Consider the following 57,671-nt stretch of genomic DNA (forward strand, 5'->3'; position numbering starts at 1 on the left):
ATCTCGCTCCCTTCTGCTATCAGATGGTTTATTGTATTTCAATGGCATTTGAATTGCATGGACAAAAGTCAGACAGCAAAAGCCTGTTTTGAAGTTTTCTCAAGTACTCTATTTTTAAATACGTGACAGCTCACGGGTAATGTTTGTGGCCAAGGCAATAAGTAAAAAAGAGACCCACAGCAACGGGCTGAGGGTCTTAGTATATATTTAAAAGGGGGTCGAGTTTTATTATAGGCTTAATTCATTAATGCCACATGAATATAAGATTTCAATTTTGGTACAATTACTTAAGACTCGCTAAAGTAATCATCTATTTTTGTTCACTCTCAAGTATCTTTAGAAACTGATCAATTTTAGTAAAAACAAAATCTGGCTCAATTTCAAAATGGGTGCTTTGATAGGTAGATAGCCACTGTACTCCAAAAGTCCGCAATCCTGCAGCTTTGCCCGCCTTTATATCAGCATTGCTGTCTCCAATAAAAACTGCTTCATCTTTTGAAACTCCAAGAAACTCCAATACTGTAAAAATACCTTCTGGATTAGGTTTGGGTTTCTGTACATCATCTCCAGTAATCACAATGTCAAAGAAATGTGATAAGTTCAGCGAGTCTGAGGATATTTGAAATGCTTCTCTACTTTTCCCTGTGATTACTCCCATTTTTATGTTATTCGATTTTATATACATTAATAGATTTAGCATTTCGTCAGTCATTTGTACTTGAGAGGCATGGTCCATTTGATAAATTTGATAATATTCAGAGATTGCATCTGCAACATATTCCTTTTTTAAAAGGTTATTAGAGATTATATCGTCTTCTGTTGGCCCAAACATAGAGATTAGTTCTTCTGTAGATACATCCCTATTATCGTACTTTTTAAAGATAAATTTAAAAGCATAAAAAGACAGCGGCAACGTATCGGCCAGAGTCCCATCAAAGTCGAATAATACTGCTTTAATAGTCACATGTTCACTCCCTTAGGTATGTTTCTAATATGGTTATCATACCATTCCCTACCAGTAGCCCATTTTTTAGAAGCAGAATTCTCTTGTAGTATTTCAGAACAGGCGATTGCCATAATATATTCTTCTAATCCATTATTATCACTACTAGTAAATTTGTTGAGCATATAATTTAAAGACTTTTCTCCTTGCAAAACAATGTATTTGTAATCCTTATTACTATCTACACCCTTAATATAGTCATATGGATTAGAGGAAAGTGATACCGTATAATCTTTTGGATTAGTAATATTTTTAAGTTTTCCATCGATTGTTTGCTCAAAGGTTATATCCGTTGAAGCTTTCTTTACAGTATTATTGCAACCAATCAAACTAAATACAAATAAAAAAGTGAGACATATAACCATCACGTTCATTAATCTTTTTCTCATAACTTTCTCCTTTCTATTAATACGTTCCTCGAACCAATTATACCTTATATTTACAATAAATATCTGTTCTTAGTTCCATTCTCTATTGCGTTAAACTCCCTGTTAACAGAAAAAGGCTGCCGAACTATTGTCGGCGGCCTTCTCTTGATGTCTAAACAGCTATTTATCTTATTTCTTAATTAACATAAAATCATCATAATGAAACCCCGGCGCTACAACACAAGAGACAAAAACAGGCTCGTTTCCTAGCGGCTTTGCCGTCTGCCAAACGTTGGCCGGAACTAATGCTTGTGGACACTGTCCATTGATGACATCTGGTCCGAGAATAATTTCTTGTATTTCCTCAGGCTTGTCCTTTGTACCTCCAAGTGTTAGCAACAGTGGACTACCTGAATGCCAGAGCCAAAGTTCATCCGATAATACCTTATGCCACTCTGAAAACTCTTCTGGGTGAAGCACGAAATAAATGGAAGTTGCCGCATATCGGGAACCTGTGTACGCATCACTAAGCACCTCTTTTGGAATTTCGAAGGAAGCTTTCCATAGCTCCTTGTACCATCCGCCTTCACGATGAGGCTTTAAATCTAGTGCTGCAACTAAGGGTGATAAGGTTTTTGTAATCATATGGTTTCTCACTCACTCTCTCACTATTTCTTTCTCTATAAAATTTCTATTATATTATACACTTATAACGGGTGGGTAGCACCAGCAAAAATGCGGAACCGAAACTTGCATATACTACTAGAACGGTTTGAACACCATCAACAGAATCGAGATGAAAGCGGCAAGATTCGCGATCCCTTCCAGCCAAGCAGAGCGTTTGCGGCTCAGTCGGTACGCGTCAGGCAGATCATCACCCTGCGTTTGCTGCAGTAGCGCAAGCTGCTGTTTGATGCCAGCGGGATGCAGGCCAGCCAAAATGACCAGAATGACAAAGAAGATGGCAATCGAGATCACATACCACAGTTCACGGAACAAGTCGGTCTGCAGGAAGCCAAACGCAAGACCCGTAAGAAGCAGCAGTATGCCGCCGAATTTCGGCAGGATCGCCGTCTTCTGCAACAGCGCAAGGGCGAACTTGGCCTGACCCACTGCCCGGGCGCTGCTCATGATCAAGGGATAGCAGATGATTGCGCCAATGGCCGTCACAGCCGCGATGATATGGATGAACAAAAGGTAAATATACATGTTATGCCCCCTAATTTGTGAATGCCCTGTTTTTTCCATGATGATACTGTTCTATTTATTCACTGTTTTGGCTCGCTGTTCTTCTCGATACAACATCCAACCTACAACAAGTAGGTATACCGCAGTAATAATATGAATCCAAGAAGGTGTTTTATCTACAGCATTCGTTAATACCAATATTGCATCTACGATTGGCATTAAAATAGAAGTTAACATAAGAACAAGTAATGCTTTTCTCATACGAAGTACCATCAAGACTAGTAGGAAGATTCCAATAAACAGATCACGATCTGCTTTGATATGCACAAGATATCTATCAGCGGTGTCATGCAGTGGTATACCAAAACCTCGAATCGCTGCTTCTGGCTGGATAAAACCTCTTACTCCTAAATACAACATCAACAGCGTAACAACACCCACTAACCAAAATGTTACTGACTTTGGTCCCCAATAAGATTTACTCATTTGTCTGGCTCCTTTTTCCATTTATTTGATTGACTTTATTGTATATCGGTAATAATATTTTGTTAAGAACGCACTTTAAAGTACGGCACTTACTTAAAAGTAAGGGGGTGATTTATCAATGATTCATCAGCGCGAATGTCCAATCGAGACTGTCCTTCATGTTTTAGGTGGAAAATGGAAGCCGATGATTTTATGGCATTTGATCGAATCAACCAAGCGGTACAACGATCTGGAAAAGCTAATACCTAACGTCTCCCAAAAAATGCTCACGCAACATCTTCGAGACTTGGAACAAGAAGGCGTGATCGAAAGAACAGTATACCCCACCGTCCCTCCAAAAGTAGAATATTCACTTAGTGAATATGGCAGAACATTGATACCTGTAGCAGAAGTGATGTGTGTTTGGGGAGAAAATCATAATGAGCGAAAAAAAGAAGAACCAGCGTCTTAAGCTGGTTCTTCTTTTTTTCGTAAACTTTGATGGAAAGTCAGAGCAATTAAACAAAAAAAGCGCCACCGGAACTCTCCGATGACACTTCGTTTTAAATCAGTGTGTGGTAAAGGAGGCGGTTTCCCGCCCCCTTCCTTAGGTCAATCTGTTTTTTATCCGCTCAAGAATGTTGCTGTTTCTTGCTCTGTAAACGCCAAAAATAACAGATCCCATGACTGCTGCCGCGGCTGCAGTTGATGCAACGATCTTTGATTTATTTACCTGACGCATTACGAACACCTCCACATTTTTTTGAGCGAACAATGCTTAGTATGCCTTAGAAGATGAATAAAAATTCAAGGATTGGATTTTTAAATCTATCTAATAGAATCACTTTGAATGCTTCTACTTTGCCTGAATGTACCCTTCCGCTTTAAGCAGTTCGGCGATCAGAACGGCACCGCCCGCTGCTCCGCGTAATGTATTATGTGATAGTCCTACAAATTTAAAATCATATATTGAATCCTCGCGCAATCTCCCCGCCGAAACACCCATACCTCGCTCAATTTCACGATCAAGCTTAGTCTGTGGCCTGTTCTCTTCTTCAAAATAAGTAATGAACTGTTTCGGTGCGCTTGGCAGACCAAGCTCCTGCGGACGTCCTTTGAAATGCAGCCAGCGATCTAGAATTTCTTCATTCGAAGGTTTTTTCTCAAACGATACAAATACGGTAGCCAAATGCCCATCCGTTACTGGAACGCGAATACACTGCGTTGTAATTAAAGGCGCACTTGCTTTAATAATTTCATCATTTACAATGCTGCCCCATATGCGAAGTGGCTCCTGCTCGCTTTTTTCTTCCTCGCCGCCAATATACGGGATGACATTATCCAACATATCGGGCCAATCGGTAAAGTTTTTACCAGCTCCGGAAATCGCCTGATACGTCGACGCAACCACTCTTGTCGGTTTGTAATCTAGCAGTGCATGAAGGGCTGGCACATAGCTCTGGATTGAACAGTTAGGCTTAACGGCAATAAATCCGGTTGAGGTTCTAAGCCGCTTTCTCTGTGCAGCAATCACTTCAATATGCCCTGGATTAACTTCTGGAATGACCATCGGGATGTCAGGCGTCCAGCGGTGAGCCGAGTTATTGGAAATAACGGGTGTGCCCGTTTTGGCGTATGCCTCTTCCAACGCTTGAATTTCATTCTTTTTCATATCCACCGCACAAAAAATAAAATCGACCTGACCAGCAACTTCCTCCACTTTCGATGCATCCTGAATGACGATATTTTTCACTTCTTCAGGTATTGGACCAGACAACTTCCATCTTCCTTGCACAGATTCTTCATATGTTTTACCTGCTGAACTGCTGCTAGCGGCGATTGCCGTTACTTTAAACCAAGGATGCTGATCCAGCAACTGAACAAACCGCTGACCAACCATTCCTGTTCCTCCGACAATACCAACCTTCAATTTTTCTGACATAAGATATTCAAATCCTTTCAAAATAGCATGATTAAGGGGAACCCCTAAATATATATTCAAACAGTCTGATTCGGTGTACCGCATGTTGCACGTGAGCTGATCTTCTTAAGCACCAATAAAAAAAATCCCACCCCCAAGACTATAGTCAGTCTTAGGGACGAGATTGTATTTACTCGTGGTACCACCCCAAATTCGCTAATATGTCGCCATATCAGCCTCTTCAAGTACGGCATTACCATGTAATGCGTATACTTTAGCTCTGTAACAGGAGCTCCTGACACATCATCACCCTTTTCGAAAGGATCCGATGCGCTGCTCTGAGGCTTTTTTCAATAAAATATTCTTTACTCCTTTTCAGCAAACCGGAGCTCTCTGTGAAAGAATTCATTTATTTACTCTTCTCTTCACCGCATTTGATTATTGCGATTATATTATCAAAAAACCATTGTAAGGTAAACATAAATTTTGAAAATTCGAATTCGTCTACACTTAGTGGAAAATTTTTGGTATAAAAATTTCATAAGGTGGAAAACTATTCCTTGTTGTTATTTTAATAAAGGAGGTGTCACATGCCCAACCAAGATAATAATCAGGCAACAAAGGCAGAAGTACAGTCTACGGAGTTAAACAAAATGCCTGTCCCAGGTAAAGATGATACGGAATTTTCCGCTGAGGAAGCAGCAGAGGCATTCAAAGAAAATCAATCCTCCAGCAGCAGATCACAAAATCAATGATCATCATATGCGAAAAAGCCCGGTTCCACTTGGACCGGGCTTTTCGTTTTTCTATAGAATTAATGTTAATTCAACTTAATTAATGACCAACCATAACTGGAATTTCGGCACCGTCCGTGGACTCGCCTTCCACCCGTTTCGGCTTTTGTAGCATAAGACCAAGCAAACCACCGACAACCGCGATACCCAGTAGAACTAAGAAAGTGTACCCAAAGGAAGAAGCATACAAGTCTAAATCCGGCTTCTGCTTACCTGATTCAACCATTAAATTTTTCATCTTCGTTGTAAAGATCGTCATCAAAATAGCGATAGCGAAGGACATCATAACTTGCTGTGCAGCGTTCGTGAGCGACGTTACACGTCCAACCAAATTCTGTGGAGCGGATTGGATCAAATGATTATTGAGAGGCATCATAAACAGTCCCATTCCCGCGCCTAGCAGTGCAAGCGGCAGGATCACAGTACCGACACCTGAATCGCCAGAAATATTGGACAGTAACAAGGCTGAAATCGATGTAAGTACCATCCCCGCCAAGACGAGCGGACGCGCTCCGAAACGATCTGACAGTTTACCGCCAATTGGCATAAATAAACCAGATGCCAGAGCTTGCGGAAGCATGATGAGCCCCGTTTTCAATGGACTATAGCCATGGGCCTGTTGTAAATATAGGGGGACGAGGAACATGGTTCCGAACATCGCAATCTGTGAAATCCATTGCACGATAATCCCTTTTGTAAAATTTCCTGAGCGGAAAACGCGAAGCTCGAGCAGCGGATTCTCACGTCTTAACTCCACAATAACGAATAAAATAAGCGCCACAATACCGATTCCTGAGCCAATCAACGTATCAGCATCCATCCATGTGGATTTCCCAGTGATCGGGTCAATACCACCATTAGAAACACCGTACACTAGCGCCGCAAAGGCAATTGGCCCTAAAAGCATGCCAAGTAAATCCAAGGATGCAACCGACTGCCGCCCTATATTCGGTAATGTACGGATTCCGAGAATAATACCGATTACACCGATCGGTAGGTTAATCAGGAATATCCACTGCCAGCTGTGATATTCAACTAACCAGCCTGCAACGACAGGTCCAAGCGCCGGACCCAGCAAGATCGGAATACCCATCATGCCCATGACTGCCCCTACTTTTCCTGGCGGCGACAGACGATAGATGAACGCCATGGCAATCGGTACAACAACACCGCCACCCAGGCCTTGGATGATACGGAAGGTAATCAGCATTTCAACTGAATTAGCCAGCGCACATAGACCAGAACCAATAGTGAAAAGACCTACCGAGATCAAGAATATTTTCTTGGCGCCAAATCTGTCGGACAGCCAGCCTGCTAAAGGAATGACCGCTGCTTGTGCTAGCGCATATCCGATCACGGTCCATTGCACTAAGGACAAGTTCAATAGATTAAATTCTTCCTGCAGCTTGGGAAGAGCAACGTTTACCGCCGTTCCGTCCAAAATTACCATGAAAATCCCAACCACAATTGCCACCAACGGCCCTAATATGCTTCGCATAGAAAACGGGGCTTCTGTTGCTGCAATGTTTTTACCTGAAGACATGTATTCCCTCCATCCGATTCAGCATCCTCTGCTGACTCTCTCTTGTCTAACATCAAATTTTACGGACAATTGTCCGATTCACAATGATGCTAACGAAATATTGTTTATTTGTCAATAGGCTGGAAGTTTATTTGTTTCATTCAGTTATTGTCTTTAAATCACTTACTTTTAATAGTGCCTCTCTATTCGTATCATGATATACAACCCTAACTTCTAGTTCATACTCATCAGTCAACTCGAAAGAAAGGATTGTGCATTTCCTACCACGATTCTTCGTCTTTCTTGGATTGTCTGGAGCAAAAACATAGGAGCCTCCAATAGTAAGATTAACCGTATCACTCATTACATCTGCAATCCTCTCATGTTGTATTTACGTTATTCGAATTTCAGTTCTGCAATTGCCTTCTTGTACTTATCAATCCTTGCATAGTCTTTATCAGTTGGGATAGGAATACGGCTAATATCACTGTTATCCTCTAGATCCAAAAGCTTCACTTTCGTCGCGAGGGGGTTTAATTTGATCCTCTTGATAAAGCCTTCATATGATTCATCTGCTCTTTTTGTAAGGCAATCAAGAGCTTCTATAATTTCTATGCTAAAACCTGCATTCTTTAAATCAAATAGAGTAATATCTGAATCTTCTATAACATCATGTAAAATTGCTACAATTGATTCTTCTTCACTGCTGGCTTTAGTTGCTAATCTTGCAGGATGTAATATGTATGGATTACCACCTTTATCTGTTTGACCATCATGAGCTTTCGCGGCTATTAGTATTGCTTTCGTTAAAGTACTCATTTTTACAACTCCTTCATTATAAAAATTCCTGCTGCATCATCTATTGTATCATACCTCGATTTCCTTATTAACTATGTGGTTACTTCAATTTCCTTCCAGTTAGAAGACGAAATGGCAGCCGATCAATTAGACCGACTGCCGTTTTCTTGTCTTGAATGTTTAATACATACCGTCCCACTAAGGAGTAACGCCATAGAGTAAAGCACCAATGGCTCCGGAATATTCCCCATTTTCAACAAATACCGGTAAAGCTCCTCTTAAAATAGTATAACTTTGAACCGTCTCTTTAAGTAGTTCATTTTGAATAAACGAGGATCCGATATAAACAACCGATGAAACACCACAACTCTTAGCCGCAAGAACACTGGTAGTTGCTACTGTTTCTCCTACAAGTCCGACTATCGACGCCAAAAGTTCTTCTTTGGCAAACTCTTGATTAGAAAATGATTGTAAAACCCTACCAAAGTTACTGGCCGTTAAATCGCCTGAGATAGGAGGTTCTGCTCCTTCATAAATGTGACTCACTTTCAGGTCGATTCGATCTCGTATTCCCTTAGCAGCTAATTTAACGATAGCTTCATAATCCGTTAAACCAGTCAACAATTGAGACAAACCCAACAATGTTCCGCCACCAACCCCGGTTCCTCCGACACGTTCATGCACGCTATTTCCAACGTGGTGAATTGAAGTCCCTGTACCCACATTAGTAAATACATATTCTTGCAGTTTTGGATCGTCTATATTAAGAAGATACTGCACTCCGCGACATGTTGCCTCAAATTCAATAATGTGTAATGGCTCTTGAATCATTAACGTTTCAAATAATGATGCCTTGCCGCCGGTAAGACATATTTGGGCACCAGCAATCTTATTAATGTTTGAAGCAACGTTTTCTATTTGAGCCACAGGGTATTTGCTAAAACTAAAGGAGTTATTTTCCTCACAAACAACTTTTATAAGCGTACCGCCAGCATCAATTCCAATATTCTTAATTACTGAGCACTCCTCTCAACACGGATGACGACTTTCCCTTTGGGGTGCCCTTCTCCAAGATACTGAAGAGCTTCTGCAGCCTCATTTAATGGGTAACGTCTATCTATAACAGGTACTACTTTGCCAGCCTCAAAAAGCTCCTTCATGTAATTTTGATCATTTTTGTTTGGCTTGTGCATAAGGATCCCCATTTTCTTACTCCCGGTCATTGAAATCCATGGTCCTAGGAACATGACTTGGAAGATTCGAGACATGGAACCTCCTACCATGACATAAGTACCATTGGCACTTAATGCACGTTTGTAATCGAAAATCGATCGATATCCCGCAACATCAAGAATTAGGTCATAACGCTGCCCATTTTGTGTGAAATCCTCTTGCGTGTAATCAATAACCTGGTCTGCACCTATCGATTTCAGCATATCCAATTTCTTCGTGCTGTCTACGCCTACCACTTGTGCCCCGAATGATTTGGCAATCTGCACTGCAAACGTACCCACACCTCCACCTGCACCATTAATTAAAACCTTTTGACCTTTCTGAATCTGTCCTTTATCACGAAGTCCCTGCAAGGCAAGGACTGCTGCTTGTGGTATGGCCGCTGCTTCCTCGAATGTCATACTGGCTGATTTCAGTGTTAATGCATTTTCACGAGCACATACATACTCCGCAAACCCGCCCCAACTACACCCGGAAATGTCCCCGAATACTTCATCACCCGGTAGAAACTGCTTTACGTCTTTGCCAACCGCTTCAACCAGCCCCGCTATGTCAGCTCCGAGTATTTTGAATTTTGGTTTTTGAATCCCCCCATCAAGGCGGACTAAGAATGGTGTACCTCTCAAGAGATCCCAATCCCATGAATTTACGGATGCAGCATATACTTTTATCAGTACTTCATTGTCCTTGGGATTAGGTTTTTCTACCTCTTTGAGTTTAAGAACGTCAGTAGTTCCGTATTTTGTGTATACCATCGCCTTCATGAAGATTGCTCCTTAAGACCAATTTGTGTTTCGGTTTACTTTATTGATTGGGTTTGATTGCAAATGAGTTAAATCCTTTAACTATCAGCCATATCGGGAGTATGATTTCAAATAAGGCTCCTGGAAGAAATAAAAACATTCCTGGACTATAGCCAAAAATCTCTAGCAAGGCGCTTGTTAACAACGATGCGTAGCCAATAAGCCCAAAGATTGAAATTAAACGCGGAATGAGTTTTGATTGATATAATAAATAACAAAACAACAGGCTAACTAGACTAAGAACGATCATTGCCACCTGAAAAGCCAAATACTTCCCTTTTATTGCTAACGTGCCTATCGTTTGAAAATAGGCAGCATCCGGAGCTCCTGCTTCTATATATTCCTGACTTAATGTAATTAGTAATAATGGGCTGATTGCACCAACAATAAGGATTATGGCCTCAATAACCCTGAAAGCAACGCCGTTTTTTTGTTTGAATTCATTTTCTACCTCCAACTAACATTTACTCGCTTTACAAATATCGCCAATTCGGATTGAATCTGAACAGCTTTGCAGGTCTATGCCCTGCATCCTTAGTAAATTGATTGGTTTCCATAACCATATCAGCAATCTTTCTTCTAAACGCAGCTGAAAGCAGCTCTTTTCCCAAAGTAACCTCATAGACCTGCTGGAGCTCTGATAAGGTAAAAAGTTCCGGCATCAGATTGAAAGCTATATCTGTATACTCAACCTTATTCCTAAGCCTTTCAACTGCATATTGGATCATTTCCGCATGATCAAATGCAATTCCATTCGAAACGATAACCTCTCTTTCTACCCTTGCTGTTTTTCCAGAATATTTTTCAATAACTTTAATAATAGCCTCCAGGATGTCCTCATCGTTTGAAAGAGTAATTTTTACGACTTTTTCAAATATTAAGTCCTTCTCCAGCATGGTTTTCTTCTCTTCAAGCACACTGTACCTAACGTTGAACCACCTGGCATCATCCGCATCATCCCCAGCCTTCACTTCGAGTGATCTGCAATCAACAAGTGCCATATACGAACAGCTGATAACTCGTGTACGAGGGTCCCTATTTACATCACCCCATGTGTAAAGCTGTTCCATATATACATCATCAATATTAGTTTCGGTTTTTAGCTCACGTAAAGCAGCTTCATCAATACTCTCGTTCTCTGTTACAAAGCCTCCGGGTAAAGCCCATTGCCCTATATAAGGATGAACCCCCCTTTTAACCATGAGGAGTTTCAGTGACTTTTCCGACAGCTTTCTATAGTTTTCTTTTTCCTCATCAACTACAGTGAAAATTAACATATCTACGGTAACAGACGGTCTTTGATAAATACTGGCATCATACTTCTGTAAAAACTCCACTTCAGTAAGTCCCTGCTTATCTCTAAGTTGCTCTATATTCATGTGTAGATCACCCATTCTTTGATTTCAACATTATGTTATAAACAATTTGTTATTATCAATACGTTAATATCATTAAAACTTTAATTCCAATCATTGTCAATACCTATTAAAAAAAGAGTTATCCTCAAGTAGCTACCTACTTAGGGACAACCCTCTATCTCCGTCAGCTTTAAATTTATTATAAGCTTCCCGTTGTTACAGGTTGGTTTAGTCCATCAGCGGGCGTTTGAAGTACGCAATCACTTTGCCTCCAGCTGGAACGACGGACACAAGTTCCCATCCGTACCGACCCCAATGGCCGAGTGCATTGTCCAAATTCCAACTGTACAGCTGACCGTCTGCTGCGGGCTTGAGTCCATCTCCGATTGAAGTATCTGTCGCGTACTCAAACCGCTGACTCGGGATGGATTGTAATTGCGGCTGAGGCATTCGTTCCTCCCTTAAATCCCAGCGGATTCGGGTTGAAGCATCTGAGAGTGCGGCGATAATGGCTTCCCGATCCGTAACTTCAAGTGCCAAAATCCGCGGTGCTCTTGGCATGAAGAACGAGCGGTGCGAATGATAGGCCTGCAGAACCAACGTACCCAGCTCTTCACCTTCCAATGACTTTACGACATACCATACACACCGTTCCCGTTCTTCAGGCGGACCCCAGTTCTCAATGGAATCTTTTAAGTTAAATCCGCCTCTGATGATGAAACCATCAGCGGCAAGCCGCTCTGCGACCGGCGTCATGAATTGTTGAATCCACGAACCATAGGCGCGATCGCCGAACTTCTTGAACATCTCGGTCAGTTCATCCTTCTCCTCTTCGTAGACTGCTTTCCACGCATGGGATAAAATATCCCCGGCAGTACGGGCAATGTTTTCTATTGCGGTTGTTTGCATGTATATTCACTCCTCTTTTCGGTTAATCTAACAGTGATAAATAATAATATAATACCGTTAGATTAAACTGTTGTGCTATACTTGTCAAGAGATAAATTGGAAGGTGACCCCATATGGCAAGAAGACGAATTCATCCCTTAACGACAGATAAGGACTCGAATCGGAGTGAGCCGCTTCACACGCCCCTCGATCGTGCCCGAATTGTCAGGATCATGCTGGAACTCCTGCAAGCTGAGGGCTTAGATGGCATCAGCATGCGCAAAATCGCCGATTCACTTGGCGTGAAAGCCTCATCTTTGTATTACCATGTGAAGGACAAAGAACAGCTGCTTCATCTCTTGGCAGAAGAGATCAGCACGAAGATTGATTTTCCCGATACCGCTTTGGATTGGAAAATGCAGCTGCGGCTGTGGTCGATGAGCTTCCGCCTAAGTCTGCTGCAATACCCTGACGCTGTACACATCATGAACGCGACGCATGCGGCGAGCCCTAACCGTTTGGCCCATATCGAATTTCTTTTTAGGGCGCTCGTCGAAGCCGGATTTAAGGATGACCAAGTGCCATGGCTTGCTTCTATGCTCAAGAACTTCATCTACGGCTTTGTCGATGAAGAATGTCGATTGCGTGATCGCGCGAAGCTTTCGCAGGAAAGCCGAGAAGAATCGGAGACAAGATACAATGAGATTGAGGCATTGCCTAAGGAGCGATATCCCCACTTTATCCGGCTAGCCGCTTACACGACTTCTGTGAATTGGGAGGAAGAGTTTTTGTTCGGGTTGGATGTTCTGCTTGCTGGTTTCGTTGATAAGCTTGCAAGCGGTCAACACTAGTTATTGAATACAGGAGCGGCTGTTCCGGACGTGTGAAGTCCGGAGCATGTCGTGGCGTGGCAATCCAGCTCCTTCGAGCAGATTCGAGGAAAAATGAGGAAAAACGCGTAGAAAACGATACTTTTGCACCTTGGAAAATATAGGGAATTCGATTAGCCTTATGTATGTTTCGCAGAAAAAATCGAGTTTCAAGGAGGTATCTGCATTGCGCTTGTCACGTCACATGCTTATATGTTCACTACTCTTCGTCATCCTCCTCCTCTCCGTGTATCCTGCAGCTAAAACAAACGCTGCCGACGAGCCGCCGCTGAAAGTATTCGTCGATACCGCGAGAATCTCTTTTCAAGTGGATCCGCTTCTAACAGACGGCACTACACTTGTTCAGTTCAGACCCCTTTTTGAAGCGATGGGTATGGACGTGAAGTGGGATGAAGCACAGCGGCTTGTAACGGGGTCCAAGTCAGGGCTAAAAATTGAGCTTCGTATTGACGAATCCCATGCCACGGTGAACGGAAAAAAGGTCGAGCTCAGCCAAGGCGCACGGATTTTGAATGGCAGTACAATGGTACCCCTGCGTTTTATTGGGGAAGCGACCGGGGCGCTCGTTCATTGGGATCCGGTAAATCGGGAAATCTCCATTGTTACGGAAAATTTATTGGCGAGTCTTGGCCTAACAAAGGAAGAGATGCTGAAACGGCTAGCCGACTATGCCGCTAAGCAGCAGATGCCGCCAACTACGCCTCAGACACCGGCGCCCGGGGCCCAAGAGCCCAAGCCGACTGCATCGACTACTCCCGTTCAGCCCGTTGAACCGGCTGGCAAACCCGTCGATCTGTCAGCTCTACAAGGCATGTACTACGGCTTTAGAGACGATTTCGGAGGATATCAATGCGGTGGCGCATGCTGGGATATCTATACATTCCTCCCCGACAACCACATCTTTGTCGGATCACCTCCGCAAGGCGGGCCGGAAACGATCGATTGCACGCGGGATAAATGCAGTACTTACACCCTTTCTGAAGGTAAGCTCAATTTAAGCGCGGGATACAGTCGTACCATCGAAACATCAAAGAATGGAGAACTGTACATTGACGGTGTTTTCATGACCCGTGTTGTACCTGTTATGAATGGATTGACGTTACAGGGAACATACAAATACATCAGCTATAGCGGCCTTGTTGGCATCAATGCTTTTTCCTCATCATCGACCGAATACCTTTCCTTTGCAAGCGACGGCACTTTCGAGAGCACTGACCTTAGCATAGCCAGCCTGGATGTTATCGTATCCGATACCCAATCGTCCACTTCTAAGAGCGATACTGGAACATATGCCATTTCGGGTAATACAATAATTCTCAAGTATAAGGACGGTACCACGGCACGTATGCTTTTCTTCGACCATGACACCGATGGCATTGATACTCTGCAAGACATACAGTTAGGGAATAATCGCTTTTATATACCTAAAGATTAGGTTTTTTCTTGCAGGCTGTCATCGTCCAATTGGGCATTTGGCAGCCTGTTTGTCTACTCTATCATCGAATTTTCGTGAGCAGGAAAATCAAAAAAGAAGCCGCTTCAACAACGGCTTCTCATAATACTTGAAATCCAAAATGCTGTTTTGCTAGCTCTTTGAATTTAATATTGTCAATCTGTTCTTTTTCCGATTTACCGTTAATCCATTGTGTGAAAGAAGTATTGGTTAACGTTACATTACCATCGCTTGTAAGTTGGGTAATCAGTCGGGTTTTGTTGAATCGTGATTCTTTGTGCTGGACTATGATTCCTTGGACTTCGTTCAATTCAGATAAATTTTCTAATGGTCGTTTGGTATCAAAAGCATACCCTATTTTCCAATCTGTATCTTTATATTTTAGTTTCATTTCAAGTATATAGTCGCCATAATCACTTTCCATTGCTTTGACTCGAAATTCTCCATTCACAGAGGAGGTAGTTTCTCCATTTAGCGGCACAGGTTTTAGTGGTAGGTTTCCGCCAAATCCGGTATCAACCAAGTACGTTTGACCTTTATGCTGCAAAAGAATAGTAACATGAGTTCTCCCAAGTTTTGAAAAGTCCTTCATTGTATAATTGTATACTTCTCCGCGAACTAACGTTGCATTGAACCCATTTTCAACCAAGAAAAAATAAAGCAGAGGATTTAATTGATAGCATAGACCTCCTTCATTTTTCACAAGAATTTTGGTAATCAAACTTTCTTTAGTTATAGCACTTGTTTTATTTGAAATGATGCTTAAATTTTCAAAAGGAAGGGATATTGCTGTTTTCCTAAGAATGTTATCTAATGTTTCAAATGTAATTTTTTGATTTGCGGGAATACCAATTCTTTTACGAAATAATCCGTTCAACTCAACCATTATGAAGATTCCCTCCATGTTTTTGATTCAAAGATTAATTATAGCGTACGTATGTAGGTCATCAATTGATTGGCGTTGCGCCTCATATCCTCTGTACGTTGCCTAAAAGCGCTGTAGGCAATATGATCGAGAGCGATGTGGATGAGACAACAGCGAAGACGCTCTTCCATCTGTGGTGGCCGGCCTCCATGTTTGTCCCAGTGATTATCTAGAATTTCCATCAAGTCAATCTCTTGCCATTGCGGAAACCAAGGCCACCAATAAAGAAACAAAGCGTTATCGTAAAGAGGATCACCATAGAACGCATTTCCCCAGTCGATTACCCCCGTTAGCCTCCCTCCGTCCACCAGCACATTTCGGTTCAAGAGGTCGTTATGGACGATTCCTCGGTACTCTGGAAGCATTACTACGAGCTGACGCAGCCTTTCTACCCCAGCATCGAAGACCCGTGCCTCCTGAGGCGAGGCGTCAAGTCGCTCGCGCCAGCCCGCGAGTCGATCCCTGGGCTCAGCTACTGAAAGAAGCTCGGCCCCCCAGCTCGGACCAGCCCCATCTGGACGCCAAAGGCCAACTCCCTCTGTGTCTGTGAGGTCAAGTTTTTGAAGGTCGTAGAGAGCATCTAGCAATTGCGGAAGGACAAGTCGTATCTCAGGCCCATTCAGCTCATCAAGATGCTTTCCAGATACTCGCTCGGATACGGCGTAAAAGCCGCTCTCCGTCTCGCCTACTTCAAGAACCCTCGGAATCGGAAGTGTGTCCGAGGAAAGTGTGCCCATCACACGATCCTTTTCAAAGTCGTCCAGATAAGTGCCAAAGCGGATCACCATTGCATGCCCGTCGAGCATAAAGGAATAGGCTTTCGACCAATCACCGGCAGCAAGGGACACTAGATTTTGGGCACGGTCACCGAAATGTGCCTTCACAAAACGGTCAGCCATTTGACTGAAATCCTCCATAGGTTCCTCCCTGTATAATTATTTAAAAAGAAAAACGATTGAATCCATTATCGCATGATATCCAATTTGAGTATAAATTTTATTCGATGTAGGATTACTAAAATCAGTGTATAAACTTGTTGTTTTATAACCACGATCTAACAAGATTTGAGTGAAAGCTGAAACACAATCAGAAGCATATCCCTTTTTTCTTTCGCTAATTGGTGTGTAAACATAGCTGATTGTTATATTATTTGGGGTTGGTCGTGTAGAAGCAGCCATCGAAACCAACTCTCCGTTCACTTCCCATGCAACTAAATTTCCTTTATCAATCATTCTTCCAGCTCGTTTATCTGCTTCTTCTAAACTTATAGGTTGGTTTGTTTCATTACAAAACTGATAAACCCACTCTTTAATAATGTAATGATCACTTTCAATAACACTCCGAATTTTTCCATTTACATTAGGTTTTTTCTTAACTTTTTCAAGTTTATAAATGATTTGGTCCATGAGGACACTTGCTTGAATCCCTTTAACGTTCGAAATATACATAGCTAATTCAGTAGCTAATTTCTTTTCACCTATAAAGCCAGGTATCTCTTGAGTTGCGGTAATCAGCTTTTCTCCTATTTCGTGAACTTCCTTTGATGTAAATGCAACAGATTTTGATAAAATAATTTGATTAGGCTTTGTTTGTAGTAAGACCAACCCTATGTCGTTATCTTTTATTACAGTAGCCATAAAAAGAGGAATTTCATCTTTTTCACTTAAAGATTGTAAGACACCTAATACTAAATTGTTTTCTGCTTCATTTTGTACTAAGTAAGAGATAACATCTTCCTTAAATAATGTAAGATCATCATACTTTAAAAGTCTTATCAAACAAACCATCCCCTTTGGCTAGTTCTTGAATAGATCCTGATCTTCTTCCTGTAACTCCAATTTTACGGCATCTACATAAACAATCATATGATTAGTATTCATATAATAAACAAAAAAACCGCAATATAAGCGGCTTGTATGGTGATAAATTTCTTCTCTTAACCACAATTGAGTTTAATTCAAATAAGGTGTTGCAAGCTTCCTTACGCGCTCAATGCCTTCCCACATATCGCCAGGTCCGTCATATACAAGAGTTATAGGACCTTCATACCCAGCTTGCTTGGCAACTTCCATACAGCGTATAAACTCAGCTTCATCCGGATACCCATCCGCATTCGTTTGTGCTTTGGCATGGATCGACTCACTATGGAATCGTTTTGGCAAGTTCACCATATTTCTCGATCCCTTTAAAATTTCCGAAATCCGAGGTTAGCCCAAGGAGCTCCCCGCATCCTTCCAATAAAGCAAGGCAATTATCCGCAATTGATGTTAGTGAGTGAAAGTTTTCTGTAACAACGCGTACTCCTTGCACAGCAGCATAAGAACTTAGTTCTCGTAGTGCATCAACTGATCTCTGCAAAGCTTCTTGATCCATGGGTTCCGCATCACCGGCTATCACGCGCACCCTTTCAGCTCCAGATCTTGCAGCAATGTCGATCCATCCTTTGATCCACGTGATGTCCGATTGTCTGCGCAAATCATCTGAACTGGAAATATCACCGTATTCAATTAACAGCGTGTAAAACTGGAGATCTGCTTCCGTGAATGCATGTTTTAATTCTTGCAAATATTCTTCGCTTGTATCTGGAAAATGAAAATGACACACTTCCAGTGATCTAAAACCTTTCTTCGCGAGAATCGCCGGCAATTCAAGTAGAGAGATGAGTTCTGGTTGGTCTTGGGTAACCGTTATTTGAGTACGCGTGTTATCATCCCAACGGGTCCACTGCAAGGGTCCCAGATTCCGATGTAAGCTCCAACTTGTTAATGATAAATACGGCATATATTCCACCCTTTCGTCTCTACTATTTAGTAGTATCTTATCAGAGGGTTGAGGTGATCACCATATTCGAAATCACAGATATATCTCTTATTGTGCTGCTTTTGTACAGCTGGCAACTTAGACGCAAAACCATCGCATCAACGATACGATGGTTTTGATCAACACATTTACTATAAGTTATAAATCTTTGTTTCCGTCTATGTATTTTAAGTTAAATTGGAATTTATCAATTTTCCATACGTCTTCATTTTGAGTCAAATGAATATTGTATGACCCAACAAATATCCTCACATTTTGGCCTGTCGGATTAGGTAGATAGTGGCTTGCTGTCCCATAGCAGAATAGATCTGCTTCATTTCCTGACACGTCCACAATATAGTTTCCCACCTGATGATGGATGGCTTGCAGTTTTTTCAAACCTTCTTCCCAACCATCTACAATTTGTTGAGCACTTATAATTGCTGGTTGCCCTGCTCCCATGGAACTCATGTCTAACAATACTTCTACTGCCAAACGCTTCTTGACTTCTACCCAGTTCCGTTCATCTGTAAAAATAAACAATTGATTGACTGTCCTAATAATATCTTCCTGTTGTGTCATTACATACACTCCTTTTTCTCAATTAAATTAATAATTTGAATCAAAAAAGTAGTTGATCATCAAAAGGTGAGATAGCTGTATGTTCTAAATTCCATTAGTTACCAGTAAACATTTTATCATAAAATATGAATGTGAGTAAGCTTTAATATTCGCTTCACCTCGGATCCATCATATCCTTCGATTATACCTCCTCCTATCGTTCTTCCGCTGTTATGCCCGTTACATAATGGCCAAAAATAATAGCGTTTTCAATAGATTTGAACAAAAAAGAGGAACTGCCACACAGACAGCTCCTCGCTTGATCAGATATATAATGAAGGTTATTTATCTTGGAATACGGTCTATAAACATTTCGATTGATCCATCAAAAGGAAACGTTTTATTTCTAATAAGTTCCTTTAGGCCCAGTAACTCTTTCCTAGCTTTATGAATTAGAGCTTCTGGATATGCAAATTTAAATGCATTGCTCTCAAACTCATCTTCGTCAACAACTTTCCATTCACCGTTTCTTTGTAAATAATCTAGGTCTAAATCCACAAAAGAAACAATGTTACCATTAATCTTCGCAGGTTGGTTTATATTGCAATAATATTGTTGAATTTTACCGCCAACTACATCGGCACTTACCGTAAACCATGAATCAAATGAGAAATATTCAATAGTCCAAGCCTCTATGGTAAATACCTTTTGCTTCGTATAATGATTTAATTTTCTTCCGTACTCGCCTAAGACAAAAATGTGTGAATCGGTCTTCTCTAATAAAGTTGTGTTCCATTCATAATGTAGTAAATCTCCATATTTTAAAGCCTGAATTGTTATATGATTATCCATTGTGTCATCCTTAAGGTTCGATAAATGAACTCATAATTCTTTTGTCATAAATACACTATTTGGGTCCTCTATGTAATCCGAAAATGGCTTGCAATATTGGAATCCAAAACTTTCATACAGTTGTCTAGCTGGTTCGAAAGCATCCATTGAGCCCGTTTCCAAACTTAGCCGTTGATAGCCACGACGCTTGGCTTCTTCAATGATGTGTTCAAGGATTCTTCTTGCAACGCCTTTTCTTAGATGTGATGAAGAAGTTCGCATTGATTTTATCTCACCATGTTGACTATTAAGTTCCTTAATTGCCCCGCAACCAGCTAGTTCATCTTGTTCCCAACCACTCCAGAAGGTAATTTCTGGTTTTTTCAATTTATCAAGATTTAGGGCATGTGTACTTTCTGGCGGAGATAGAGCTGCCATATTCTGAAGATGTTCCCCGATTAATGCAATCACTTCAGATCCCGTTAAATCATCTATTTTAATGTCCATTAAATTCACTCCTCTAATTAATTCTTCTTTCCATTCGTTTAATTACTGTTTGAACAACTTTCAATACTCGGCAAGGTGATGAAACCTTCGAGGAAGCCCTTTATTCTACATTGTCAGCGATCAAGCACTTATTTTCAATCGCCGCCGAAAGCACGATAAGCGTTGAAGAGAAACCGTGTGGACTGCATGAATCGAGAAAAACGGTAAACGATTCCATCGATGCGGTAATTATTTTCATCATAAAATTATACTCCCCGCTGATGCGATACAATTCGATGACATCCGGAGATTGCGAGCAGAATTCCTGGAAATCCAGACAATTGCTCGTCTTGAACAGCACGAACGCCGTGACGTCTTTGCCGAGCTTCTTGGGCGAGAGAACCGCCTTGTAGCCGGCGATGATCCCTTGTTCCTCAAGCTTGCGTATCCGTTCCGTAACGGCAGGATGTGTCATCGCGATCGACCGGCCAATTTCGGCAACCGGCATTCGTGCGTTTTCATGCAGCAATGAAAGTATTTTACTATCGATTCCGTCCAAAGTGATTCCTCCTTCATTTTATATGCTCAGATCGTATTTTTAACTTTAATATGAAAGACAGAGGTTATTATTAACATGATTTATGCATGTAAATTATAACTCTAACTTTATACAATGTCATTATAAGATAATTTGAAGGAGTGGATAACAAATGATCACGACAAAATCACTTACCCTCAACACCCCTCTCACCATTGGCAGCGTCAAGCTTCGTAACCGGCTAATCATGGCGCCTATGCAGCAATACAAAGGTTCGCCGGAAGGTTATGCGACAGAGCATCATGTTCAGCATTACGCTAGAAGGGCGAATGCAGTAGGATTAATTATCGTGGAGTCTACGGCTGTGTCCGATAACGGCAGGCTGGTGCCTAACGACATTGGCATTTATTCGGATCAACACACCGATGCGCTAAAAAGAGTAACTGATGCCGTTCACACCAAGCATACCCCAATATTCGTTCAATTGTCTCACGGAGGAAGAAAGTCGGATCCGGAAATAACGAAGCGGCTCATTGCGCCAAGTGCGATTTCTTATGACGACACGTACGGAAAACCTTCGGAATTGTCTGTCTCCGAAATTGAGGCCCTTATTGAGGATTACCGTTTGGCGGCACGACGCAGCATTGAGGCGGGTTTTGATGGAATTGAGGTACATGCGGCTCATGGATTTTTGATTCATCAGTTCTTGTCGCCGATTTCCAATCTCCGCAGCGACGCGTATGGTGGATCGCCTTTAGCCAGGGCGAAATTTTTGCAAGACACACTTGCCGCAATCCGCGCCGAAACCGGCCGTAATTATCCGGTTATCGTGCGGATCTCCTCGACAGATTACGTCGATGGCGGCCTTAATCCGCAGGAGCTTGCGCTGATGCTCAAACCACTCGTAGCGGACAATCTTATTGACGCGATTGATGTATCATCTGGCGGCCTGCTGCCCATCCAGCCGACGGATACTCATCCAGGCTACCAACTGCCTGATGCAGCCGTCATTAAGCAGCATTTAGACGTGCCTGTCATCGCCGTTGGCAAAATCTATACCCGCAGCTTTGCGGACCGGATCATTGGGGACGGGTTGGCGGATGCCATAGCTATCGGGCGCCCCCTGCTGGAAGACCCCGATTTTGCGCAGAAAATGATTGGCCGAAAGGACTTTTCTTAACAAACCCCTTTAAAAGAAAAGAGGAGCTGCTGCGAAGCAAGCTCCTTCACTACCGTTGCATGTTATCTCAATCAAGAACACTCATAATTTGCTTTTTGTGATGATCATCGTGCTCAGTAAATTCTTGAATTATGTATAGCAGTGAGTATGGCGTACCTGTTTTAGGACAATTTGACACACCGTTTGCTGTTACTTCTAACAGTAATTCCTCTGATTTCATGCTCTTTAATATATCGATCAGTTTCAATCTGTCGCTTGAGAATTCTTGAAGGAGTTGATCTTTCGAAATACCCGAATTTGCGTATTGAATGAAGATCCCAATTTCTAAGATGTGCGATGATTCCGACTATCGATACTTTTCCTTCTTTAATTGGGCTGTGCCAATCTTTATCACTTAGTTGGTGTAAAATATTTGTCCATTTGCAAAACTGTTCGTATTCACTAATTGTGCTGCGTAAATCCATGAGATCATCTCTTTGTTCGAAACGGGCAACATGCGCGCCGGATTCATCAGATATCTCATATTCTTTTGAAAATACTGGGGATATAATCTCGTAGTTACCTCGCCCTTCGGTTTCATATGTGAATTTCTTGGTGAAAAACGCAATTCTGCTTCTCAACACGCCTAATTGCCCACCATCTGCACCTGTAATCTCCCATTTGCTTGAGAAGATCGGAAAACTTCCTTTGCACAAAAGCTGGCCATTCTGCCCATACACCTCGATCGCAGATCCAAAAGGGCTCTTTAAATCTAGATGACCGACGTTTTCTTCCTGTTCGTCCAGAATCTCCGTAATACCGGAATTAAAAAAATTATCCCGAAAGTATAGATTCATTCACTCGCCTCCCTATCGCTCGGTCATTCCCGTTTGTGGTCAATTAACTTCAATATGTTCGAGATGATTGTTTCCCATCCAAGACTGCGGATAATATAGTGTTTTATCAGCAAAATAAAGCGCAGTTGCGCGCGCTTGCCCAACTCTCGTAAGCCCTGTTCCGTCGATTTTTAGCTTATCGATAACTGCGGAGCCGTGAATACCAAACGATCCGCGAACCATGTAAATCTCACCTTTGCGGTATTGAATCGTGCTTATCCATTCGTCCGAAGTATATAGCGGAATGTTAACAGAGCCATCTTCACTTAGTTTACTTAGTTGTTTACTGTAATGATGAATATAATAAAGCCATTTATCTATGACGAAAGCTTTGGTTACGTTGTCTTGAAGTTTCTTACGAGCGGAGCCGTCGAGGTTCATTCGATACAAGTTACCGGGTTCTGCTTTGGTATCCTGCATTAGGAAATAGATTCCGTTTTCGTTTGTGTCTATAAAAAATTGGGATATCCCTTCGCCACCGACGAGTTCTTTCTCAGCCGATCCATCGAGCTTCATTCTATAGAGACCGCTTGGCACAAAATAGCCGCCACCGCTAATGCTTGCACTCTGTTGAAAGGTCTGGCGGATATAATAAATCCAACCATCTTGAACCGATATTTGAGTGGTCGGTATGGCAGATACTAGTGAACGCAGACTTCCGTCAGTCTTTATTTTGTAAATGCCCTCCATTTTATTTTTTGAAGGATCGGAAACCGTATAATAGAGCCAATCCCCTACGATATTCATAGACTTGGCATTATCATCCGCCAGCTTCACTTCTCCACTGCCGTCCTTTTTCACTTTCACGAGCCGATTCGGACCTTCATAATTATTATCAGGATTCATGTAGATCCAATCCCCTTGAACCGCAACCTGGCCGCCATTCACAAGATTCAAATCATCGGTTTGCTTCGTTTGGGTATTCGATGTTCCCCCGCATGATTCGATCCCGAATCCGCGTCCTGCGTCCCAGCTTGTGCTCCACCCAAACACATCATGTGTGAATCTCCATGTCATCGGGAAATAAGTAATGTCCCGGTAAAACAGCACTGGATACGGTTCTTCTGAATTTATAATCGATTGTCCGTTCACTTTGACCGGGAACGGGAGAAGCGCAGCCTTTTGCCTTCCGTCATTGGAATTGACTTGCGGCGACAGGTTTTGCTTTAGAGGCACGCAGGTGTCATTCTTTTGCATCGATAATCCGTTAACGGCGTCCCATTGAACAGACATTCCAAGGGCGGAAGTATTGTTCCACGTCATGGGAAAATACGTGATATCCTTATAAACCAGCAGAGGATACTCGCTGTGACTCACATCCATGGCTGTGCCGTTCACGGTAACGGGAAAAAGGGGATAATTCACTTTTAAATCCGATGAAGAAGACGCTTGTGATACCTGCGGCAGCCCTGATGAGGAGAAACCTATGACGATCGCGCTGAGGCAAAGACTTATCTTTATAAACATAGAAAACTCTCCTATCTCCTCAACTGGTATCGATGAGACCTGACACGAAGAAAAGGTAAAACTAAAAGCTGCCAATTACCACTACTCACTCTGAATGTTACGTTTAAAATTAGACGGAGTAGACAAGAAATAAGTTTCTCTTCCTATTTGCAATTTTTCTTCAGAACCACTTACACCCAAATACTACATTAAAAAAAACTGTAAAGTCCGTCTTCAAAGTATTCATATTCCTTTTTATTTAAAATCTTAATTCCATATCCTTCAAAGAAAGTATGAATCCCCGATTCAGTCTCAATAGCGTTAGGCTTGGGGCGAATTGCCAAAGATATATCATATCTTGGGTCGCCAAACGCTCCTCCACTCCAGTCAATAATACTTATTATTTTCCCATCACGAACTAATACATTATCAATAGTGAAGTCTCCATGAATTAGTGTGCTTTTCAATGGTTGGGGCTTGTTGTTCTTCAATTGTTCTAATAACTCTGCAGTTCCATCTACCGAGAAATGTTTAAGATTATATTCCGCATGTACTAACATGTCATCCAACCAAATCGTATCTCTAATTAATTCCTTGGGGCATGGAGTTGAGTGAATTTGTGACAAGGTTAAACCAAAATTGAATATCATTTCATGCTTCTTATCCGTATTTTTCTCTTTATTTAATACATGTCTTAAAGTTTCCCCCTCAAAAAATTGCAGCAATGCCCAAGACTGATTCTCACTTTTTTGTTGCACAATCTGATAAACAGAGGGAATAGGTAACTTCGTGTTATGTAGACTATATAGCACATCAATTTCTTTAGATAACCAGGAACAATATTGTTCACCTTTTGCTCTTTTTATAACAAAACAACCTCGTGAACTTTCAATTATTGCTACATCAGATGTATGACCCTGTCTTGGAAATCTGATTTCTTTAATGGCACCTAAATAATCATTTATTTCATTGGGTATTTCGTCTAAATTGATTGGATACATTAATGACACCTCAACCCTTCCCCAAATTTCACTTAGAACATTCATTCGCTTCATTCTATTACAAATTACTTAATATGGAAATATAATTGAAAATGAGGGCACATTTCTATTTACTGTAGTTAGTTATATATGCTCATAACCGAGAGGTGAATTCAAAAAACGAAAAAACCAGCAACAAATAGTTGCTGGTTTTACTTAAAATATTCTGCTGACAAATGTTGCTACGTTAGTTGCTAATGAATTCCTGTACCCATTCGCCGTTGTAAAAAGCAACACCGATTTGGGTGAAGTTAGGACTTAGAATGTTTTGACGATGACCCGTGCTGTTCATCCAAGCTTTCATGACAGCTTCAGGCGTTTGTTGACCTTTTGCAATGTTTTCACCTGCGTAGGAATAGCGAATGCCGTATGTGCTCATCATATCAAAAGGCGACCCATAAGTCGGCGAGGTATGATCGAAATAACCATTGTTGTACATATCCTTCGCTTTGTCCAAAGCCATGGTGGTAAGTGCGCTATTGCTGGTTAATGGACGCAGTCCAGCCTTTGATCGTTCTTGGTTAACTAAGTTAACGACTTGGCTAGCAAAAGTTGTTTGGGATGGCGCAGTCGTAACTGGCGTTTTAGTACCTGCATTTGTACTCGTACTGCCAGGAATGTTGAGGCTCATACCAGACCAAATCACGTTCGGGTTGGCAACCTGAGGGTTTGCCTTAATAAGCGAAGATAGGCTTATGCCATACTTCTGGGATATTAACCACATTGTATCATTACCTGATACCGTATGGGTTGCTGGTGCGGCCATTGCCGCGCTCGAACCTACGAGGACGCTCAATCCTATTGCGCCGGTAACCACAAGCTTTTTGTAACGTTTCAAAATAAACCTCTCCTTTTTGCGGCCTGCGAGGTTAGCTGTCGGATTCGGATCAAAGAGTAATCACCCGGCCGCTGTCGCGGCTTCACCCCAAATAATGGGTCCCCCGTGCTTCACATGAAACTTCGGCCTTCTGAGTTATTTGATCCATATGGATCTCACAAATTGTAACATGTGAAATCATAGAGAACATGACTCAAAATTTTCCAACAATATTTTGCAAGCGGTATCAGCCGTTACTTTTAGACCAAAATATTAGCTCATTAATCCCAAATTCGTGGCCGATCGATTCCAGCCGTTCGCATATAATCCAACAGTTGCCCGGTGTGAACGGATTCGTGGTATGCGATCCTCATTAACATATCTCCTAAAGTTCGAACATACCCTACGTCACTTCGATTAATTTTAATATTTGACAAATCCTCAGGGGTGAACGATTTAACGGTATTCAAGAATTGTTCTCTGTACATTTGTGCGAATATCAGTTCATCCTCCACCGAAGAAAATTCCCGATTGTCAAAAGGAGAATCGTATGAAGACAAACTTCCACTGTTAAGAATTGCAAGATGATAATAATGCTCGCTGTCCAATATGTGCCGGATCATTTCTTTAATGCTTAAGGCTTGGGCATCAGGCCTCCAATCCAGCATAGTTAGAGGAATAACGCTCCACACTTTAATACTTCTACGTCGGACTTCTTCCAAGTTCAATATAACAAGATCTGTTCCGTTAATGATTAACACTCCTTTAAACTTCTCAATAATTCATGCCTAGTTGTTTTATAATTGTGCTGTATTTCCTTACGAACAAATATACAGCACATTTGTTCGCATGTAAATAATCCCTCATTTAATTAGTCTGCCAGGCTTTATGATAGTGGCGTTCCTAAGCTTTGGTACAAGTAAGTGGTATAAGTTCCCGATAAGCAATCCTATAAATAAGTACATCAAACCTCCAAAAATGCCATAAATTACTGCACCCACGATCGCACTAAGTGTGCCAAAAATGACTTGTTCCTTATATTTAGCTGGTGAAGTAGGCGGATCTGTTAGCATAAAAAGAGCAAAGAAAAGACAAGCATTGATAAAAGGTGATCGAAGTGCGTCAGTGGCGTCTCCGACATCAATAATCCCCATAATAAATAATAAGATGAAATACGTTCCTAGAAATGAAAAAACTTGTGGAAATTTGTTCACCCGGTTCGTCACCATGTATCCGCCAATTAACAGAAACACGACTGTCCATGTGGGAATATCCCCGAATGCGCCCCACCAACTCTGTCCTGTTCGAAAGAAAAGGATGGACAGAAGCAGTCCGAAAGCCGCTGGGTTGAAGATTGGTTTTTTCTTATGGACAAGTAAATGTTTTGACAAAATAGCGATAATGGAAGTTGCTGCAACAATATACCATGAGGAAGTTGTACTTAAGACTAAAGCAATGATTAACCCTGTTATCACCGCACCATCCGGCATCATTCGCTTCTTTTTGGCTATGCGGGAACAAAGGATATCCACGGCTGAAGAAACAACGACGGCAATGATGCCATTATAAATGCCACTGAAATCTAATGACCCTATAGAGGCTATTAATAGAAAGGCAACCATGGAAACTACGACATATCCCTTTGGGGTTTTCATCCATTGGTTAGCTGTCATTTTAATTACCCCCTACGTTATAAATTTGTAAATCGGATGTAATCAAGATTCCTTTGAGATCAACTTGTTCTATTAACGTACTACCGCGGTCTAAACCCAATAAGAAGAAAGCCGTCGAGAAGGCGTCCGCCATCATAGCGTAAGGTGCGATGACGCTGCAGCTGACCCATTCGCCCGGTGATTGTTTAGTTCTGGGATCGATGATATGATGCATATCGGCTTTTAATTCGCTCTTGCGCTCGTAACTTCCAGAGGTACAGACCGCCTCATTCGATATTTCAACCGTTTGTATGATTTGTTCTTTGTACTCGGGATGTTGAATACCAATTCTCCACTTGCTGCCGCTTTCGTCTAGCCCCCCAGCATAGAGATCACCACCGGCATTGACGACAAATCCTTCAAATTCTTTCAACTCATGTGCAGCCAAGTCGATGGCGAATCCCTTAGCCGCGGCTCCTAAATCAATCACCAGCGGCTTCCGCAAATACAACGTTCTATCCTGATCATTTAAAATGATATCCCGATAGGAAGCGGAACCCGAACAGGAGCTTTGGATGGTCTCCCCAGTTAAATAATGCTGATTGAATCCTAGATCTTCCATCGCTTTTCCCACCGCAGGATCAAAAATGCCATTCGTCCATTTCGCCACCTCCAAAGCAAACTTCAAAGGCTCAAATAAAAACGGACTAATCCGAACGGGAGTTTTAATTAATCGGCATGCCTCCATCAATTCACTGTCCAGACTGAAACGACTGCAGGCTTGTTCGACTTTCCGAAAAGCCTCGAAAGCCCGATCAATGGCTGCTTCTGTCTGGTCCTTTGATTTCCGAGTAACGACCTGTATATCTACAACAGTATCCATAAATAATTTCGTTTTTTTCATGATTTTGCCCATTATGAGTTTCTCGCCTGAGAGAGCGCATCTTGTACGGCATCTTTAAACGCCTGTGTACTGTACGTTGCACCCGAAACATTCCGTACTTGCGCACTTTGTTTTTGCATCACTTCTTGGGGCAGTCCAACAACGTCATCAATTGTATAATGCATAGCAAAATGACTGATTTCAACATCTGTAATTTTATCGCTTTTAATGGTGACGGCCACCTGAATCGATCCACGTCGATTGCTTCCTGTACCCAAATAGGTACCCTCTTTATAAAGTCTATTTATTTGACTGCTCTTAGTCTGTGTCACTTGGACTTGTTGTTGTGGTTGCTGTATCGTTGCCTTAGTCTCCGTTGCGAAATATCCCGCGGCATAAATAGCTCCAATGGCTGTTGAACACAGGGCGACCCACTTTTTGTTCATTTTTGCCATGTGAATCCCTCCCATATAATCCTTCATCGATAGTTTCATTATATGGAGCGAACATTAAAAATTTCTTAAGAGTAGCTGAATGTATTCGGAATCTATTGTTTGCTTGGAAAACTAAAAAAACTCCCATCCCTAAAAAGGGACGAGAGTAAAATCTCCGTGAATGGCGGCCAGCTTCATGAATTGTTCTTCGTATTTACAAAATGGCGTACTGTCAACAGAGAATCTAGCTTCAAATGATCGTGCAGCTCCAAGCGCTGATGAAACCGTAAAAACTCCTCCTCCTTTTTCATTTAGTCCTGCTTCCTATTTCAGAAACAGTTCCAGTATCTTGCCGCCTGCATAAATACCTACAATTCCAAGAATACCCGACAGTACAGGCGGTGCGGGCAAAGGCAGCTTCAACAGCTTGAATAAAATACCAATAATTAAACCTGCTCCTAATGACAACAGAAGCTCCTTCATACTTTAGACACCTCGATTGTTAGACTGCATCCTTAAATTCGATGGCTTAATTGCTTTAGCATTTTACTGGCTACTTCAATATTGACTACGTTTGGTACAGGCTGAAGACCTTTCGTCATGTTGACATGGTGTTTGACCACATGCAAGACCGATAGCTATTGTAGAGCAAATCCTAAGTCCATCGTTTCCACAGGATTCCCGCCGCCTCCAGATTGAGCCAAATTCAACATTATCCCGGTAGGTACAATCAAATTCGTCGTACGCATAAAACCTTCGACAATCGTCTGTCCTACACCGTGCTCGTTCTCAATAATTTGCTTCAAAGTGCTGTCATTTATTACAATAATCGGAACTGGAAATTGAGACTATAAATCTTCTCATAGCAGGTTCGCACCTGTTGTTGTTTCCTCCGTGCAGCCGATCAAGCCTTCAACACCATAATGTTGAATCAGCGTCCTTGTTAAATCAGCACCATTGTCCATTAATAGCTGCGGTTTATGCTGTATTACACTGTGAATGTTTGCGCTCATGCTCTTCGCGGCCATCGGATCTTCGACCATATACAGTAATCCCTTCCTCTTGCAAAGCTGGCTTATGTTAAAAATAAAAGATTTGTAAAACAAAAAAAAAAGGACACTTGTCCTTTTTTTAAAAATAGTTTCTATTAGGTTGGCTGACCCATAGGATCAAGGTTTCATCGTGGATAGCTCCCGTTCCATAAGCAGCCGATTTGTAGCATCTGGCCAGGATATCGGTTAGCAATGATCGTATCCGAGTATATCCGGTGCCCGTCCGGAACTGTCGGGTGAACACCATCATGTGTAAAAACAGCCACTCGAGGAGTTTCCTCCTCCGCCTGCGCGGTAAACACCAGTTTACTTTCCGATACCAATTCTCTGACCGCTACACCCAGATGAATCGAAGGGATGCCATAGTAGTCGGCCACATCCTCTTGCAGGATAGCTCCTTCCTGGTATTCCCCGCCCTGAAAAACAGGCATATCCCGCTCGGTCAGCGTGTAAATGAATAGAATATCGATAAGACGGCTGCGCTTGCGGATTTGTCTGACAATCCCTTCGACCCTTGCTTTGGACTCGGGATCTCCGCTGTCTCTTAGGATACTCCCCTCGAAGCCATTCCGCCATCATTACACAGTACCCTTCCGCTCGTGTAATACTGCCGCCCAAGTAAGCTGCTGTCACTTCTTCTCCATTTTCAAGCTTATGAAATACATTTGGAAGCCCTTCACGAGGGAAAAATTCCTTCATCACCGCTTCACCTCTATTCAATTAAGTGCGAACAATTTGACGGCAAACACTTCAAAGTAAGGCGAACCATAAGTAGCTAAGAAACTAAACCGGATTCGGGCTACACCTTTCTCATTCACCTTATGTTTATTCAATGTGAGATAATTCCCACTGACCTTAATTTCCCTCTCGTTTCCGTCTTCAAAGATTAATGAAACTGTGTAATCCTTAATCAGCGGTCCAATCGGATCATCGAAATGCTCCAAGTCCAGTTGGGAATTGAAAACAAGATGAATTTCCTCTAGATTCTTTGGTTCAGCAAAAGTGAATTCCAACCATTCAGGTCCTTCTGTACGTTCAGAAATCCACCCGTTTGGCAAACCATAGGGTCTGGAGTAACCATTGACAACATTTATAGGAGAATACATATTTTGTGAAGGCAGCAGGTCCTTAAAGCAAATACTCTTATTGAATTTCTTCAGTTTGGATGGTTCTTCCGGTCTATAATGGAAGCTGACCGCTCCTGTGATTTTCTCTTCATTACAATACACGGCAAGGCTCTCAGTGCCTTCCAACACAATGTAAATTTTATCATCCGTAGGCTTCTTGCAGTTCAAGTCCAACGTAATCCAATCGTCATGGCCGGCAGTAATATCCACACCATAGCCTCTTAACTCATTCACAGGAATATAGTTTTCCTTTCGTTCCCCGCCAAAGAGCTTCACTCTCAATGTTTCCAATCGCTCAGAATCATTCTTGACTTTGATCCGTACACTCTCTCCAGAGTCCGTCTGAAACGGTAAAGCCAAACACAATCCTTTATCCAGAGGAATGGCTTCAGTTGGATGCTCATTAACAAAGCTGCGCTGAGACGAAGCCCGAACGCTTAACCCGTTAGCGAAGTAAGGGATCAATTCTTCTTTAAGCCCTACAATCGTTTGTCCGTCTCGAAGCAGCAACGTTTGAAGCTCTCCGATATATTCTTCACCTATCGCAGCCGGATCAACACCGTATTTGAAGCATAGCGAAGCAGCCGTTCCAACCGCCTGTCCCATGCATCCACACGTTGCCATTACCCTAGTTGATCCGAATGCGACATGTGTAGCACTGATATTGCGGCCAGCGAACATCAGATTGGGAATGTTACAGGAATACAAACTGCGAAAAGGAATGTTGTATAAGCCAGGCACAAAATTCCAAGCTGTAGCCGGTCCATCATCATAAATGCCCTTGGCGGCGTGCAAGTCCATGTACCAGCCCCCAACGGAAACGGCATCTTCAAAATGGGGCTTTGTTGTGAGATCGTTCTGCGACAACATATATTCCCCGACAAAACGTCTCGATTCCCGTTTCCCCGGAATGGGGCATACGTAATCCAAGATCAGTTGATCCACATCGTCGAATTGTCCGCTGTTTTTGATATAATCCCAAATCCCGTAAACCAATTTCCGAAGCTCTAACGCAATATCTTCATTGTTTTTGATAATATCCATGTGACCGCCGTATTCCAGCCACCACAAACCGCCTAATCCATTGATTTTCCTTGGAATAGCTCGATGGTTCAAACCTTTTATAATACTCTCAAAAAAGCTTAATTTTGTAATATCGTAGGCAAATTCAGGCCTCTTAAACTGAACAGGATACCCCACATCACGGGCTTGGAAAAGAATCGTATCTCCCATGGTGTAATGGTCCGCCACTTCTGGAGCCAAATCTTCATTGAATTCGTGCTTCGCTTCTCTCCCCCATCTGAAGAGAGCGCCTGCTTGATAACCGACTACCCCGTCACCAGAACAATCGATAAAGGTTGGGCTTTCAAATCGAAATTTTCTTTCAGAAGCCAATTGCAGACCATCCACCCATTTGATTCTGCCGTTCTCAATCCCCGTTTCATGCACGCACGTATTCAGAAAGAGGGAAATGTTAGGCTCTCCATAGACCATATCCAGCAAGGCCATATCCGAAATCGAAAACATAAGCTTCTTGTTATATAAAGGGTTATAATGGAAAATCTTCAGCTTAAGTTCATCCACCAACCCGCCTTCGCGAGCATAATAAGATGGACTGTTTCCAAGATAAGCCGATCCGTTGATATGAACCCTAACCTCGCTGCTGGCATTCCCTCCAAGAACGGGCCGATCATTAATGAGTGAAACTTGCAACCCATGCCGTGCGGCAGCAATGGCAGCGCAAACACCAGCAATTCCCCCGCCTACAACGGTTACATCCGATTTGATAATCTCCATTTTGATAACCTCCATGATTAGATACTCTCATCATGTTAGTTCATTTCACATCCGGTTTTTTACAACATTTCGAGAAAAATTCATACGATTTTTTGCTGCTTCATTTCAATTCATACCGGGTCATTTTTATGCGATATTGCTTTGGCGTATCCCCCGTATATTCTTTGAAAAGTTTGCAAAAGTAACCTTCATTCACAATCCCTACTTCCTCGCACAATTCCAAAATGGAATAATCCTTAACCTTTAACAGCTCAAGGGACAGTTGAATTTTTTTACGATTGATGTAGCTAATCACGCCTTCGTTCATTGTTTTTTTAAATAGACTGCTGAAATACGATGGAGCCAAATTCACATCTTCCGCAATGGCTTCCAACGTTAATCGTTGCTTCAGATTTTGCTCGATAAACCGCATGGCTCTCATGATTTCTACACGATGCAAAGGTTTGCCTGCCTGTAAATATTCGAAAGTGAAGTCGCAAATATAAGTGAGCTGCTCCCTGAATGTCATGAAATGGATAGGGAACTCTTCTAATTCTGCCGTTAAAGCACTTCCTGAATTAAATTTTACTGCAATGTCCCTGTACAATTGACGCAGTAAAGGTGCCATGATCGACTTCTGAATTTTGTTAGCCGTAACAAAATCGTATAAAGATGAAATTTTCTGCTCGAGTTCTTCCTTGGTAACCTCCCTCTGCATCCATGCAAGTAACTCAGTTAGCTTTTGTTGAAATTCCACCTTTTTCTCATCTTGATATTGGAAACGATGTGCAGGTGTTTTGACTATTTTCACAGTTGAATAATACAAGTCCTTACTCACATTTGAGGCTTCCGTGTATGCTTTTTTGATAGATTCCCAGCCTCGATGCGTCCCGCCAAAAGCTACGGATACCGTTTGATTCAAGTATTGATTTAAATGGCTCACGATCTGGCTGCCCAGCGTCTGGCAAGCATCTTCCGTATCCATATCACTACGGTTATTTTCCCAAGAAAGAAAACCAATAAACTGATTATCAAACAAATCTGTAGCTACACCCATTCCAAAACTCAACACGGTTTCTTCAATGACATTGGCAATCGCATATTTCAAAATGCTCTGGTCAGCCGCCGAATATTCATTTCGAAAACTTTCATAATGGTTCATTTCAACAATAAAACAACAGTAGTAGGATTGAAAAAAATGAAATTGCATGCGATTTGCAAAATCCGATGCCCGATGAGATGGAATCTCACCACGGATCAGCTCGTTAAAAAATTGCTTGCGTGCTCTATATTTATTTTCTAGGACGGAAACATGTAACGATTGAAATTCCTCTTCCTTTTTCTTCATCTCATCCAGAACCCCGGCTGCTTTATCCAGAGCCCGCTCTACATCCGCTTCCCTTAAGGGAACTTTAACAATGTACTCCAATATGTTCGCATGAATAGCTCTCTGTGCATATTCGAAAGAAGAATAAGCTGTCAAAAGGATATATTGCGTATGGGGAAGCTGCGGTTTCAGCTGCTCGATCATGGAAATTCCGTCCATTTTCGGCATGACAATATCAGATATAAGGATATCAGGCTTAAGCCTCAGAGCTTCTTCAATTCCTTGCAGCCCGCTATTTGCTTTTCCCACTAAACGGAATCGTTGATCCTTATTTGTAAGCTCTCGAAAGAACAGCTCTAATCTTTGAATAATCAGATCTTCATCGTCAACAATGAAGCAGGTATACGTTCTCACCATCATGCATCTCCTTTCATAATGCTTACCGGGAATATCGCACGGACACAAGTTTCCATCTTCGGTATGCTGATGATATGCAGACCATATTCTTCACCGTAATGAAGCTTTATTCGGCCATGAATATTATTCAGCCCAATTCTTTTCCTTTTTACTTCCAAATCACTCGACTCGGCATTTAAAATAGACGCTATCTGTTCAACCGGAATTCCCTCGCCATGATCAATGACTTCAACCATGACAAAATTTCCGTCCCGATAGGCTTGAATGGTGATGGAACCTTTAATTTGCCCCCCATTATAACCATGAAAGATACTATTCTCGACCATGGGCTGCAAGAGCATTCGAAAAACTGGGAAATCCAATAACCCTTCTTCGATCTTCTCTATTAGCTTAAATTGCCGATTATAACGGATGTTTTGGATCTCGATATAATCCGATACATTCTGTAATTCTTGGCGCAGTGAAACTTTCTCCGAAGCGTCGGATATCCCGTATTCCAATATAGAAATAAGTGACCCGATCACAACATCCACTTTATCGATTTGCCCAAGATGTATGACATTGCTGATGGAGCCGAGTGTATTATACAGAAAATGAGGATTAATTTGCGATTGCAGCACTTGGATTTCCAGCTTTCGTTCAAGCTCGTTATGAAGCTCCGACCGCCGAATCAGCTCCACAATTTGCAGCAGCATCCGATCGAATGCTCTGGAAAGATCGCCAAACTCATCATTGCGATTAATGGAAATTGTGGTTGCGAGATCACCTTGCTCCACCCGTTTCATTTTCGTTTTGAGTGAATACAGCGGAGTCCGTATGTATTTGGCAATAATGAAAGAAATGAATAGACTTAATAAGAGACCGGCAAGAAGTAGCCAAATATAATAGGTTTCTAGTCTAGTCAATGCCGCCGCCATACGTGATTCATCATTAATCGAGATGATGAACCAATTGAATTTCTCCGTAGGCTGTTTCAGAATGGATACTGGTACCCCTTCTCGGGTATGCAATTGAAAGTTTGTTCCGTTGGCATCAAGAATTTGTTCCCCCGACGTTTCCCCGATTGAAAAAGAATGGTCTTGCACATCTAGAGGTCCTATATTTTCAGAAAACCCTGCAATGATTTTACCAGCAGCAGTAATTAGCGCGAGATTCATATGCTCTTGTTTATTAATTTTGAATAGTGTTTCCTCAATCGCTTTTAGGTCCAAATCTACCGCAATAGCCATTGGAGACGGCGAACCGTTCAAATACCGGACCATCGTCACCGTCCAGCCGGAATACTTGGACTTATATGGTTCACTGACAATTGTAGTCCCTCTATTCTTGCCTGCCGCATCAAACAGAGGTAATCGGTCAGGCAGCGGTTCATCGAAAATTCGGGTTGGCGTGCTGCCGCCGATGATCGATAAATCATCCTTGATTAAATAAATGTTGCTCACATAATTGCTGTTAAGTTCATACAGTTCCCTTAACTGCTTCTGGATCACTTCTTTATTGTTAATGTTGGCTTTCACCGATGTTTCGAACGAGAAAAGTATCGTCTGAAACGATGAAAAGTTAACGGTTAAATATTGGTCTACCTTAGCCAGAATTTGTTTCGTGTAATAGGCGTCGTTGGTTCTTATTTCCTTTTGGACATATCGGTAGGACAATTGGCTTATCAAAATAATACAGCTTAAAACAAATGCAAAACATATGAGAAATAATTTCAGAGGTAAACTAATTCTTCTCCGCATGGGCCATCTTCCCTTTAAGTCTGTATTTATCACAAGAATAGCATAGTGCAGCAAAGAGAGGGACATAAATTTTTGCCCCTCTCACCCTTTATTTGATTAAACCTTGATCTTTCAACTGTTTAGTTACCGAATCGTTATATTTCTGCATGTCGAACTTGGTATCCGATTGTTCCTATCATAGCGTGCCAAACTGGGTTAAATTTCTTATATTTTAAGAATTTCTTATAAGATCTTATGAATACAAAAAAGACCACTGCATGGAACATGCAACGGTCTTCCTAAGCAAAAAAAGAACAGCAATTAAAGTGAGCCTGAAGCTTGACTGACCAATGACACCAGCCGCCCGGAATCAACTGAATCACCTTTACGCAGCTTCAGTGTTTTTCTTTCCGGGGGACCATCGAACATGCCTTCCGGAAGCTCCAGTGCGGTAGCATTAAAGATCGTAAAGCTGACCGCGTCTTTTGACGTCGAGATGACAGCAGCGTATTTTCCGTTTTTCAAAAAATGGGGCTTCTTATACTGAATACGTTCGTGCACATCCGGTATGGCCTGGTGGACAACTTCACGCAGATTATTGGACTGTTGCACCTGCCATGGTTCTTTTAACGCTTCAATAAAATCGGTTACTTCCTGATTCATACTGATACTCTCCTTTATGCACGTAATGGTATATTATATTCTTTTCAACATGTTGATTTGGTCCTCTAAATCAGCTTCCATGGCCAGTATTCTTGGGTCTCGCGAAGAATCCGTATTCTCTTTGAGCTCTCGCATCTCGATTTCAAATGCCCCGCATCCTCTTGGATACGGCATCCGAAGCGCCCAATCTGCAGCCTCATCTTCTGAATTCACTTCGATCAGTGTATATCCGGCAATGAGCTCTTGATCAACCGGAAAAGGTCCTGCCTTTACCTCTGGCTCTCCCCCATGTAATGGATACAATATCCTGATCCCGCTCGAGCTAGGCTGAAGCTCTTCAGCAGCCAAAAGGGCACCGGCTCTGGCCAAAGACTTCTTGTACGCAACCATTGCATCGTTGTGTTCCCGGCTGATCTTTACCCCTGCCTCCGAGTAACCTGTCGACTTGATAATCAGCATAAATCGCACAATCGTTTCCCTCCTTGTTAGGAAGATGATTTGAGGCAGTAACTAGCTGCCGTAACCCTTCCCTTACTATGACGACGAACGGGAAACCCTGTAATCGACAAGGCGATGAAAATTATTTCGATGCTTCAGACTCGCATTCTGCAGCCCGATTCATTAAAAGCTCCCGCTCACGAGCATTTTGGGTCATCGACATTGCCCTTTCAAATTCTGTACGCGCTTCATCGAACCTCCCCAGCTTCACTAGGAGATCACCTCGAACGCTCGGCAGCAGATGGTATCCCTTCAGGGAAGGTTCGGCACGCAGCTCGTCGACAATCTGCAGCCCGAAGGCAGGACCAAACGCCATAGATATGGCGACCGCCCGGTTTAATTCGACGATCGGCGATGGCGTTACCCTAGAGAGCGCTTCGTAAAGCGCTGCAATGCGGATCCAATCGGTCTCAGCTGCGGTAGGTGCCTGTGCATGGCAAGCAGAAATCGCAGCCTGCAGCGAATATGGACCGAGCTGACGTCCAAGCTTCTGGCTGCGCTCAAGTGCCGCCAATCCGCGGCGGATCAGCAAGCGATCCCACTGCGCCCGGTTTTGGTCCATCAAAAGTACGGGTTCCCCCGTGGAGCTAACCCTGGTTTTAAAACGCGAAGATTGAATCTCCATTAAGGCAACTAGTCCGTGAACTTCCGGCTCATGAGGTGCGATCTCGGCAAGTACGCGTCCCAGTCTGAGCGCCTCCTGACATAGCAGCGGACGTATCCAGTGATCCCCAGAGGTTGCCGCATAACCTTCATTGAACATAAGGTAAATTACCTCAAGCACAGCAGACAGGCGTTCTTTGAGTTCTTCTCCTACAGGCACCTCGAAAGGGACCTTTTCGGCGCTGAGTGTTCTCTTGGCCCGGACAATCCGCTGGGCAATCGTTGATTCGGCGGCAAGGAAAGAACGTGCGATTTCATCAGTATTAAGCCCGCATAACAGGCGCAGCGTCAAGGCAACTCTGGCATCCTGTGATAACACGGGATGGCAGGTCATAAAGATCAGACGAAGGAGATCGTCACCGATCTCCCCGTCCAAAGCACCATCCATGTCTTCCTCTGAATACAAATCAATGCCGTGGGCAATCTCTACGTATTTCTGGTCACGCAATTTAGTCCTGCGTATAAAATCGATTGCGCGCCTCTTGGCCGTCGTCATCAGCCAGGCACCCGGATTGTCTGGAATGCCACTCTCCGGCCACCGTTCAAGGGCAATCACCAATGCGTCCTGGGCAAGATCTTCTGCGAGACCCACATCCCGAACCATTCGTGTCAATCCTGCGATAAGCTTTGCTGATTCAATTCGCCATATTGCATCTATGGTCCGCTGTGTATTGGACAACGTCACGCTTTCTTCTGCTCCTGAGCCTGTTTGCGAAGGATTGCTTCTTTCTCCTGCGATTCGGCATCGTCCGTTAACTCCTCAAACTCGAACACCTGTCTGAGCTCAATCTCGCCCTGTCCATATCCGTGGGGATCCGGCATGCGCAGAGCCCATTCAATAGCTTCTTCCCTGGATTTGACTTCGATCAGCGTATATCCCGCGATCATTTCTTTCGCCTCCGTGAACGGACCATCTATAACTTTTGGTTTGCCTCCGGGCTCCGGATATGAAATCCGGATTCCGCTTGAGCTGGGTTGCAGTCCATCGGCAGCGAGCAAAACACCGGCTTTCACCAATTCCTCGTTATACTTTTGCATGGCATCAATTAGCTCTTGGCTAGGCATAGTTCCTGCCTCTGAATCTGTTGTAGCTTTTACAATCATCATAAATCTCATATGTGTTTACCTCCTATTTTTAGTGAAGCTTTTTGTACCGGAGTAAAACCGTCCGAGTAAATCCGCTTCTATGTATACGACGAATCAATCCTATCTGGATCGACAAACAAATAAATTTTTCGGGTCTCCTAATTACTTTTGTGTACACTATTTTTTCGGCAGCAGGAAGTAAAATTCCTGCCGCCATTGTTGACGCTTTGAAATGCTATGCCGCAACTTAGAGAGTGCCCATAAAGAATGATACAAGCTCCGATGAAATCATTTTTGCATCTAGTTTCTTTGTATGTCCGAGTCCCTTTTTACTCAGCAGTTGCGCATTGGGCAGCACGTTGGCCAAAGCCTGGGCACCATGTCGCAGCCCAGCCGGGCTCTCAGTGCCTTCGAGTACCAGCGTTGGCATCGTGACAGTGCTCCATAATTGGGTAGGCAACGACTTTCCGTCTATAAATCCATCCACCAAAGCCGCATCGTAGGGGAGTGTGTGAGCAACGGCCATGAGCTTAGACCACACACCTGGCATAATGCGCATCAAGCTGACAACGAATGAAGGAGCACCCATGCCCTTAGTCATAAAGTACTTGATGCCTTCGGCCCGGCGATTAGCTGTAATAAGCTCAGTAATGTGCATGACGAAATTTTTCGGCGGCTTGCGGTCGGCAGCATCGACCACGAATGGTGGTTCATGCAAGGCCAATTTCGTGATGTTTACCCCTCTTGATGCTGCCTGCAAAGCAAGAACCGCCCCGGATGACAACCCCCAAACATTTGCCGAGCCGCCAGCTACATCAATCATTGCCTGAAGATCTTCAATCTCGCGCAATATGTCATAAGGCTGTGTGTCTCCGCTATCGCCGCGACCGCGGCGGTCGTAATTGTAGACCGTGAAGTGCTCTGACAACAGATTAGCCAGCTGCACCAGCCCCGGAAATTTCCGGTAGCTGAACGCACCTGCTACCAGTATGAGTGCCGGCCCTTGACCAACTTTGTCATAAACGATCTTGGTACCGTCTCTTGAAATTATTGAGTACATGGTATGTCTCCTTTGCTGTTAAAACAGATTGTTTTTGTCTTAGAACGGATTCAATTTTTCACCAAATATCCGAGCCTCTATTAAGACGACGAACCGCTGATAACAATATCGACACATCTGCAAAAAAAATCTTAAATAAAATGATCCGTATCCCATTCTCATAAATCTGCCTATAACTCAACAGGCTGCCAAAGATGCTGGCAGCCTGTTGTTATGATGCTATCGTTTTCCATCATAGTAGTAATACTACTGAAATGTTTAATTCTTGACCGCTGCGATCAAGAGGAAAATGGGACGACGGGTTTCGTCTTTCATTTCTGGATACTTGTCCAATGTTTCTTGTGTTGGTTGAGGTTCGGAAAGTTTCATAACACTAAATCCTGAGTCAATTAACGCATTCACATAGGTAGCGATAGTTCGATGATATTTGACGACATCATTGTCCAGAAATCTCGCCTGCCGTAGTCCTTCTTTCTGGTAGTCATCAACAGGCCAGTGCAATCGCTCACCCTCAGAACCATAGTACCAGTCTTGTGCAGCGAGTGCGGTAAAGACCGGATGTTCAACCGAAAGGACAAAAGTACCTCCTGATACAAGACAATGATGTATTTTACTACAAACGATTTCAAAGTGCTCCACATAATGAAGGGCAAGCGAGCTTATCACAACGTCAAATTCCCCTGCTGCAAAGTTGATGTCTTCAATCGCAAGCCTTCGATACTCAATCGCAGAATCGTTGTTATTTTCTCTGGCATAAGCTAACATTTTCTCAGAGAGATCTACACCAACCACTGAACGGGCTTGCTGTTCTCGTGCGTATTTACAATGCCAACCAAAGCCGCATCCAAGGTCAAGAACTCTTTTATCTCGCAGCGCGGGAAGCATTGTACGGAGTACGGGCCACTCCCCAGCAGCATTTAGTCCACCAACCGAGCGAGGCATCTCACTGTATTTTCCGAAGAATCCGAGATCATCATATTTATTCTGTTTCATATTTAGCCAAACTCCCAACTTGAACTTATTTTCTTACTTTGCCAAATGTTATGGATATTGTTTTTTTGAATAACGGTATCTAGATTTTATCATCAAACAGTGAAAATCTTTATTGAAAATTTTATTTAAATGAAACAATCCTGTCTATACCCACTAGCAGCAAGACCCAAAAGGCCTACAATCTACTTCAGCTAGGTAAAAAATGATTATACTTATTCTTACAGAGGCAAGGACGCTCTTCATTGTGATACTCTTAAAGTACTTTAAGGAAACGGAGGGGTTACGTGTGGTACATTTTATCCGAGTTAGATCTTTGCGCGGCTAATTGAATAGCGCTCAAGATTCTGTCTGTGTACAGAGGACTCAGGATAAGTTTGTCCATTTATAACCCTGAATTGATACTTCTATCGGTGATCAAACAACGCGGCTTGAAGTAAGGTGAAATATCCTTATCGACCAAATCGTGGTTGTTTTCTTTCGTCCGATATGATAGTCATTGTCCTCAACTACAGACAACACAAGCACCATGCTTGTGTTGTTTCTTTTTTACTCCTTAACTTGAAAGGATGATGAACGATGGAACAACTGAAAGAGAAAGCGATTATCGTCGGGGTCCATGTTTTGAACCACCCTAATTTTGCATACTCGATGGAAGAACTGAAGAACCTGGCCGCAGCATGCCACATTGAGGTGGTAGGTGAGCTAAGCCAGAAAGTCACCCGTGTGGTTCCCTCCCATTACATCGGAACGGGTAAAATCCAAGAATTGTCGCAGCTAATTACTGAGCGGAACGCATCCGTCGTCATTTGTAACGATGAGCTGTCCCCTTCTCAGATTCGAAACCTGGAATCATCTCTTGCATGCAAAGTCATTGACAGGACGATCCTAATTTTAGACATTTTTGCGGAACGCGCTCAAACTACGGAAGCCCAGCTCCAAGTAGAGGTTGCTCGACTCCAATACATGCTTCCCAGACTTGTAGGACTTCGTGAATCGTTAGGTCGGCAAGGAGGTGGGGCTGGTCTTAAAAACCGAGGATCTGGTGAAACCAAGCTTGAACTCGACCGCCGTAAAATCGAAGACCGAATCACGGCTTTGCAATCCGAACTGGAGAAACTCGTAGCCCGTCGTCAAACGCAACGAAAGCAGCGCCGTAAGAACGAGGTCCCTGTTATTTGTTTGGTCGGCTATACGAACGCAGGCAAATCAAGCTTAATGAACGCCATGATCGAGTTGTATAATCCGCAGGCGCATAAGCATGTCTTTGTCAAAGACATGTTGTTCGCCACATTGGAGACATCCGTTCGAAGCGTTAACTTGCCCGACCGTAAATCATTCTTGTTAACTGACACGGTAGGATTCGTAAGCCAGCTTCCCCACCATTTGGTTAAAGCTTTCCGATCCACGTTGGAAGAAGTCGCAGAAGCCGATTTGCTGATTCACGTCGTAGACATTGCAAACCCGGAATACGAACAGCACATTAACGTTACAAATGAAACGCTGAAGGAACTGGGCGCGGATCAAATTCCGATGATTTTTGCTTATAACAAATCCGACTTGACTGAACATCCTTACCCTCTGTTAAAAGATGATTTCGTCTACCTCTCTGCCCAGCAGAAGCGCGGAATCGAGGAGCTCACTCAACTGATTCGTGAACGTGTTTTCCAGAATTACATGCAATGTGAAATCGTGATTCCTTATGAACAAGGCCGATTAGTGGCCTATTTCAATGAACATGCCCATGTTCATTCAACGAACTATGAGCCGAATGGTACCCGTCTTAAGTTAGAGTGCCGAGTATCCGACTTTGAGCAGTACCGAGATGACTTTCTCCAGCTTTAATTTATAAGATTGGAGTTAGGCAAAAAAACACAATGGATCAGGAACTATTTTCTCCTGGTTCATTGTGCTTTTTTGTTAAGCCGATGCTGTCCTCATTCATCTTTCTAATGCGAGGGAATCCAACCTATGATTTGTAATATCGTTAATACAACCTCAATAACAATAAGTATCACAACAATCCATTCGACGAATAGCCCACGGATGGAATGACTGATATTTGAAAACCCTTCCAAGATATGATACAAAATATCCGTTTTGCTTTTCAGTATTTTAAATCGATCGTTCAATTCAAAAAAAACCATCATCCCATCGTAAAATTGGCTAGCTGTACTGTTGGTCCAAGTCAAATCAGGTTTATCCAAGATCATGATGTAGGCAAGGGTGTTGTACTCGTGACGTACGATTTTCGCGGTCGTTCGTGCCAATTCTTTGTTGCCAACACGAAGATTTCCTTTTTCAAGTCTTTCAATCATAATTTCTAGGCTATCATGAATTTTCCCTAGCTGTTCCTCGATCTTCTCAAGAGCTACCGATTTGGCAAGAACAGTAGAGATTAATTCAGGGTAAAAGGACTCATACTCAGCTACCACTACATACTTGTCAGTTAACTCCATGCTATCGATTTCTTCGATGTGAAGGCTATAATCGTCCGTGTATCTATCAGCAGGTTGGAGCTCAATATCTGGCTCAAAGGATTGGATGAATTTCAAAAAGCCAGTGATCTCATCCTTGTGTGTGTGATTCACAAAAACTACACTGCCAAAAGAAAACACCAACACTTGTTGAAAGGCGTCAATATCTTTTTTAAGGATCGATTTAAGTATATCGCCTCTTAGGATTAGAGGCTGTTCCCATGTGTATTTTTTGGGTATGCCGCAGTGGATGGCGATTTTGTTCAGATCAATTTCATTTGTGACGGCCATAGCCTTAAAAGTAATATCTTTCATTTTCACCACTCATCTGCTTTATAAAAGTCATGCTATCTAGTCTTGACAGAAAAAGTGGGCTTCAATCTTCATATTTATTTTTTGTTGGTTAATCGGCTTATCAACATATCATATAGATGTATCAGTTCCTCGGACGGACGAATGCCAAGCTCCCTGCTGAGAAGCCGTACATAATCAGTATACAGAGCCGTCAAACCTTTTTTATCCCCGGTCATCTCGCGTATCGTCATAAGAAGGCGTATAACTGATTCGTCCAGATGATTGCGCTCGTTCAGCTTGAGCAGCAGCTTCGACGCGGAAGTCGTATCCCGTAACGAAATAAGCACTATGGCAAGCCGTTTTACGAAAGATGTGTACAATTCCGCATAGCGCACCATTTCGTGAATGGCCCACACATATGCCTTGTCCCCGAACAGATCGCCCGTATACAATCGCTCGATGTGCAGCGCTCTCTCCACATTTCCGACGTCTATGGATGGCATCTCCTCCACTTGCTTTTCGAATTCCACGTAATCAATAACGGAATCCTTTAATTCAAGCGCATAGCCATCGTTCTCCGATCGTATGACCTCGCGCATGCCAAGCGGTTCCAAAGACTTTCGCAATTGATAGACGGTCGTATTTAAGTAATTCTCCGCATTGGTCTGGTGCATGCCTCCGAAAATATCCATAACCAGCCTGGAACGGGGAATTCGTTTGCCACGATAAAACAGCAAGTACGCGAACAGCTCCGCACATTTCCTTGAGATCCACTTGACACGGCCCGCATCGTTACTCACGACGACATCACCCAGCATCGTTAGGACGATCCTACCAGAATTTTCGGAAACGGAAGCAGACAGCGACGGTGAATGGATGCCCCGCTGGCTCGCCAGTGCACGATTTACCGTCCGCTGAAGCCGTTCCTGGGAAACGGGTTTGACCAGGTAATCCACCACAGATAGTTCGTATGCTTTCAAGGCAAATTCTTTGTGCGAAGTGACAAAGACGATCTGCAGTGGAGAAGCCAACGCTTCCATCTTGGCGGCGAACTCTATTCCACTCCCGCCCGGCATGGAGATATCAACGAAAGCCAGTCCGATGTCGGTGTTCTCACTTAGAAAGGAGGCTGCGGACTTCGTATCCGTAAAAGCGCCAGCCACGTGAACCCCTGGCAGCTTAACTAGCATTTTACGCAGAATCAAATGCATCGTCGGCTCATCGTCCACCAAAATCACTTTCATAAACTTCTTCCTCCATTCCTCCGTCGTCGAACTCTTCCCGCACATCAGGCGAGCCGGGTAAGGTGAATGAGAAGGTCGTCCCGACCCCTGGCTCGCTCTCGAACCAAAGGCTGCCACCATGGATCCGAACAAATTCACGGATCAGCGCCAGTCCGAATCTCATATCCTCCGAATTGTCCCCGTTAACCATTACCTTTAAGAACGGCTCCTCTAGACGCAGTAGTTCCGATGTCTGATCGTCGATTCCCGCACCATTGTCGCTTACAGACACGATGATCTGATCGCCTTCCAGAACGGCTCCGATCTCAATAACCCCGCCAATTCCAGTAAACTTAATCGCGTTCGAAAGCAAATTTCGCAGAATTAGATCCAGCATCTCTTTATCGGCTCTAACCGTGAACTTCTCATTGATCCGCTCAGTCATCCGAATTTGCTTCATGCCAGCTTTCGTGCCTGAAAGCAATAAAGCCTGACGGACGACCTGCTGCAAATTCCAGCCTAACGGACGAAACACCACTTTCCCTTTCTGGCTGCGATACCAATCCAATAAATTTTCGATGAGATGGAACGTGCTTTGCACTTGTCCTTTAAGCTCCCTCACCAATTCGGCATGCTCAAAGTCGGCGGCAGTCAGTTCATCGCCCAGCAGCTCGGTCAAACTCACGAGGAGTGCGATCGGATCTCGAATGTCGTGCGCCACGACGGTGAAAAGCTTATCCTTGAACGCATTTAGCTCAGACAGTTGCCGGGCGTTCTCACGCAACCTGGCTTCGCTCTCCTTCATCTCTGTAATATCATTGAACATCAGAATCTTGCCGATTAAGACACTGCCCGAATCATAAATCAGTGACAAACTGCAGTTGTAATGCTTGTTACGGTTCGCTTGGAATCTGTGAAACGGGAAGCGTTCGTCCCCATTACTTGCGGCACGAATACGTTCAAGAAGTTCTGGACTTTCCGACAAAACCACCTCCATATCGACGGGGTATCGTTTCGGTAAGCCGAGTTCAGGAAGGACCATTTCAGCTGCTCTGTTGTAACTAACGATTTGGTCCTCATAATCAAACAGGACGACTCCATCTCGGATCGTTTCGAATACTTTAGCCATCGCAAGAGGCGTTAAGCGAAGTAAATTAAACCGCAGAATCCCCCACACGTAGGCAATACCCGATACGGCGAATCCGAACGGCGTCAAATCAACGTCCAATCCGGACCAAAAGAACAAATTGAACACCATGGGCGCGACTGCGCCCAAAAGGAGGACGACGATTTGCTTTCGCACGATCGGTAAAGCCCGCCAATACATGGGGATAAACAGCAACATTCCGCACAGAAGTACGGAATAATTATAGATGGTGTGCACCTTATACCAAGGCCCCTTGACCGTCGTGTACAAAGGAACCGAATTGCTCTCATTTAGAATATAACGCTCATAGATCAGGTGATGCCAATCGTTGGTCAAATGGAGAAAAAATACCGCTGCTGGGACAACGAACAGTAATAGGGCGAGACGCTTGCGGTAGCTAGACGCCGTCCCCGTAAATTGGATGACCTGAAAAAGCCAGAGTGTAGTAACGAATGGAATGCCCAAGTACTCGATTTGAAGCGACAGCTTCACATCGTTCAGGCTACGGCTCAACACCTCAAACGCGTAGCCAAGCGAATAACAAGCCGCTGCCAGCATGATCAGAACCATCGTTTTGGCAACAGGCAGATGGCGTTTCCGGTAAGACAAGAAAGAGACGAACACCATCAGCGCCGTTGCGAGAAAAAGCGTTACCGACATCCATTGTCTTGTGTCCACGGCTGCATCTCCCTAATATCAATTGACTTTCGAACCGCCATTCGGGCCAATTCGACAAAAGTCTACCTAAATAAGGATATCATCTTCTCTAATTTGTGTCTTTATAATTATGCTAGTTAATTAAATACCTTCAAACTTCACGGGCCTCATAAATAATCTTATTAGTTGTTCTTTTGGATCATTACCTTCAAAGAGTACGGAATGAACAGCCTGACAGATGGGTAGCTCCTCATCATAGTTAGTGGATAATTGCAATAATGCTTTGACGGTTGCTGCTCCTTCCGCTAATTTCTCGAATGGTTCATTTTTTACAAACGCTTCACCAAAACGTCGATTATGACTATGAGTAGAGAAAACCGTTGCTTCGTAATCACCAAGATGTCCTAAACCGTAAATGGTTAATTCGTTACCTCCCATTGCCTTGACTAATCTCGCAATTTCTTTTGTTCCTCTAGCCATCAAGGCTCCTTTCAAACTTGTATAACCTAATCCATCCAACATACCTGCTGCGATTCCAATTACATTTTTCGCTGCAGCACCTATCTCATTGCCTAGCAAATCTTGCCCATAATAAAATCTTATAATCTCACTTCCGAAGCTGTCTACAAGCAATTTAGTTATGTTCATGTGATCTGAATCAATAACCATACAGTTTGGAATGTCTTTAACAAAATCTTGAACATGCCCAGGTCCAACCCAAATTGCTAAATTTACAGGTGATTTTATTTCTTCCATAAAAACTTGTGAGAGTCTTTCTCCAGACTCCAATTCAAGTCCTTTCATGCATAAAACAAATATCTTATTTGTAATTTCCATGGTATTTAACTGCTTTGCAAAACCTCTAAGTTCCTGGGCACTAATAGCGATAAAAATGATTTCGGCAAACTCAATTGCTTCAGCTATTCTATCCGTCAAATGTATGTTTTGGGGTAATTGTAAATATTCATTTGTTCTACTATGAACTAATCTTTGATAATTTTTCGATTCTTCTCTTCCCCATAAAGTGACATCATGTCCTATTTTATTTGCATACCAAGCCAAAAAAGATCCCCATCTTCCACAACCTAAAACAGTAACCTTCATTAAGTAGATCAGCTCCTTTACGTACTGTCTATTTATCTTTCAAAGCAAAATCAACTGCATATTCAGCATGGATTTTCGTTGTATCGAATATAGGAACCCTACAATCCAGTTGAGATATTAATAAGGTGATTTCTGTGCAGCCAAGGATAACGGCTTCTACCCCATCTTGGACAAGACGATTAATTATATCTAAGTAGGATTGTTTAGAATTTTCATTAATAATTCCGAGACAAAGTTCCTGATAAATGATATCATGTACAATCTTCCTTGCGGCTTCATTTGGAACGATAACATCAAGACCAAATTTTTCAATAAGCCTACCCTTGTAAAAATCTTGTTCCATCGTAAAAGCAGTTCCGAGTAAAGCGACTTTTTTAATTCCACTTTTAACAATTTCATTTGCCGTTGCATCAGCTATATGCAGTAATGGTATTGAAACCGATTCTTCTACTTCTTTTGCCATCTTGTGCATCGTATTCGTGCATATGACAATGAAATCTGAACCACCAGATTCGAGTTTTTGTGCGGAATCAATCATGATTTTGGTGGCTTCATCCCATTTCCCTTCATGTTGAAGAGTCTTGATCTCATGAAAATCCACCGAATACATAAGACTTTTTGCGGAATGGTGCCCGCCTAATTTTTCCTTTATACGTTGATTGATGATTTGGTAATAAAGCAAGGACGACTCCCAACTCATTCCACCTATTAGCCCAATCGTTTTCATAGATAAACACCTCAGAAATAACTATTTACTACATAATAACAGAAAATCGATATCTTTATTTACTCCAAAGAATTTGTCCGGCCTCTACCTTAGATAGATGACTCCATTCATAACTTTGTCCAGTTTCTTTGGATTTCTTACGGATTTCCGCAATCTGAGTCTCTGTAGCTGGTTGGTTACGAATAATGGTGTCTAGGTTATCATGTGCAATTTTTCGTGCCAATTTAGGGTCGTCAAGCTTATCTAATAACTGATACATCGCACCAATTGCAGCCTCTTCACCAATATCAAATCCAGAGTCCGTACTCAACATAAATTGATCAGGAAACTGCTTCATCACAGGTACGAAATCCTCCAACTTATTGGTACTAGCTGGATTAAGAGCGGTGAAACCCGCATAAAAATCCGCGTACAAATTTGGGTGCTTTTCGAGTAGTTTTCTGATATTTTCCGGTGAATTAAACGCGTTGGCGTGTGCGAAAATGATTATTGTGTTTGGATGTTTGTCAAGCGACTCTTCTAACTTATCTATAACCATTCCGTTTGGTGGGTCAATATGCAACAGAATGGGGACTTTGTATTTTGCACATATTTCGTATATGTCCGGTAAATAACCGTCCATTGGGCTATCCCCCTTCCAAGCCACTTTTGATACCACAGGTGAATACAAAGAAGCAGCTGCAATTTCACCTAAACCAAAATATCCTTGTTCCAGGTTATGTGTCACTACATCGAGACTCGATTTATCATGCATATCGAAGCCTGAAAAGTAAGGAATAATTACATCAGGGTTATCTTTATAAGCCATCCAAGACATCTGGTCGGTCATTACTGCGCTTGGCTCTGATACATCTCCAAAGAGAACAACTTGATTGACGGCATTACGCTTCCAAACTTCCAGCATATTTTGATACTTTGAATCAGATGCATCATGATTGTGGGAATCGATGACTTTTAAATTGCGATATTGCTCAACTAACTCTTTAACCGTTTTCTCAGTCCCCTTCTTAATCTGTGTTTCATTAATAATTACTGGTGTGCTTGGGTTGGGTGAAGCTTTTGTAACGGGGGAATCTTTTACTTGATCAAAAGGGAATAGCCCCAAAACAGAAATTAGCCATATCCCTATGGCTGTACTCACTGTCACTATTAATGTAATAATAATCCGGTTTTTCATTCGTATGACCAACTTTCTTTCTTGAAATGTATGAGCCTTCAAATCGTAAAACCAAATAATATTAATTCGGGGAACTCAACTGAGTATCCTTTATTTTCCATTGTGAATTTATCATGGCCGAAACGATAATTCTTCATATTTCTTTATCCTTTTTCAGAATAAAAACATTGATCTGTATTATATGATATATCAAATAATGTTTACTCACAGCCATTAAACAGACTCCTTCAACCGCGAAATATGTCATAACTGTGGTTTAGTCGTGTAGAATACGCTATTATTTTGTAAATTCATAAGATTGTTTATCGAAACGCTTGAAGTATCATATACATTATGTTAAATATATTCATACAGATATGCTATGACATTACAATGCACGCTACTCTTCGATGAAGGAGGATACGTCGAAACAAAGACAGCTTCGTTGTATTTAAAATTTCTAAATGAGGTGAGCAGATTGATAGGGAAATTAAGAATTTTATGCATGGTAATACTATGTGTGACAATGCTGCCTTTCAGCATTTCTGCGGCTCAGGCTGATGGTGTAACTCCTGATGGGATTAAATGGCCAAAAAATCAAGCGCTTCCAACGTTTAATCAACCCAAGCATTTGGACGTTGTCAATGTCTCTAATGCACCTGGAGACGTCAAACTGCTGATGACTACTCTTCAGGGCATTGTGAATCGAGAGCGCCCGCGTATCTATCTGATTCAGAACAAAGTGGACCCTTGGTATAACGAAATGACAATACCGTATAAGCTCCACGATAACAGCATGGATGTCTTCGATTTGTATAAAAATGAAGTAAAAGGAATCATCATCTACGATCCGAAAACTCCGGATTCCATCAACGTCGCGACCACGTTGGCGGGACTGAAGAATGCTGTTGTCGTCAGCCCTGAACTGGCAGGCAAACTAACTGCAGCTCCCTACAAATTGAAAGTGATTGAAGATTTCCGGGGCAAATTCAAAAATAAAATTGACGCATACACCTGGCAGTACGAACACTTATGGAATCAAACGACCCACCGGATGTTGATTGGGCTAAGTCCGGACACATCGATCTCGCTCCCTCCCGGTCTACCCGAATCCTTCATGACGATCGCAGAAGAGAAAAGGCAAATACGGGATGCCAGTAATCGAGGAACGTATGAATACGACCTTTCATCGTATTTAGGGAATGAGGCGATATATGTTCGTTTCGATGACTCTTTCACGCAGGACGGTTGGGGACCGGCCGTTCATGCCATCACCGTAAAGGCAGATGGAAAGGTCATCGCTCAATTTGATGCCGGCACACCTGAAGAAGAATTGTACTTGTATGATAGGCAAAATTCCAAGTATTTACCTGGTGCTGACCACCGCTTCGCTGATAATGGAAGTTATTTCATGTATGAATTTAAACCTTCTGCTGGCACAAAACTGTTAACGATCTCTGTAGAGATGTGGAATCAATACAAAGTTTCGGTCGGCAACATTCGCCCTCTCTCGTCCGAGCAGAAAGAGCCTTACGGATATTTGCGCGACTATGCAGTCGCGAACAAAGCGATGGTTTTCTGGCTTTCGACGGATGTGCCGGATCAGCGTGCACTCTTAGAGAAGATTCTGTCCGATCTCGAGCCGGGGACACCTTATCTGGGCTGGTTCAGCAATGACTTCGAAGGCGAAGCCGCCTCCGTCGACCTACTCTCCAGGCATAGCGTCTTTGTATTGGCAGCTGATTGGTTCCACAACATGACCGTCTTCTCGGGAACAAAGGTGGAAGCAGCCCCTAAGATCAAGCCCAATCCGCTCAAGCTGGAAAACAAAATCTATGTGACTTTCACTTTCGGTGAAGGAGACAATTTGCAATACGATTTGAACCATATGCGCGAGATCCTATGGGAAGATCCTGCGCGCGGCAAAGTACCCATTAACTGGACTTCCAGTCCATTACTCTACGATGCCGCTCCAATGGTTCTTAATTATTACCGGAAAACTGCGACAGAGAATGACCTGCTGATCGCCGGACCGTCCGGTGCTGGTTATTTCAACCCACATCCATGGCCGGAAGAAACCCTCCCGGATTTCCTGAGGGATAACTACCGATATCTCAAACAGACTGGTATGACCATTCCGATGGTGATAAACCGGGATATCACCAAAGACATACCAATAAGCTCATCCGAAGCAGCCGCATACGAGCACAATTATAAAGTTCCCGGCATTCTGCTTGTAGGAGATCAATTCGGCATCGAAATCATGAATGGTACGCTTCCCGTATCGATGATGCCAGGAATTGGAACGGCTCAGGACGGAATCAATATCCTAGCCGAGGCCAAGAAAGGATGGGATGGTAATTCGCCGTTATTCCTTTCAGTCGGGGTTAACGCCTGGGGGATGAGACCACATGATATTCAGGCCATCGCTGAATCACTTGGTGATCAATATAAGATCGTAAACGCCGATCAGTATTTCACACTTATTCGCGAAGCTTATGGATTGTCCAAAAAAGAGTAAATCTATGCCAAAAGAATCGGATAGCGAGCAGTTTTAAACTGCCGCTGTCCGATTCTTTTTTTACGACCTATGCATTCCTTTTAACGAAGTCCGAAGTCCAAATCTTAGTCCTTACAGAAATGTTTTGTTTAGCGATTATTGAATATAGGTTCTTGGGCATGCTTCGCACGGGCGTTCTGCGTCGCTTCAACCATGTTGCGCAAGGAATCGACTGTTTCTTCGACTCCACGAGTTTTAAGACCGCAGTCCGGATTGATCCAGAATAACTTCGGATCCAGCACACGCAAGGCGCGTTCGATCATACTGGTCATTTCCTCCACACGCGGAATACGAGGACTGTGGATATCGTAAACGCCTAATCCTATGCCAAGTTTGTATGTGTTCAATTCGAAACTATGAATCAGTTCACCATGACTGCGAGATGTCTCGATCGAAATTACATCAGCATCCATCGCTTCGATCGAATGGATCATGTCATGGAACTCACAATAGCACATATGGGTGTGAATTTGCGTCGTATCTTGTACCGTGCAGGTGGCCATGCGGAATGCATTGACAGCCCATGACAGATACTTCGCTTGGTCATCCTCCTTGAGCGGCAGCCCTTCACGAACCGCAGGCTCGTCGACTTGAATCATGCCAATTCCTGCCTGTTCAAGCGCTTCCACCTCTTGTCTAAGCGCGTAGGCCAATTGGTAGGCAATTTGTTCACGCGAGATGTCCTCGCGAACGAACGACCAATTCATTATCGTAATCGGGCCAGTCAGCATCCCTTTAACTGGGCGTTTGGTCCGCGTCTGAGCATACTTTGTTTCTTCGACGGTCATCACTTCTTTGAACGCTACATCTCCAAATATAATTGGCGGTTTAACACAGCGAGAACCGTACGACTGTACCCATCCGTTCTGTGTGAACGCGAAGCCCGCGAGCTTCTCACCAAAGAACTCAACCATGTCGGTTCGCTCAAATTCGCCATGCACGAGAACATCCAATCCGATCTCCTCCTGAAGCTTGATCCAGATATCGATCTGTTCTCGGATGAAGTTAGCATACTGCTCATTGTTCCATTCACCCTTGCGCCACTGTTGACGAGCCTTGCGAACCTCTGAGGATTGTGGAAAGCTGCCAATTGTCGTCGTCGGAAAAATCGGCAATTGCCACTTCTTCTGTTGAGCAATATGACGCTCAGAAAAAGGTCGACTGCGCACTGGACTTTGAGCACTGATGGCAAAGACAGCATGCTGAATGTCGCTACGGTTGCGCTCACCTGACAGCTTGATCGCCTGTAAAGCAAGATCGCGTTTTTCTAGTTCGCTTGCGATTGCGGCGGTACCTCGAGAGACTGCTTTCGCCAGAAGTACAATCTCGTCCAGCTTCTCATCTGCAAATGCTAAAGCATCCTTCAGTTCAGCTCCAAGCTTCGTCTCATGATTTACCGATACCGGAACATGAAGTAAACTACACGACGTCTGAACGATGAGTCGCTCAGCCGTTACGATTTCAGCGAGTTCTTCTACGAGTACCAATTTCTCGCGCAGTGGCGCCTTCCAGATACCACGACCGTCAATAACCCCTGCACCTAAAACCTTGTCCACAGGAAACCCTAGCGCTTTAATCGACGACAAATTGCCGGATAAACCATGCACGAAATCCAAACCTATTCCATTGACGGGCAGCGCGACAATATCACTGTAGTTCTCTACCGATTCAAAATAAGTTTGCAGCATGATGTTCAGGTTCGGCACTGAGGCGGCAAACGTCTCATAAATTGTCTTTAATCGCTGTACGTCCTCTGCACTTAACTTCGTTACGAGTATCGGTTCGTCTATCTGTACCCATTGAACCCCTTCTCTCGCAAGCTCCTGAAGCATCTGCACATAGAGCGGAAGCAAACGTCCCAGCCAGTCGTCGGTATCCGAAATACAGTATCCTTTTGACAGCTTCAAGAATGTCAGTGGTCCAACGATAACCGGCTTGCCCTCGATACCGAGCTTTTCCTTAGCCTCCCGATAAGCCTTAAGAGGTCTATTTTCGGTAAGCACCGGCGATGCCTCGCCCAGTTCTGGTACTATATAATGATAGTTGGTATTAAACCATTTGGTCATTTCGCTAGCCGTTGCATCCTTCGTCCCACGGGCAATACCGTAATAAACCGATAATGGTACCGTGCCGCCCTCATACGGAAAGCGTTTCGGAATAATTCCGAACATCGTGGATGTATCAAGGATATGATCGTAATAGCTGAAATCGTTGACCGCGATGAAGTCGATGCCTTTCTCCTGCTGCTTACGCAAATGATTCAAACGGATCTCCTGCAGCTGACGGTGAAACTCCGATTCTTCGAGCTTGCCTGACCAGTAAGCTTCGAGCGCTTTCTTCCATTCTCGATCCGCACCAATACGCGGATATCCCAACACACTGCTTTTCACCATCTGTAAAACTCCTCTACAATTTGTTACAAGAAAGATATCACGGATTGGTGGATATAGTGTAACTGGAATAAACTATATCTAGTCATAGCTAATGACTATAGCAAGATTTTATTGGGATATCGCTTGCATGAGTGCTTGTATGTATGCCGCACCTAACTTGGATAGTGTAGCATTTCTATGAGAAATCCAACCGACATTGATAGTTTCCTCACAATCCAACGGTACGGGGATAATTTCATTTCCATTCAAATCAGCACTTAATACTCCTGTCGATATGGTATATCCGTTCAATCCAATCAATAAATTGAATAGCGTCGCCCTATCATTAACACGAATGCTTTTCTTATGTGACATCGTGCTGAGAATCTCTTCGGAAAAATGAAAAGAATTATACTCCCCTTGATCAAAGGACAGATACGGATAATTCTGAAGCTGGTCAATAGTTACGATCGATTGCTTTGCCAACGGGTTCTTACTACTGATGAAAATATGCGGCTTAGCTGTTAATAAGCTGTTGAATTGCAAATTCGCGCTTTTGAGCAGCTTGTTGATGACTTTCCCATTAAACTCATTCAAATATAGGATGCCGATCTCGCTGCGTAAATTTTTGACATCTTCAATAATTTCATAAGTTTTGGTCTCTCTCAAAGCTAACTCATATTCATCTTGGCCATACTCCCGGACTAGACTCACAAATGCATTCACCGCGAAAGCGTAATGCTGAGTGGAAACCGAAAAATGCTGCGGGGAGGGCTTAGCATTGAGATAGCGGCTTTCCAATAATTCCGCCTGCTCAACTACTTGTCGTGCGTAGCTTAAGAATTCAATACCCTCCTTTGAAAGCGAGATCCCTTTATTAGATCTTTCGAAAATCGCAAGCTGCATTTCTTCTTCTAAGTCCTTAATCGCATTTGAAAGACTAGGCTGAGAAATAAACAACCGCTTGGCGGCTTCATTAATGGAACCTCGATTTGCAACCTCAATAACATACTTTAATTGTTGTAGAGTCAAGGAAATACTCCCCTCTAAAATCTTGATCTAAAATTAACATAACTTAAGAATATCATTTGCGAGCAAAAAAAGCGCACTCTCCATCAAGAGTGTACGCTTCTTTTGAATTTAATCTAATAAAATTCTAACTGAACAGTTTTCGAGATAGGCCAACGAAAAGATCCGGTACAATAGCACGAGTTTTTATGGTGAATGGACCGAAGATTTTGGTTTCTACTACAGGGAACCGCAGTTTTTCGAACGTCAGAGTCACTTTGCTGTTTGTATTCTTTTCAAGTTGAGTGATCAACATGCCGAAATCCTTTTGAACTCTGTCTATAATTTGTTTGTTCAACGAAGGCATCATATTATGAATTCCTTGTCGGAATTGCTTCGCTATTTCATCCTTGCTTACAAAGAGTCCGACGATAAAATCAGGTCCGGGCAGATCGATATCGATATTATCGACCTTTTCGCTGATAAAACTATTCAGATCTGGTCCTGTAAACGGACTTAGAAATAGGTCAGCTTTGAGTGTTGCTCCTTGGTCTTGACCCGTGATGCCGATAAGCCCGTCGTTAATAAATGCGGAAAGACTATCCAGATGCATTTGTTGCCGTATGTTGGCAGTCATTTCGTTAATCTGTGCTTGAGAGAAGCTTTGCTGCGTCGTTCCATCCGTTCGAATCACATAAATATCTTGTACTTTCGAATTGATTTGACTGAATTGGAACGTTTCTGATCGGTATACTGGCGCAAAAATGGGAACGTTTAATGGCGGGAGCACTTTCATGATCATATGCGTTGCCAATAAGAAAGCCTTGATCGTATTAGGGAATCCATCCGGTACGAATATGGTGAATGCGCCGGTTGCATCGGTTTTCGCTTGAAAGGAAAATCCCGGTATAAAACTATTTGTAAAGCCCGCGGGAAAGTCGGTTCCCAGATATATCTGAGCCTCGGCCATAGGTTTGAAAGATGCCGGGTTCGGATGCGCGGGATTCGCTGAGTAGCTCGAGATAAATAGTGGTATATTCGTGATTTCGTGTAACTTTCCATTCACATTCATTATTGTATTCCTCCCTCATTTGGTTGGTTCGATCCTTATCGTAATCGAATACCACTCGCGGAAATATACTCGAAAAAGTGATGATTGACAGCTCATAAATGGTTGACGGTTTATAAACAAATAAAAAAAGTCCTAGTGGTCACTCCACTTCGGACTTTTATAAAGAATGTTTTTGATCTCTTTGACCTTGATCTAAGCTGTTACTACGTAATATTTTGCGACTTTTCGGCAAATGAATGGTGAAAGTCGTGCCGGTCTGTTCGCTTACTACTCCAATACTTCCTCCATGCTTCTGCAGGATCAGATAACAATAAGTCAGACCCAGCCCGAAATTATTCTCCTGATG

Annotated in this window: 61 protein-coding genes, 1 pseudogene, 1 riboswitch and 1 other annotated feature (1 of these 64 running past the window's edge); of the genes and pseudogenes, 7 read left to right on the top strand and 55 right to left on the bottom strand. The window is 42.9% G+C overall.

Going from position 1 to position 57,671, the window contains the following annotated elements; translation table 11 throughout:
- Positions 1 to 310: 310 nt before the first annotated feature.
- The 5 genes from GC102_RS09595 to GC102_RS09615 all read right to left on the bottom strand — a co-directional run bounded on the left by GC102_RS09595 (position 311) and on the right by GC102_RS09615 (position 3,045).
- Complete coding sequence (locus GC102_RS09595) at positions 311 to 964, bottom strand: HAD family hydrolase (protein ID WP_171689311.1); 654 nt, start codon at positions 962 to 964, stop codon at positions 311 to 313.
- Positions 961 to 1,392 (bottom strand): hypothetical protein, encoded by a 432-nt coding sequence (locus GC102_RS09600; RefSeq protein WP_171689312.1) that lies wholly within the window; start codon positions 1,390 to 1,392, stop codon positions 961 to 963. The genes GC102_RS09595 and GC102_RS09600 overlap by 4 nt, the downstream gene beginning before the upstream one ends.
- Before the next feature lie 168 nt (positions 1,393 to 1,560).
- Positions 1,561 to 2,013, bottom strand: a complete 453-nt coding sequence (locus tag GC102_RS09605) for a cupin domain-containing protein (RefSeq protein WP_171689373.1) — start codon at positions 2,011 to 2,013, stop codon at positions 1,561 to 1,563.
- 120 nt (positions 2,014 to 2,133) lie between these two features.
- Complete coding sequence (locus GC102_RS09610; protein WP_171689313.1) at positions 2,134 to 2,580, bottom strand: DUF2269 family protein; 447 nt, start codon at positions 2,578 to 2,580, stop codon at positions 2,134 to 2,136.
- Between the two features lie 51 nt (positions 2,581 to 2,631).
- A complete protein-coding gene (locus GC102_RS09615; protein ID WP_171689314.1) occupies positions 2,632 to 3,045 on the bottom strand; it encodes a DUF4267 domain-containing protein in 414 nt (137 codons plus the stop codon).
- A gap of 118 nt (positions 3,046 to 3,163) precedes the next feature.
- Between GC102_RS09615 and GC102_RS09620 the strand changes: the two genes are divergently transcribed.
- Entirely contained in the window at positions 3,164 to 3,496 is a 333-nt protein-coding gene (locus GC102_RS09620; protein WP_171689315.1) for a winged helix-turn-helix transcriptional regulator, read from the top strand.
- 135 nt (positions 3,497 to 3,631) lie between these two features.
- On the opposite strand, the gene GC102_RS40010 is transcribed toward GC102_RS09620, so the two are convergent.
- Both GC102_RS40010 and asd read right to left on the bottom strand, forming a co-directional pair.
- Positions 3,632 to 3,766, bottom strand: a complete 135-nt coding sequence (locus GC102_RS40010; protein WP_281367643.1) for a hypothetical protein — start codon at positions 3,764 to 3,766, stop codon at positions 3,632 to 3,634.
- Positions 3,767 to 3,880: 114 nt separating this feature from the next.
- Positions 3,881 to 4,966: an aspartate-semialdehyde dehydrogenase gene (gene asd, locus GC102_RS09625; protein ID WP_171689316.1), complete on the bottom strand. Its 1,086-nt coding sequence runs from the start codon at positions 4,964 to 4,966 to the stop codon at positions 3,881 to 3,883.
- A gap of 150 nt (positions 4,967 to 5,116) precedes the next feature.
- Positions 5,117 to 5,383 (bottom strand) — a binding site (T-box leader).
- Between the two features lie 152 nt (positions 5,384 to 5,535).
- Here asd and GC102_RS09630 point away from each other — a divergent pair.
- A complete protein-coding gene (locus tag GC102_RS09630) occupies positions 5,536 to 5,700 on the top strand; it encodes a hypothetical protein (protein WP_171689317.1) in 165 nt (54 codons plus the stop codon).
- Between the two features lie 79 nt (positions 5,701 to 5,779).
- Here GC102_RS09630 and GC102_RS09635 read toward each other — a convergent pair whose 3' ends face one another.
- The 7 genes from GC102_RS09635 to GC102_RS09665 form a co-directional block, all read right to left on the bottom strand.
- Entirely contained in the window at positions 5,780 to 7,282 is a 1,503-nt protein-coding gene (locus GC102_RS09635; RefSeq protein WP_171689318.1) for an MDR family MFS transporter, read from the bottom strand.
- Positions 7,283 to 7,657: 375 nt separating this feature from the next.
- Positions 7,658 to 8,080, bottom strand: coding sequence for a GTP pyrophosphokinase (locus GC102_RS09640; protein WP_171689319.1), 423 nt, complete (start codon positions 8,078 to 8,080; stop codon positions 7,658 to 7,660).
- 177 nt (positions 8,081 to 8,257) lie between these two features.
- Positions 8,258 to 9,073, bottom strand: a complete 816-nt coding sequence (gene coaW, locus GC102_RS09645) for a type II pantothenate kinase (protein ID WP_171689374.1) — start codon at positions 9,071 to 9,073, stop codon at positions 8,258 to 8,260.
- Positions 9,073 to 10,056 carry an NAD(P)-dependent alcohol dehydrogenase gene (locus GC102_RS09650; RefSeq protein WP_171689320.1) on the bottom strand — a complete coding sequence of 328 codons (984 nt, stop codon included), beginning with the start codon at positions 10,054 to 10,056 and terminating at the stop codon, positions 9,073 to 9,075. The genes coaW and GC102_RS09650 overlap by 1 nt, the downstream gene beginning before the upstream one ends.
- A gap of 40 nt (positions 10,057 to 10,096) precedes the next feature.
- Positions 10,097 to 10,552: a DUF4386 domain-containing protein gene (locus GC102_RS09655; RefSeq protein ID WP_171689321.1), complete on the bottom strand. Its 456-nt coding sequence runs from the start codon at positions 10,550 to 10,552 to the stop codon at positions 10,097 to 10,099.
- A 16-nt stretch (positions 10,553 to 10,568) separates the two neighbouring features.
- Positions 10,569 to 11,474 (bottom strand): NUDIX hydrolase, encoded by a 906-nt coding sequence (locus GC102_RS09660; RefSeq protein ID WP_171689322.1) that lies wholly within the window; start codon positions 11,472 to 11,474, stop codon positions 10,569 to 10,571.
- 207 nt (positions 11,475 to 11,681) lie between these two features.
- Positions 11,682 to 12,362: a DUF6022 family protein gene (locus GC102_RS09665; RefSeq protein ID WP_171689323.1), complete on the bottom strand. Its 681-nt coding sequence runs from the start codon at positions 12,360 to 12,362 to the stop codon at positions 11,682 to 11,684.
- Positions 12,363 to 12,475: 113 nt separating this feature from the next.
- On the opposite strand from GC102_RS09665, the gene GC102_RS09670 reads away from it, so the two are divergent.
- Together GC102_RS09670 and GC102_RS09675 are read left to right on the top strand one after the other, a co-directional pair.
- Positions 12,476 to 13,192: a TetR/AcrR family transcriptional regulator C-terminal domain-containing protein gene (locus GC102_RS09670; protein ID WP_171689324.1), complete on the top strand. Its 717-nt coding sequence runs from the start codon at positions 12,476 to 12,478 to the stop codon at positions 13,190 to 13,192.
- Positions 13,193 to 13,397: 205 nt separating this feature from the next.
- Entirely contained in the window at positions 13,398 to 14,666 is a 1,269-nt protein-coding gene (locus GC102_RS09675) for a stalk domain-containing protein (protein WP_246320830.1), read from the top strand.
- A gap of 118 nt (positions 14,667 to 14,784) precedes the next feature.
- Here the strand turns inward: GC102_RS09675 and GC102_RS09680 are convergent, their stop codons facing one another.
- The 9 genes from GC102_RS09680 to GC102_RS09715 form a co-directional block, all read right to left on the bottom strand.
- A complete protein-coding gene (locus GC102_RS09680; protein WP_171689325.1) occupies positions 14,785 to 15,570 on the bottom strand; it encodes an arylamine N-acetyltransferase family protein in 786 nt (261 codons plus the stop codon).
- 38 nt (positions 15,571 to 15,608) lie between these two features.
- Complete coding sequence (locus tag GC102_RS09685) at positions 15,609 to 16,526, bottom strand: phosphotransferase family protein (protein WP_171689326.1); 918 nt, start codon at positions 16,524 to 16,526, stop codon at positions 15,609 to 15,611.
- An 18-nt stretch (positions 16,527 to 16,544) separates the two neighbouring features.
- Positions 16,545 to 17,387, bottom strand: coding sequence for a GNAT family N-acetyltransferase (locus GC102_RS09690; RefSeq protein ID WP_171689327.1), 843 nt, complete (start codon positions 17,385 to 17,387; stop codon positions 16,545 to 16,547).
- Between the two features lie 174 nt (positions 17,388 to 17,561).
- On the bottom strand, positions 17,562 to 17,780 hold the full coding sequence (locus GC102_RS39375; protein WP_246320831.1) for a hypothetical protein: 219 nt from the start codon (positions 17,778 to 17,780) through the stop codon (positions 17,562 to 17,564).
- Positions 17,752 to 18,390 carry a sugar phosphate isomerase/epimerase family protein gene (locus tag GC102_RS09695; RefSeq protein ID WP_246320832.1) on the bottom strand — a complete coding sequence of 213 codons (639 nt, stop codon included), beginning with the start codon at positions 18,388 to 18,390 and terminating at the stop codon, positions 17,752 to 17,754. The genes GC102_RS39375 and GC102_RS09695 overlap by 29 nt, the downstream gene beginning before the upstream one ends.
- A 177-nt stretch (positions 18,391 to 18,567) precedes the next feature.
- On the bottom strand, positions 18,568 to 18,990 hold the full coding sequence (locus tag GC102_RS09700; protein WP_171689328.1) for a nuclear transport factor 2 family protein: 423 nt from the start codon (positions 18,988 to 18,990) through the stop codon (positions 18,568 to 18,570).
- A 324-nt stretch (positions 18,991 to 19,314) separates the two neighbouring features.
- Positions 19,315 to 19,821, bottom strand: coding sequence for a DUF402 domain-containing protein (locus tag GC102_RS09705; RefSeq protein WP_171689329.1), 507 nt, complete (start codon positions 19,819 to 19,821; stop codon positions 19,315 to 19,317).
- A gap of 30 nt (positions 19,822 to 19,851) precedes the next feature.
- On the bottom strand, positions 19,852 to 20,307 hold the full coding sequence (locus GC102_RS09710; RefSeq protein ID WP_171689330.1) for a GNAT family N-acetyltransferase: 456 nt from the start codon (positions 20,305 to 20,307) through the stop codon (positions 19,852 to 19,854).
- A 100-nt stretch (positions 20,308 to 20,407) separates the two neighbouring features.
- Complete coding sequence (locus GC102_RS09715; protein WP_171689331.1) at positions 20,408 to 20,845, bottom strand: Lrp/AsnC family transcriptional regulator; 438 nt, start codon at positions 20,843 to 20,845, stop codon at positions 20,408 to 20,410.
- A 151-nt stretch (positions 20,846 to 20,996) separates the two neighbouring features.
- On the opposite strand from GC102_RS09715, the gene GC102_RS09720 reads away from it, so the two are divergent.
- Positions 20,997 to 22,004, top strand: coding sequence for an oxidoreductase (locus tag GC102_RS09720; protein ID WP_171689332.1), 1,008 nt, complete (start codon positions 20,997 to 20,999; stop codon positions 22,002 to 22,004).
- Between the two features lie 161 nt (positions 22,005 to 22,165).
- On the opposite strand, the gene GC102_RS09725 is transcribed toward GC102_RS09720, so the two are convergent.
- The 22 genes and pseudogenes from GC102_RS09725 to GC102_RS09825 form a co-directional block, all read right to left on the bottom strand.
- A complete protein-coding gene (locus tag GC102_RS09725; protein ID WP_171689333.1) occupies positions 22,166 to 22,840 on the bottom strand; it encodes an LURP-one-related/scramblase family protein in 675 nt (224 codons plus the stop codon).
- Positions 22,841 to 22,879: 39 nt separating this feature from the next.
- Entirely contained in the window at positions 22,880 to 24,346 is a 1,467-nt protein-coding gene (locus tag GC102_RS09730; protein ID WP_171689334.1) for a DUF5050 domain-containing protein, read from the bottom strand.
- A gap of 188 nt (positions 24,347 to 24,534) precedes the next feature.
- The gene (locus GC102_RS09735; RefSeq protein WP_171689376.1) at positions 24,535 to 25,326 is read right to left on the bottom strand and encodes a phosphotransferase family protein; all 792 of its coding nucleotides are present in this window, start codon (positions 25,324 to 25,326) and stop codon (positions 24,535 to 24,537) included.
- A 226-nt stretch (positions 25,327 to 25,552) separates the two neighbouring features.
- Positions 25,553 to 26,203: a CAP domain-containing protein gene (locus tag GC102_RS09740; protein WP_246320833.1), complete on the bottom strand. Its 651-nt coding sequence runs from the start codon at positions 26,201 to 26,203 to the stop codon at positions 25,553 to 25,555.
- 5 nt (positions 26,204 to 26,208) lie between these two features.
- Positions 26,209 to 26,341, bottom strand: a riboswitch (cyclic di-AMP (ydaO/yuaA leader).
- 122 nt (positions 26,342 to 26,463) lie between these two features.
- Positions 26,464 to 26,934 carry a DinB family protein gene (locus GC102_RS09745; protein ID WP_171689378.1) on the bottom strand — a complete coding sequence of 157 codons (471 nt, stop codon included), beginning with the start codon at positions 26,932 to 26,934 and terminating at the stop codon, positions 26,464 to 26,466.
- Between the two features lie 111 nt (positions 26,935 to 27,045).
- Complete coding sequence (locus GC102_RS09750) at positions 27,046 to 27,855, bottom strand: RnfABCDGE type electron transport complex subunit D (RefSeq protein ID WP_171689335.1); 810 nt, start codon at positions 27,853 to 27,855, stop codon at positions 27,046 to 27,048.
- Position 27,856: 1 nt separating this feature from the next.
- Complete coding sequence (locus GC102_RS09755; RefSeq protein WP_171689336.1) at positions 27,857 to 28,738, bottom strand: FAD:protein FMN transferase; 882 nt, start codon at positions 28,736 to 28,738, stop codon at positions 27,857 to 27,859.
- Between the two features lie 11 nt (positions 28,739 to 28,749).
- Positions 28,750 to 29,172: an FMN-binding protein gene (locus tag GC102_RS09760; RefSeq protein WP_171689337.1), complete on the bottom strand. Its 423-nt coding sequence runs from the start codon at positions 29,170 to 29,172 to the stop codon at positions 28,750 to 28,752.
- Positions 29,173 to 29,328: 156 nt separating this feature from the next.
- Positions 29,329 to 29,427: pseudogene (locus GC102_RS39380) on the bottom strand (Gfo/Idh/MocA family protein); the annotation flags it as partial.
- A 48-nt stretch (positions 29,428 to 29,475) separates the two neighbouring features.
- On the bottom strand, positions 29,476 to 29,634 hold the full coding sequence (locus tag GC102_RS09765) for a DUF1427 family protein (protein WP_171645099.1): 159 nt from the start codon (positions 29,632 to 29,634) through the stop codon (positions 29,476 to 29,478).
- Between the two features lie 155 nt (positions 29,635 to 29,789).
- Positions 29,790 to 29,957, bottom strand: coding sequence for a hypothetical protein (locus tag GC102_RS09770; RefSeq protein WP_171689338.1), 168 nt, complete (start codon positions 29,955 to 29,957; stop codon positions 29,790 to 29,792).
- A gap of 54 nt (positions 29,958 to 30,011) precedes the next feature.
- A complete protein-coding gene (locus tag GC102_RS09775) occupies positions 30,012 to 30,194 on the bottom strand; it encodes a hypothetical protein (protein ID WP_171689339.1) in 183 nt (60 codons plus the stop codon).
- Between the two features lie 134 nt (positions 30,195 to 30,328).
- Positions 30,329 to 30,634 (bottom strand): hypothetical protein, encoded by a 306-nt coding sequence (locus tag GC102_RS09780; RefSeq protein ID WP_171689340.1) that lies wholly within the window; start codon positions 30,632 to 30,634, stop codon positions 30,329 to 30,331.
- A 285-nt stretch (positions 30,635 to 30,919) separates the two neighbouring features.
- The gene (locus GC102_RS09785; RefSeq protein ID WP_171689341.1) at positions 30,920 to 33,127 is read right to left on the bottom strand and encodes an FAD-dependent oxidoreductase; all 2,208 of its coding nucleotides are present in this window, start codon (positions 33,125 to 33,127) and stop codon (positions 30,920 to 30,922) included.
- A gap of 100 nt (positions 33,128 to 33,227) precedes the next feature.
- Entirely contained in the window at positions 33,228 to 34,853 is a 1,626-nt protein-coding gene (locus tag GC102_RS09790) for an AraC family transcriptional regulator (RefSeq protein ID WP_246320834.1), read from the bottom strand.
- Positions 34,850 to 36,589, bottom strand: coding sequence for a sensor histidine kinase (locus tag GC102_RS09795; RefSeq protein ID WP_171689342.1), 1,740 nt, complete (start codon positions 36,587 to 36,589; stop codon positions 34,850 to 34,852). The genes GC102_RS09790 and GC102_RS09795 overlap by 4 nt, the downstream gene beginning before the upstream one ends.
- Before the next feature lie 300 nt (positions 36,590 to 36,889).
- The gene (locus GC102_RS09800) at positions 36,890 to 37,231 is read right to left on the bottom strand and encodes a DUF1801 domain-containing protein (RefSeq protein WP_171689343.1); all 342 of its coding nucleotides are present in this window, start codon (positions 37,229 to 37,231) and stop codon (positions 36,890 to 36,892) included.
- A gap of 33 nt (positions 37,232 to 37,264) precedes the next feature.
- Positions 37,265 to 37,699: a YciI family protein gene (locus tag GC102_RS09805; protein ID WP_171689344.1), complete on the bottom strand. Its 435-nt coding sequence runs from the start codon at positions 37,697 to 37,699 to the stop codon at positions 37,265 to 37,267.
- A 112-nt stretch (positions 37,700 to 37,811) separates the two neighbouring features.
- The gene (locus GC102_RS09810; protein WP_171689345.1) at positions 37,812 to 39,077 is read right to left on the bottom strand and encodes an RNA polymerase sigma factor; all 1,266 of its coding nucleotides are present in this window, start codon (positions 39,075 to 39,077) and stop codon (positions 37,812 to 37,814) included.
- Positions 39,074 to 39,508, bottom strand: coding sequence for a YciI family protein (locus GC102_RS09815; protein WP_171689346.1), 435 nt, complete (start codon positions 39,506 to 39,508; stop codon positions 39,074 to 39,076). Before GC102_RS09815 ends, GC102_RS09810 begins: the two co-directional genes overlap by 4 nt.
- A 217-nt stretch (positions 39,509 to 39,725) precedes the next feature.
- Positions 39,726 to 40,538, bottom strand: coding sequence for an alpha/beta fold hydrolase (locus tag GC102_RS09820; protein WP_171689347.1), 813 nt, complete (start codon positions 40,536 to 40,538; stop codon positions 39,726 to 39,728).
- 258 nt (positions 40,539 to 40,796) lie between these two features.
- Positions 40,797 to 41,531: a class I SAM-dependent methyltransferase gene (locus GC102_RS09825; protein WP_171689348.1), complete on the bottom strand. Its 735-nt coding sequence runs from the start codon at positions 41,529 to 41,531 to the stop codon at positions 40,797 to 40,799.
- A 576-nt stretch (positions 41,532 to 42,107) separates the two neighbouring features.
- Here GC102_RS09825 and hflX point away from each other — a divergent pair.
- On the top strand, positions 42,108 to 43,373 hold the full coding sequence (hflX, locus tag GC102_RS09830; protein WP_171689349.1) for a GTPase HflX: 1,266 nt from the start codon (positions 42,108 to 42,110) through the stop codon (positions 43,371 to 43,373).
- 104 nt (positions 43,374 to 43,477) lie between these two features.
- Here hflX and GC102_RS09835 read toward each other — a convergent pair whose 3' ends face one another.
- From GC102_RS09835 to GC102_RS09860, 6 genes are all read right to left on the bottom strand, one after another.
- The gene (locus GC102_RS09835; RefSeq protein ID WP_171689350.1) at positions 43,478 to 44,320 is read right to left on the bottom strand and encodes an RMD1 family protein; all 843 of its coding nucleotides are present in this window, start codon (positions 44,318 to 44,320) and stop codon (positions 43,478 to 43,480) included.
- Between the two features lie 74 nt (positions 44,321 to 44,394).
- Positions 44,395 to 45,543, bottom strand: coding sequence for a response regulator (locus tag GC102_RS09840; RefSeq protein ID WP_171689351.1), 1,149 nt, complete (start codon positions 45,541 to 45,543; stop codon positions 44,395 to 44,397).
- On the bottom strand, positions 45,518 to 47,347 hold the full coding sequence (locus GC102_RS09845) for a sensor histidine kinase (protein ID WP_171689352.1): 1,830 nt from the start codon (positions 47,345 to 47,347) through the stop codon (positions 45,518 to 45,520). The genes GC102_RS09840 and GC102_RS09845 overlap by 26 nt, the downstream gene beginning before the upstream one ends.
- 120 nt (positions 47,348 to 47,467) lie before the next feature.
- Positions 47,468 to 48,430, bottom strand: a complete 963-nt coding sequence (locus tag GC102_RS09850; RefSeq protein ID WP_171689353.1) for an NAD(P)H-dependent glycerol-3-phosphate dehydrogenase — start codon at positions 48,428 to 48,430, stop codon at positions 47,468 to 47,470.
- 28 nt (positions 48,431 to 48,458) lie between these two features.
- On the bottom strand, positions 48,459 to 49,157 hold the full coding sequence (locus GC102_RS09855; protein ID WP_171689354.1) for an aspartate/glutamate racemase family protein: 699 nt from the start codon (positions 49,155 to 49,157) through the stop codon (positions 48,459 to 48,461).
- Positions 49,158 to 49,212: 55 nt separating this feature from the next.
- A complete protein-coding gene (locus GC102_RS09860) occupies positions 49,213 to 50,334 on the bottom strand; it encodes an amidohydrolase family protein (protein ID WP_171689355.1) in 1,122 nt (373 codons plus the stop codon).
- Between the two features lie 484 nt (positions 50,335 to 50,818).
- On the opposite strand from GC102_RS09860, the gene GC102_RS09865 reads away from it, so the two are divergent.
- Positions 50,819 to 52,834: a GxGYxYP domain-containing protein gene (locus GC102_RS09865; protein WP_171689356.1), complete on the top strand. Its 2,016-nt coding sequence runs from the start codon at positions 50,819 to 50,821 to the stop codon at positions 52,832 to 52,834.
- A 128-nt stretch (positions 52,835 to 52,962) separates the two neighbouring features.
- On the opposite strand, the gene metE is transcribed toward GC102_RS09865, so the two are convergent.
- The 4 genes from metE to GC102_RS09885 all read right to left on the bottom strand — a co-directional run.
- On the bottom strand, positions 52,963 to 55,266 hold the full coding sequence (gene metE / locus GC102_RS09870) for a 5-methyltetrahydropteroyltriglutamate--homocysteine S-methyltransferase (RefSeq protein ID WP_171689357.1): 2,304 nt from the start codon (positions 55,264 to 55,266) through the stop codon (positions 52,963 to 52,965).
- Between the two features lie 108 nt (positions 55,267 to 55,374).
- Positions 55,375 to 56,277 carry a LysR family transcriptional regulator gene (locus GC102_RS09875; RefSeq protein WP_171689358.1) on the bottom strand — a complete coding sequence of 301 codons (903 nt, stop codon included), beginning with the start codon at positions 56,275 to 56,277 and terminating at the stop codon, positions 55,375 to 55,377.
- A gap of 124 nt (positions 56,278 to 56,401) precedes the next feature.
- A complete protein-coding gene (locus GC102_RS09880) occupies positions 56,402 to 57,325 on the bottom strand; it encodes a hypothetical protein (protein WP_171689359.1) in 924 nt (307 codons plus the stop codon).
- Between the two features lie 157 nt (positions 57,326 to 57,482).
- Positions 57,483 to 57,671, bottom strand: the 3' portion of a protein-coding gene (locus GC102_RS09885) for a sensor histidine kinase (RefSeq protein ID WP_171689360.1). 1,164 nt of this gene lie beyond the right edge of the window; the window shows 189 of its 1,353 coding nt (coding positions 1,165-1,353); its start codon lies off the right edge, out of view; its stop codon occupies positions 57,483 to 57,485.

The organism is Paenibacillus germinis, from assembly GCF_013141785.1.
GTDB lineage: Bacteria > Bacillota > Bacilli > Paenibacillales > NBRC-103111 > Paenibacillus_E > Paenibacillus_E phytorum.

What these genes read in the sequence shown, in the direction of transcription:
- GC102_RS09600 (WP_171689312.1), bottom strand. Translation starts at nt 1,392, where the DNA reads ATGAGAAAAAGATTAATGAACGTGATGGTTATATGTCTCACTTTTTTA.
- GC102_RS09610 (WP_171689313.1), bottom strand. Translation starts at nt 2,580, where the DNA reads ATGTATATTTACCTTTTGTTCATCCATATCATCGCGGCTGTGACGGCC.
- GC102_RS09615 (WP_171689314.1), bottom strand. Translation starts at nt 3,045, where the DNA reads ATGAGTAAATCTTATTGGGGACCAAAGTCAGTAACATTTTGGTTAGTG.
- GC102_RS09620 (WP_171689315.1), top strand. Translation starts at nt 3,164, where the DNA reads ATGATTCATCAGCGCGAATGTCCAATCGAGACTGTCCTTCATGTTTTA.
- GC102_RS40010 (WP_281367643.1), bottom strand. Translation starts at nt 3,766, where the DNA reads ATGCGTCAGGTAAATAAATCAAAGATCGTTGCATCAACTGCAGCCGCG.
- asd (WP_171689316.1), bottom strand. Translation starts at nt 4,966, where the DNA reads ATGTCAGAAAAATTGAAGGTTGGTATTGTCGGAGGAACAGGAATGGTT.
- GC102_RS09630 (WP_171689317.1), top strand. Translation starts at nt 5,536, where the DNA reads ATGCCCAACCAAGATAATAATCAGGCAACAAAGGCAGAAGTACAGTCT.
- GC102_RS09635 (WP_171689318.1), bottom strand. Translation starts at nt 7,282, where the DNA reads ATGTCTTCAGGTAAAAACATTGCAGCAACAGAAGCCCCGTTTTCTATG.
- GC102_RS09640 (WP_171689319.1), bottom strand. Translation starts at nt 8,080, where the DNA reads ATGAGTACTTTAACGAAAGCAATACTAATAGCCGCGAAAGCTCATGAT.
- GC102_RS09650 (WP_171689320.1), bottom strand. Translation starts at nt 10,056, where the DNA reads ATGAAGGCGATGGTATACACAAAATACGGAACTACTGACGTTCTTAAA.
- GC102_RS09660 (WP_171689322.1), bottom strand. Translation starts at nt 11,474, where the DNA reads ATGAATATAGAGCAACTTAGAGATAAGCAGGGACTTACTGAAGTGGAG.
- GC102_RS09665 (WP_171689323.1), bottom strand. Translation starts at nt 12,362, where the DNA reads ATGCAAACAACCGCAATAGAAAACATTGCCCGTACTGCCGGGGATATT.
- GC102_RS09670 (WP_171689324.1), top strand. Translation starts at nt 12,476, where the DNA reads ATGGCAAGAAGACGAATTCATCCCTTAACGACAGATAAGGACTCGAAT.
- GC102_RS09680 (WP_171689325.1), bottom strand. Translation starts at nt 15,570, where the DNA reads ATGGTTGAGTTGAACGGATTATTTCGTAAAAGAATTGGTATTCCCGCA.
- GC102_RS09685 (WP_171689326.1), bottom strand. Translation starts at nt 16,526, where the DNA reads ATGGAGGATTTCAGTCAAATGGCTGACCGTTTTGTGAAGGCACATTTC.
- GC102_RS39375 (WP_246320831.1), bottom strand. Translation starts at nt 17,780, where the DNA reads ATGGTGAACTTGCCAAAACGATTCCATAGTGAGTCGATCCATGCCAAA.
- GC102_RS09695 (WP_246320832.1), bottom strand. Translation starts at nt 18,390, where the DNA reads ATGCCGTATTTATCATTAACAAGTTGGAGCTTACATCGGAATCTGGGA.
- GC102_RS09700 (WP_171689328.1), bottom strand. Translation starts at nt 18,990, where the DNA reads ATGACACAACAGGAAGATATTATTAGGACAGTCAATCAATTGTTTATT.
- GC102_RS09705 (WP_171689329.1), bottom strand. Translation starts at nt 19,821, where the DNA reads ATGGATAATCATATAACAATTCAGGCTTTAAAATATGGAGATTTACTA.
- GC102_RS09710 (WP_171689330.1), bottom strand. Translation starts at nt 20,307, where the DNA reads ATGGACATTAAAATAGATGATTTAACGGGATCTGAAGTGATTGCATTA.
- GC102_RS09720 (WP_171689332.1), top strand. Translation starts at nt 20,997, where the DNA reads ATGATCACGACAAAATCACTTACCCTCAACACCCCTCTCACCATTGGC.
- GC102_RS09725 (WP_171689333.1), bottom strand. Translation starts at nt 22,840, where the DNA reads ATGAATCTATACTTTCGGGATAATTTTTTTAATTCCGGTATTACGGAG.
- GC102_RS09730 (WP_171689334.1), bottom strand. Translation starts at nt 24,346, where the DNA reads ATGTTTATAAAGATAAGTCTTTGCCTCAGCGCGATCGTCATAGGTTTC.
- GC102_RS09735 (WP_171689376.1), bottom strand. Translation starts at nt 25,326, where the DNA reads ATGTATCCAATCAATTTAGACGAAATACCCAATGAAATAAATGATTAT.
- GC102_RS09750 (WP_171689335.1), bottom strand. Translation starts at nt 27,855, where the DNA reads ATGACAGCTAACCAATGGATGAAAACCCCAAAGGGATATGTCGTAGTT.
- GC102_RS09755 (WP_171689336.1), bottom strand. Translation starts at nt 28,738, where the DNA reads ATGAAAAAAACGAAATTATTTATGGATACTGTTGTAGATATACAGGTC.
- GC102_RS09760 (WP_171689337.1), bottom strand. Translation starts at nt 29,172, where the DNA reads ATGGCAAAAATGAACAAAAAGTGGGTCGCCCTGTGTTCAACAGCCATT.
- GC102_RS09765 (WP_171645099.1), bottom strand. Translation starts at nt 29,634, where the DNA reads ATGAAGGAGCTTCTGTTGTCATTAGGAGCAGGTTTAATTATTGGTATT.
- GC102_RS09775 (WP_171689339.1), bottom strand. Translation starts at nt 30,194, where the DNA reads ATGGTCGAAGATCCGATGGCCGCGAAGAGCATGAGCGCAAACATTCAC.
- GC102_RS09780 (WP_171689340.1), bottom strand. Translation starts at nt 30,634, where the DNA reads ATGCCTGTTTTTCAGGGCGGGGAATACCAGGAAGGAGCTATCCTGCAA.
- GC102_RS09785 (WP_171689341.1), bottom strand. Translation starts at nt 33,127, where the DNA reads ATGGAGATTATCAAATCGGATGTAACCGTTGTAGGCGGGGGAATTGCT.
- GC102_RS09790 (WP_246320834.1), bottom strand. Translation starts at nt 34,853, where the DNA reads ATGATGGTGAGAACGTATACCTGCTTCATTGTTGACGATGAAGATCTG.
- GC102_RS09795 (WP_171689342.1), bottom strand. Translation starts at nt 36,589, where the DNA reads ATGCGGAGAAGAATTAGTTTACCTCTGAAATTATTTCTCATATGTTTT.
- GC102_RS09800 (WP_171689343.1), bottom strand. Translation starts at nt 37,231, where the DNA reads ATGAATCAGGAAGTAACCGATTTTATTGAAGCGTTAAAAGAACCATGG.
- GC102_RS09815 (WP_171689346.1), bottom strand. Translation starts at nt 39,508, where the DNA reads ATGAGATTTATGATGATTGTAAAAGCTACAACAGATTCAGAGGCAGGA.
- GC102_RS09820 (WP_171689347.1), bottom strand. Translation starts at nt 40,538, where the DNA reads ATGTACTCAATAATTTCAAGAGACGGTACCAAGATCGTTTATGACAAA.
- GC102_RS09825 (WP_171689348.1), bottom strand. Translation starts at nt 41,531, where the DNA reads ATGAAACAGAATAAATATGATGATCTCGGATTCTTCGGAAAATACAGT.
- hflX (WP_171689349.1), top strand. Translation starts at nt 42,108, where the DNA reads ATGGAACAACTGAAAGAGAAAGCGATTATCGTCGGGGTCCATGTTTTG.
- GC102_RS09835 (WP_171689350.1), bottom strand. Translation starts at nt 44,320, where the DNA reads ATGAAAGATATTACTTTTAAGGCTATGGCCGTCACAAATGAAATTGAT.
- GC102_RS09840 (WP_171689351.1), bottom strand. Translation starts at nt 45,543, where the DNA reads ATGAAAGTGATTTTGGTGGACGATGAGCCGACGATGCATTTGATTCTG.
- GC102_RS09850 (WP_171689353.1), bottom strand. Translation starts at nt 48,430, where the DNA reads ATGAAGGTTACTGTTTTAGGTTGTGGAAGATGGGGATCTTTTTTGGCT.
- GC102_RS09855 (WP_171689354.1), bottom strand. Translation starts at nt 49,157, where the DNA reads ATGAAAACGATTGGGCTAATAGGTGGAATGAGTTGGGAGTCGTCCTTG.
- GC102_RS09860 (WP_171689355.1), bottom strand. Translation starts at nt 50,334, where the DNA reads ATGAAAAACCGGATTATTATTACATTAATAGTGACAGTGAGTACAGCC.
- GC102_RS09865 (WP_171689356.1), top strand. Translation starts at nt 50,819, where the DNA reads ATGGTAATACTATGTGTGACAATGCTGCCTTTCAGCATTTCTGCGGCT.
- metE (WP_171689357.1), bottom strand. Translation starts at nt 55,266, where the DNA reads ATGGTGAAAAGCAGTGTGTTGGGATATCCGCGTATTGGTGCGGATCGA.
- GC102_RS09880 (WP_171689359.1), bottom strand. Translation starts at nt 57,325, where the DNA reads ATGAATGTGAATGGAAAGTTACACGAAATCACGAATATACCACTATTT.